This is a genomic window from Mycobacterium sp. 1274756.6 (assembly GCF_001668625.1).
Classification (GTDB): Bacteria; Actinomycetota; Actinomycetes; order Mycobacteriales; family Mycobacteriaceae; genus Mycobacterium.
Genome location: NZ_LZLJ01000083.1, coordinates 1 through 56630, shown reverse-complemented (window position 1 = coordinate 56630; position 56630 = coordinate 1). Strand labels below are relative to the sequence as shown.

General features: G+C 69.1%; 57 protein-coding genes and 1 pseudogene (1 of these 58 running past the window's edge). 25 read left to right on the top strand and 33 right to left on the bottom strand.

Annotated elements, in window-relative coordinates; all coding sequences use genetic code 11:
• The 3 genes in view from A5643_RS12820 to A5643_RS12810 are tightly spaced (at most 56 nt apart) and all read left to right on the top strand, a layout consistent with a single transcriptional unit that may run on beyond the window.
• Positions 1–1040 carry the 3' portion of an MMPL/RND family transporter gene (locus A5643_RS12820; protein WP_082948947.1) on the top strand. The gene continues 1798 nt to the left of window position 1, outside the view, so only the last 1040 of its 2838 coding nucleotides appear in the window; its start codon lies beyond the left edge, outside the window; it ends in the stop codon at positions 1038–1040.
• The gene (locus A5643_RS12815; protein WP_066855961.1) at positions 1037–1570 is read left to right on the top strand and encodes a DUF4352 domain-containing protein; all 534 of its coding nucleotides are present in this window, start codon (positions 1037–1039) and stop codon (positions 1568–1570) included. Before A5643_RS12820 ends, A5643_RS12815 begins: the two co-directional genes overlap by 4 nt.
• Before the next feature lie 56 nt (positions 1571–1626).
• Positions 1627–2484, top strand: a complete 858-nt coding sequence (locus A5643_RS12810; RefSeq protein WP_066855958.1) for an SDR family oxidoreductase — start codon at positions 1627–1629, stop codon at positions 2482–2484.
• 27 nt (positions 2485–2511) lie between these two features.
• Here the strand turns inward: A5643_RS12810 and A5643_RS12805 are convergent, their stop codons facing one another.
• The 5 genes and pseudogenes from A5643_RS12805 to purT all read right to left on the bottom strand — a co-directional run bounded on the left by A5643_RS12805 (position 2512) and on the right by purT (position 6940).
• Positions 2512–3639 (bottom strand): cellulase family glycosylhydrolase, encoded by a 1128-nt coding sequence (locus A5643_RS12805; RefSeq protein WP_066855955.1) that lies wholly within the window; start codon positions 3637–3639, stop codon positions 2512–2514.
• 75 nt (positions 3640–3714) lie between these two features.
• Positions 3715–4980, bottom strand: coding sequence for an O-succinylhomoserine sulfhydrylase (locus A5643_RS12800; protein WP_066855952.1), 1266 nt, complete (start codon positions 4978–4980; stop codon positions 3715–3717).
• On the bottom strand, positions 4944–5348 hold the full coding sequence (locus A5643_RS12795; RefSeq protein ID WP_066856139.1) for a rhodanese-like domain-containing protein: 405 nt from the start codon (positions 5346–5348) through the stop codon (positions 4944–4946). The genes A5643_RS12800 and A5643_RS12795 overlap by 37 nt, the downstream gene beginning before the upstream one ends.
• A gap of 48 nt (positions 5349–5396) precedes the next feature.
• Positions 5397–5759: pseudogene (locus tag A5643_RS19025) on the bottom strand (Rv0361 family membrane protein); the annotation flags it as partial.
• Between the two features lie 38 nt (positions 5760–5797).
• Positions 5798–6940, bottom strand: coding sequence for a formate-dependent phosphoribosylglycinamide formyltransferase (gene purT, locus A5643_RS12790; protein WP_082948938.1), 1143 nt, complete (start codon positions 6938–6940; stop codon positions 5798–5800).
• A gap of 75 nt (positions 6941–7015) precedes the next feature.
• Here purT and A5643_RS12785 point away from each other — a divergent pair, with 75 nt between their 5' ends.
• The gene (locus tag A5643_RS12785) at positions 7016–8617 is read left to right on the top strand and encodes a Na+/H+ antiporter (RefSeq protein WP_066856135.1); all 1602 of its coding nucleotides are present in this window, start codon (positions 7016–7018) and stop codon (positions 8615–8617) included.
• On the opposite strand, the gene A5643_RS12780 is transcribed toward A5643_RS12785, so the two are convergent.
• Both A5643_RS12780 and A5643_RS12775 read right to left on the bottom strand, forming a co-directional pair.
• On the bottom strand, positions 8618–9235 hold the full coding sequence (locus A5643_RS12780; protein WP_066855949.1) for a PaaI family thioesterase: 618 nt from the start codon (positions 9233–9235) through the stop codon (positions 8618–8620).
• Positions 9232–10530 (bottom strand): adenylosuccinate synthase, encoded by a 1299-nt coding sequence (locus A5643_RS12775; protein WP_066855946.1) that lies wholly within the window; start codon positions 10528–10530, stop codon positions 9232–9234. The genes A5643_RS12780 and A5643_RS12775 overlap by 4 nt, the downstream gene beginning before the upstream one ends.
• 79 nt (positions 10531–10609) lie before the next feature.
• On the opposite strand from A5643_RS12775, the gene A5643_RS12770 reads away from it, so the two are divergent.
• The 4 genes from A5643_RS12770 to A5643_RS17855 all read left to right on the top strand — a co-directional run bounded on the left by A5643_RS12770 (position 10610) and on the right by A5643_RS17855 (position 14039).
• Positions 10610–11206: a peptidase M50 gene (locus A5643_RS12770; protein WP_066855943.1), complete on the top strand. Its 597-nt coding sequence runs from the start codon at positions 10610–10612 to the stop codon at positions 11204–11206.
• Positions 11207–11273: 67 nt separating this feature from the next.
• Positions 11274–12041 (top strand): site-2 protease family protein, encoded by a 768-nt coding sequence (locus A5643_RS12765; protein WP_197497727.1) that lies wholly within the window; start codon positions 11274–11276, stop codon positions 12039–12041.
• A gap of 192 nt (positions 12042–12233) precedes the next feature.
• Complete coding sequence (locus A5643_RS12760; protein ID WP_066856132.1) at positions 12234–13400, top strand: acyl-CoA dehydrogenase; 1167 nt, start codon at positions 12234–12236, stop codon at positions 13398–13400.
• A 282-nt stretch (positions 13401–13682) separates the two neighbouring features.
• Positions 13683–14039, top strand: coding sequence for a DUF732 domain-containing protein (locus A5643_RS17855; RefSeq protein WP_082948936.1), 357 nt, complete (start codon positions 13683–13685; stop codon positions 14037–14039).
• A gap of 13 nt (positions 14040–14052) precedes the next feature.
• On the opposite strand, the gene A5643_RS12750 is transcribed toward A5643_RS17855, so the two are convergent.
• The gene (locus A5643_RS12750; protein ID WP_156628789.1) at positions 14053–14592 is read right to left on the bottom strand and encodes a TetR/AcrR family transcriptional regulator; all 540 of its coding nucleotides are present in this window, start codon (positions 14590–14592) and stop codon (positions 14053–14055) included.
• A gap of 167 nt (positions 14593–14759) precedes the next feature.
• On the opposite strand from A5643_RS12750, the gene A5643_RS12745 reads away from it, so the two are divergent.
• Entirely contained in the window at positions 14760–15086 is a 327-nt protein-coding gene (locus tag A5643_RS12745) for a DMT family transporter (RefSeq protein ID WP_066855931.1), read from the top strand.
• Between the two features lie 58 nt (positions 15087–15144).
• On the opposite strand, the gene A5643_RS12740 is transcribed toward A5643_RS12745, so the two are convergent.
• Both A5643_RS12740 and A5643_RS12735 read right to left on the bottom strand, forming a co-directional pair.
• Positions 15145–16725, bottom strand: coding sequence for an AMP-binding protein (locus A5643_RS12740; protein WP_066855928.1), 1581 nt, complete (start codon positions 16723–16725; stop codon positions 15145–15147).
• Between the two features lie 59 nt (positions 16726–16784).
• On the bottom strand, positions 16785–17750 hold the full coding sequence (locus A5643_RS12735; RefSeq protein WP_066855925.1) for a zinc-binding dehydrogenase: 966 nt from the start codon (positions 17748–17750) through the stop codon (positions 16785–16787).
• A gap of 682 nt (positions 17751–18432) precedes the next feature.
• Here A5643_RS12735 and A5643_RS12730 point away from each other — a divergent pair.
• The gene (locus A5643_RS12730; protein ID WP_066856129.1) at positions 18433–19953 is read left to right on the top strand and encodes an aldehyde dehydrogenase family protein; all 1521 of its coding nucleotides are present in this window, start codon (positions 18433–18435) and stop codon (positions 19951–19953) included.
• Between the two features lie 749 nt (positions 19954–20702).
• Here A5643_RS12730 and A5643_RS12725 read toward each other — a convergent pair.
• The gene (locus A5643_RS12725) at positions 20703–21824 is read right to left on the bottom strand and encodes an LLM class flavin-dependent oxidoreductase (protein ID WP_066855922.1); all 1122 of its coding nucleotides are present in this window, start codon (positions 21822–21824) and stop codon (positions 20703–20705) included.
• 648 nt (positions 21825–22472) lie between these two features.
• Between A5643_RS12725 and A5643_RS12720 the strand changes: the two genes are divergently transcribed.
• A complete protein-coding gene (locus A5643_RS12720) occupies positions 22473–23363 on the top strand; it encodes a cation diffusion facilitator family transporter (protein WP_066855919.1) in 891 nt (296 codons plus the stop codon).
• Here the strand turns inward: A5643_RS12720 and A5643_RS12715 are convergent.
• Complete coding sequence (locus A5643_RS12715) at positions 23360–23773, bottom strand: DUF3151 domain-containing protein (RefSeq protein WP_066856126.1); 414 nt, start codon at positions 23771–23773, stop codon at positions 23360–23362. The genes A5643_RS12720 and A5643_RS12715 overlap by 4 nt on opposite strands.
• Positions 23774–23845: 72 nt before the next feature.
• On the opposite strand from A5643_RS12715, the gene A5643_RS12710 reads away from it, so the two are divergent.
• On the top strand, positions 23846–24610 hold the full coding sequence (locus tag A5643_RS12710; protein ID WP_066855916.1) for an Rv0361 family membrane protein: 765 nt from the start codon (positions 23846–23848) through the stop codon (positions 24608–24610).
• Between the two features lie 245 nt (positions 24611–24855).
• Here A5643_RS12710 and fbaA read toward each other — a convergent pair whose 3' ends face one another.
• On the bottom strand, positions 24856–25890 hold the full coding sequence (gene fbaA / locus A5643_RS12705) for a class II fructose-bisphosphate aldolase (RefSeq protein WP_066855913.1): 1035 nt from the start codon (positions 25888–25890) through the stop codon (positions 24856–24858).
• A gap of 123 nt (positions 25891–26013) precedes the next feature.
• On the opposite strand from fbaA, the gene A5643_RS12700 reads away from it, so the two are divergent.
• Positions 26014–26709, top strand: coding sequence for a DedA family protein (locus A5643_RS12700; protein WP_066855910.1), 696 nt, complete (start codon positions 26014–26016; stop codon positions 26707–26709).
• A gap of 4 nt (positions 26710–26713) precedes the next feature.
• Here A5643_RS12700 and A5643_RS12695 read toward each other — a convergent pair whose 3' ends face one another.
• The 9 genes from A5643_RS12695 to A5643_RS12655 all read right to left on the bottom strand — a co-directional run bounded on the left by A5643_RS12695 (position 26714) and on the right by A5643_RS12655 (position 36150).
• Positions 26714–27826: a glycoside hydrolase family 76 protein gene (locus tag A5643_RS12695; protein WP_066855906.1), complete on the bottom strand. Its 1113-nt coding sequence runs from the start codon at positions 27824–27826 to the stop codon at positions 26714–26716.
• Between the two features lie 16 nt (positions 27827–27842).
• The gene (locus tag A5643_RS12690; RefSeq protein WP_066855903.1) at positions 27843–28487 is read right to left on the bottom strand and encodes a TrmH family RNA methyltransferase; all 645 of its coding nucleotides are present in this window, start codon (positions 28485–28487) and stop codon (positions 27843–27845) included.
• Positions 28480–29373: a hypothetical protein gene (locus A5643_RS12685; RefSeq protein WP_066855900.1), complete on the bottom strand. Its 894-nt coding sequence runs from the start codon at positions 29371–29373 to the stop codon at positions 28480–28482. The genes A5643_RS12690 and A5643_RS12685 overlap by 8 nt, the downstream gene beginning before the upstream one ends.
• Positions 29374–29393: 20 nt before the next feature.
• Positions 29394–29933, bottom strand: coding sequence for an orotate phosphoribosyltransferase (pyrE, locus tag A5643_RS12680; RefSeq protein WP_066856124.1), 540 nt, complete (start codon positions 29931–29933; stop codon positions 29394–29396).
• Position 29934: 1 nt separating this feature from the next.
• Positions 29935–30705: an SDR family NAD(P)-dependent oxidoreductase gene (locus A5643_RS12675; RefSeq protein ID WP_066855897.1), complete on the bottom strand. Its 771-nt coding sequence runs from the start codon at positions 30703–30705 to the stop codon at positions 29935–29937.
• Positions 30705–31559, bottom strand: a complete 855-nt coding sequence (ttfA, locus tag A5643_RS12670; protein ID WP_066855894.1) for a trehalose monomycolate transport factor TtfA — start codon at positions 31557–31559, stop codon at positions 30705–30707. The genes A5643_RS12675 and ttfA overlap by 1 nt, the downstream gene beginning before the upstream one ends.
• 154 nt (positions 31560–31713) lie before the next feature.
• Entirely contained in the window at positions 31714–34260 is a 2547-nt protein-coding gene (gene clpB, locus A5643_RS12665) for an ATP-dependent chaperone ClpB (RefSeq protein ID WP_066855891.1), read from the bottom strand.
• 194 nt (positions 34261–34454) lie between these two features.
• Complete coding sequence (locus A5643_RS12660; RefSeq protein WP_066855888.1) at positions 34455–35291, bottom strand: short-chain dehydrogenase/reductase; 837 nt, start codon at positions 35289–35291, stop codon at positions 34455–34457.
• 112 nt (positions 35292–35403) lie between these two features.
• Positions 35404–36150: a nuclear transport factor 2 family protein gene (locus tag A5643_RS12655; RefSeq protein WP_066855885.1), complete on the bottom strand. Its 747-nt coding sequence runs from the start codon at positions 36148–36150 to the stop codon at positions 35404–35406.
• 209 nt (positions 36151–36359) lie between these two features.
• Here A5643_RS12655 and A5643_RS12650 point away from each other — a divergent pair, with 209 nt between their 5' ends.
• From A5643_RS12650 to A5643_RS12640, 3 genes are all read left to right on the top strand, one after another.
• The gene (locus A5643_RS12650) at positions 36360–36911 is read left to right on the top strand and encodes a TetR/AcrR family transcriptional regulator (RefSeq protein ID WP_197497725.1); all 552 of its coding nucleotides are present in this window, start codon (positions 36360–36362) and stop codon (positions 36909–36911) included.
• Between the two features lie 109 nt (positions 36912–37020).
• Positions 37021–38184 carry an FAD-binding oxidoreductase gene (locus A5643_RS12645; protein WP_066855879.1) on the top strand — a complete coding sequence of 388 codons (1164 nt, stop codon included), beginning with the start codon at positions 37021–37023 and terminating at the stop codon, positions 38182–38184.
• A 58-nt stretch (positions 38185–38242) separates the two neighbouring features.
• Positions 38243–39163, top strand: coding sequence for an aldose 1-epimerase (locus A5643_RS12640; protein WP_066855876.1), 921 nt, complete (start codon positions 38243–38245; stop codon positions 39161–39163).
• A 103-nt stretch (positions 39164–39266) separates the two neighbouring features.
• Here A5643_RS12640 and A5643_RS12635 read toward each other — a convergent pair whose 3' ends face one another.
• The 4 genes from A5643_RS12635 to dnaK are packed head-to-tail and all read right to left on the bottom strand — an operon-like array spanning position 39267 to position 43339.
• The gene (locus A5643_RS12635) at positions 39267–39638 is read right to left on the bottom strand and encodes a heat shock protein transcriptional repressor HspR (RefSeq protein ID WP_066856122.1); all 372 of its coding nucleotides are present in this window, start codon (positions 39636–39638) and stop codon (positions 39267–39269) included.
• The gene (gene dnaJ, locus A5643_RS12630; protein ID WP_066855873.1) at positions 39635–40819 is read right to left on the bottom strand and encodes a molecular chaperone DnaJ; all 1185 of its coding nucleotides are present in this window, start codon (positions 40817–40819) and stop codon (positions 39635–39637) included. Before dnaJ ends, A5643_RS12635 begins: the two co-directional genes overlap by 4 nt.
• 43 nt (positions 40820–40862) lie before the next feature.
• Positions 40863–41483, bottom strand: a complete 621-nt coding sequence (gene grpE / locus A5643_RS12625) for a nucleotide exchange factor GrpE (RefSeq protein ID WP_066855870.1) — start codon at positions 41481–41483, stop codon at positions 40863–40865.
• On the bottom strand, positions 41480–43339 hold the full coding sequence (gene dnaK / locus A5643_RS12620) for a molecular chaperone DnaK (protein WP_066855868.1): 1860 nt from the start codon (positions 43337–43339) through the stop codon (positions 41480–41482). The genes grpE and dnaK overlap by 4 nt, the downstream gene beginning before the upstream one ends.
• Before the next feature lie 609 nt (positions 43340–43948).
• Here dnaK and A5643_RS12615 point away from each other — a divergent pair.
• Complete coding sequence (locus A5643_RS12615; RefSeq protein ID WP_066855866.1) at positions 43949–45133, top strand: PPE family protein; 1185 nt, start codon at positions 43949–43951, stop codon at positions 45131–45133.
• Positions 45134–45246: 113 nt separating this feature from the next.
• A complete protein-coding gene (locus A5643_RS12610) occupies positions 45247–45750 on the top strand; it encodes a cupin domain-containing protein (RefSeq protein WP_066855863.1) in 504 nt (167 codons plus the stop codon).
• A gap of 141 nt (positions 45751–45891) precedes the next feature.
• Here A5643_RS12610 and A5643_RS12605 read toward each other — a convergent pair whose 3' ends face one another.
• The 7 genes from A5643_RS12605 to A5643_RS12575 form a co-directional block, all read right to left on the bottom strand.
• Positions 45892–46338 carry a DUF1942 domain-containing protein gene (locus A5643_RS12605; protein WP_066856119.1) on the bottom strand — a complete coding sequence of 149 codons (447 nt, stop codon included), beginning with the start codon at positions 46336–46338 and terminating at the stop codon, positions 45892–45894.
• Between the two features lie 90 nt (positions 46339–46428).
• Positions 46429–47265: a glycoside hydrolase family 25 domain-containing protein gene (locus A5643_RS12600; protein ID WP_066855859.1), complete on the bottom strand. Its 837-nt coding sequence runs from the start codon at positions 47263–47265 to the stop codon at positions 46429–46431.
• A gap of 118 nt (positions 47266–47383) precedes the next feature.
• The gene (locus A5643_RS12595; protein ID WP_066855857.1) at positions 47384–48220 is read right to left on the bottom strand and encodes a PE-PPE domain-containing protein; all 837 of its coding nucleotides are present in this window, start codon (positions 48218–48220) and stop codon (positions 47384–47386) included.
• Positions 48217–48567 (bottom strand): hypothetical protein, encoded by a 351-nt coding sequence (locus A5643_RS12590; protein ID WP_066855854.1) that lies wholly within the window; start codon positions 48565–48567, stop codon positions 48217–48219. Before A5643_RS12590 ends, A5643_RS12595 begins: the two co-directional genes overlap by 4 nt.
• A gap of 155 nt (positions 48568–48722) precedes the next feature.
• The gene (locus A5643_RS12585) at positions 48723–49166 is read right to left on the bottom strand and encodes a nitroreductase family deazaflavin-dependent oxidoreductase (RefSeq protein WP_066855851.1); all 444 of its coding nucleotides are present in this window, start codon (positions 49164–49166) and stop codon (positions 48723–48725) included.
• A 10-nt stretch (positions 49167–49176) separates the two neighbouring features.
• Positions 49177–50193 (bottom strand): beta-ketoacyl-ACP synthase III, encoded by a 1017-nt coding sequence (locus A5643_RS12580; protein WP_066855848.1) that lies wholly within the window; start codon positions 50191–50193, stop codon positions 49177–49179.
• 59 nt (positions 50194–50252) lie between these two features.
• Positions 50253–50945: a cupin domain-containing protein gene (locus tag A5643_RS12575; protein ID WP_066855845.1), complete on the bottom strand. Its 693-nt coding sequence runs from the start codon at positions 50943–50945 to the stop codon at positions 50253–50255.
• A 125-nt stretch (positions 50946–51070) separates the two neighbouring features.
• Between A5643_RS12575 and A5643_RS12570 the strand changes: the two genes are divergently transcribed.
• The 7 genes from A5643_RS12570 to A5643_RS12540 all read left to right on the top strand — a co-directional run.
• Positions 51071–52552, top strand: coding sequence for an amino acid permease (locus A5643_RS12570; protein ID WP_082948934.1), 1482 nt, complete (start codon positions 51071–51073; stop codon positions 52550–52552).
• Positions 52549–52740 (top strand): hypothetical protein, encoded by a 192-nt coding sequence (locus A5643_RS12565; RefSeq protein ID WP_066855838.1) that lies wholly within the window; start codon positions 52549–52551, stop codon positions 52738–52740. The genes A5643_RS12570 and A5643_RS12565 overlap by 4 nt, the downstream gene beginning before the upstream one ends.
• Positions 52741–52820: 80 nt before the next feature.
• Positions 52821–53387, top strand: coding sequence for a hypothetical protein (locus A5643_RS12560; RefSeq protein ID WP_066855835.1), 567 nt, complete (start codon positions 52821–52823; stop codon positions 53385–53387).
• 24 nt (positions 53388–53411) lie between these two features.
• Positions 53412–54341, top strand: a complete 930-nt coding sequence (locus A5643_RS12555) for an LLM class F420-dependent oxidoreductase (protein WP_066855832.1) — start codon at positions 53412–53414, stop codon at positions 54339–54341.
• Positions 54342–54401: 60 nt separating this feature from the next.
• A complete protein-coding gene (locus A5643_RS18750; protein ID WP_066855829.1) occupies positions 54402–54908 on the top strand; it encodes a hypothetical protein in 507 nt (168 codons plus the stop codon).
• A 44-nt stretch (positions 54909–54952) separates the two neighbouring features.
• Positions 54953–55402 carry a hypothetical protein gene (locus A5643_RS12545; protein WP_066855826.1) on the top strand — a complete coding sequence of 150 codons (450 nt, stop codon included), beginning with the start codon at positions 54953–54955 and terminating at the stop codon, positions 55400–55402.
• Between the two features lie 90 nt (positions 55403–55492).
• Positions 55493–56630 (top strand): Hsp70 family protein (locus A5643_RS12540; RefSeq protein ID WP_156628788.1); only part of this gene is annotated, 1138 nt, incomplete at its 3' end.

The following is a 56630-nucleotide window of genomic DNA, read 5'->3' as shown; positions in this document are numbered from 1 at the left end:
ACATGTCCCGCGACATCCACCAGATGGACGACTGGCAGAAGGAGATGGTGGCGATCCTGCCGCCGGCCATCGCCAGCATGAAGCACACCAAGGCCCTCACGCTCACGATGCACAGCACGTTCGACGCGATGATGGACCAGATGAAGTACATGTCGAACACCGCGGTGATGATGGGCCAGAGTTTCGACGAGGCCCGCAACGACGACTTCTTCTACCTGCCGCCGGAAGCGTTCGACAACGAGGACTTCCAAACCGGCTTGCGCCAGTTCATGTCTCCCGACGGCAAGTCCGCGCGGTTCTTCATCACCCACGACGGTGACCCGGCCACCCCGTCCGGGATCGCGCGGGTGGACTCCGAGCGTCTCGCCGCCCAGGAGGCCCTCAAACAGTCCTCGCTGGCCAACGCGCGAGTGTTCCTGGGCGGCACCGCCGCAACGTTCAAGGACATGCACGACGGCGCCAAGTTCGACATGATGATCGCGGTGATCGCGTCGCTGACGCTGATCTTCCTGATCATGGTGTTGATCACCCGCAGCCTGGTCGCCGCGCTGGTGATCGTGGGCACCGCGTCGAGTTCGATCGCGGCGGCGTTCGGTCTATCCGTGTTGATCTGGCAGGACTTGTTGGGCCACAACATCCACTGGGTGGTGTCGGTGCTGTCGGTGATCATCCTGCTGGCGGTCGGCTCGGACTACAACCTGTTGCTGGTGTCGCGGTTCAACGAGGAGATCCACGCCGGGTTGAAGACCGGTTACATCCGCGCCATCGGCGGCTCCGGCGGTGTGGTGACCGCGGCCGGTCTGGTGTTCGCGTTCACGATGGCCGCGATGCTCGGCAGCGACCTGGAGGTGCTCGGCCAGTTCGGGTCGACGGTGTGCATCGGTCTGCTGCTCGACACGCTGATCGTGCGCTCGCTGTTCATGCCCTCGATCGCGGTGCTGTTGGGCCGCTGGTTCTGGTGGCCGCGGGTGGTCCACCCACGCGGCGACAACGCCCTGCCGCCCTCGGAACGCACCCAGCCGCTGGCGGTGCGGTCGTGAACCGCGCCCTGGCGGTGATGCTGGCGGCGCTGACGGTGCTGGCCGCCGGCTGCGCCGAGGTCTCCAGCGGCGACGAACGGCCCCCGGTGTTCTCACCGAGCCTGCCGACGCCGCCGCCGCGCCCACCCGCCTACCTCGGCGACACCCTCGAACTCGACCGGATCGGGGACAGCCGGATCGCGGTCACCGTGCTGCAGGTGATCAACCCGGCCACGGTGCCCTACGGCCGAGAGTCCGACAAGAACTACGTCGCGGTGGAGTTGACGGTCAAGAACATCGGTGCGCTGACCATCACCGGCGACGCCAACAACGACGTCTCGCTGATCGGCTCCGACGAGCAGGACTACCCGTCGGCGCTGGCCGCCGTCAGCCAGTGCAAGAACTTCCTGTACGGGCAGTTCGTCCTCGCCCCGCAGGAGGCGGCGACCGGGTGTGTGTCGTTCGCGCTTCCGGTCGGGGTGAGCCCGGCGAAGGTCAAGTACAGCCCGTCGTCGGGCATCTCGATCGACGTCGGCCTCTGGAGCCTGTAGCCCGGGACGCGACGCTGTCGCCGCCGTCACATTTGACAGGTGTAAAGTCCGCTGTCATGGACAACATCGCCGGTAAGACCATCGTCATCACCGGGGCCGCCCGGGGCATCGGGCTGGCCACCGCCAAGACCCTGCTCGGCAAGGGCGCGCGGGTGGTCATCGGGGACCGCGACATCGACGTGCTGGAGTCCTCGGTGTCCGCGCTCAGCGCCCTCGGCCCGGTCTCCGGGCATCCCCTCGACGTCACCGACCGCGAGTCGTTCGCGCTGTTCCTCGACAAGGCCCGCGCCGACGGCGGCGGCCGCATCGACGTGCTGATCAACAATGCCGGCGTGATGCCGGTCGGCCCCTTCCTCGAGCAGTCGCAGAAATCGATGCGCTCCTCGGTCGAGGTCAACGTCTACGGCGTGCTCACCGGCTGCCAGCTGGTGCTGCCGGAGATGATCGCGCGCCGCAGCGGGCATGTCATCAACATCGCGTCGCTGATCGGCTTGATCCCGCTGCCCGGGCAGGTCACCTACACCGCCACCAAGGCGGCCGTGATCGGCTTGACGGTCGCCCTCGCCGACGAGGTCGTCGAGCACGGCGTGCAGGTCAGCGCGGTCATGCCGCCGTTCACCAACACCGACCTGATCTCCGGGACGAAGACCACCGCGGCCAGCAAGCCGGTCGAACCCGAGGACATCGCCAAGGCCATCGTCAAACTGCTCAACAAGCCCAAGACGCTGGCGTCGGTGCCGGCACCGCTGCGGTTCACCGCCACGCTGGCGCAGCTGCTGGGCCCGCGGGGCCGCCGGGGCATGAACAAGCGCCTCGGGCTGGACCGCATCTTCCTCGACTACGACACCACCGCGCGCAAGGCCTACGAGGACCGCGCCCAGGACGCCCAGGGCGTGCGCGAACAAGCCGACTGAGCGCCAACCCGGCCCGCAGCTAGCTGACTAGCTGCGGCCGGTGAGCTTCTGCACCATCTGGATCTCGGCGTTCTGGTAGGGCCGGCCGTCGGGGCGCAGCAGGTCGTGGAACCACATCTTGGGGATCGAGGTGTAGGGGTTATCCCAGGAGTCCCACGGGTAATAGGTCTGGCTCTTGCCCGCGACCAAACCCCAGTTGTAGACCCCGACGTTGCGGCGCTTGGCCACCGGCAGGATCCCCTGCACGGTGCTGCCCTCCTGCCGCGCCATGTACTCGGTGCACAGGATCGGCCGCCCCTCCGGCGCCAACTCGTCGATGCGGTTGTTGAACCCGGTCGGGTGGTCGTAGCTGTGAAACGTGACGATGTCGGAGTTGGTCAACTGCACGTTCTGAATCTCGGTGCGCCCGGACGGATCCGCCCAGGAGCCGTCCCACACCCCGCTGGTGATCGGCTGGCGCGGGTTGACCGCCCGCGCCCAGGAGAACACCTGCGGCAACAGATCGGCCACCCGGTCGAGCTTGTCGGAGCGCTCCACCGACGCGTACTGCTTGGCCATGTTGTCCGGCTCGTTCCACACGTCCCAGGCCAGCACCCGGTCGTCGTTGCGGAACTGGGTCATCACCGAGGTCACGTACTCCTGCAGCACGCGGCGGTAGGCCGTGTCGTCGATGCGGTCGGCGCCCGGGCTCTGCGCCCACCCCGAGTTGTGGATGCCGCGCCGCGGCGCCGGCTGCTGGCCGGCCTTGGGGTGCGGGTCCCAGCAGGAGTCGAAGAACACGAACATCGGCTTGATCCGGTTCCGCGCCGCCACCCCGACGAACTGCGACAGCCGGTTGGAGAAGCCGCGCCGATCCGCCGCCCACAGCTGATCGTGCAGGAACACCCGCATGGTGTTGAACCCGCACTGCCGCGCCCAGCCCAGCTCGGTGTTGATGCGCTGGAGGTCGAACGTGGCGGGCTGGAACATCTCCAGCTGGTTGATGCTGGTGGCCGGCAGATAGTTGGACCCGATCAGCCAGCCCTGCCCGCGGTACCAGTTGTTGGCCTGCTGGGCCGACCAGCGGCCCGGGGCCGCACTCGCGCTGGGCATCCGGGCCAGCATAACGCCGGCCGACAAGGCCAACGGCAGCTTCAGCGCAGTACGACGGTCCACACCACCCACCGTAGTGTGGCCCCGGCGGCCGGGCCGCGACGGTGAGCCGTGTCGCGCCGCGCCGAGAACGAATCGTTATCTGCCCAGCGCCTGGTCCAGATCGGCGATGAGGTCGTCGACCTCCTCCAGACCCACCGAAATGCGCACCACCTCGTCGCCCAGGCCGATCGCCGCCCGGCCCTCCGGCCCCATCGCGCGGTGCGTGGTGGTCGCCGGGTGGGTGATCAGCGTCTTGACGTCGCCGAGGTTGTTGGAGATGTCGATCAGCCGCAGCCCGTCGAGCAGTTCGAAGGCCCGCTGTTTGCCGGCGTCGGCCGCGGCGTTGAGGGCGAACGTGATCACCGTGCCGCCACCGGTCATCTGCCTGCGCGCCAGCGCCTGCTGCGGGTGGGAATCCAAAAACGGGTAGCGCACCCAGGCGATGCGCTCGTGGCCCTCGAGGAACTCCGCGATGCGCAGCGCCGCCGCGTTGGCGTGATCCACCCGCACCGCCATCGTCTCCAGGCCCTTGAGCAGCAGCCAGGCGTTGAACGCGCTCATCGCCGGACCGGTGTGGCGCATCAGCGTTTTCACCGGCCCGGTGATGTAGTCCGCGCTGCCCAGGATCGCCCCGCCGAGCACCCGGCCCTGCCCGTCGATGTGTTTGGTGCCCGAGTACACCACCACATCCACCCCCAGCGGCAGCGCCTGCTGCAGCAGCGGGGTGGCGAAAACGTTGTCCAGCACCACTTTCGCGCCCGCGGCGTGCGCCAACTCGGTGACCGCGGCGATGTCCACCAGGGACTGCATCGGGTTGGACGGGGTTTCGAAGAACACCGCCTGGGTGGGCACCGACAGCGCCTGCTGCCACTGGGTGAGGTCGTCGCCGTCGACGAAGACGGTCTCCACCCCCCAGCGCGGCAGGATCTCGGCGCACACCACATAGCAGGAGCCGAACAGGCTGCGCGACGCCACCAGCCGGTCACCGGCGCCCAGCAGCGCGCCGAGCGCGGTGAACACCGCGGCCATCCCGCTGGCGGTGGCGAACGCCGCCTCCGCCCCTTCGATCAGCCGCAGCCGCTCCTCGAACATCGAGATGGTCGGGTTGCCGTAGCGCGAATAGACGTACCGGTCGACCTCCCCGGTGAAGGCCGCCTCCGCCGCGGCCGCCGAGGAGTAGACGTAGCCGGAGCTGAGGAACAGCGCCTCGGCGGTCTCGTCGAACTGCGAGCGCAGGATGCCGCCGCGCACCCCGATGGTGGCCGGGCCGACACCGTCGGGCAGCGGCCGGGGACGCCGCACGGACGCCGGTTGCGGCTCCTGGCTCACGACTGGGTCCAGGGCAGCCCGTCGGCCTTCCATCCGGTAACGCCGCGGTGGCCGTCGCCGTCCGGCGCGCCCTCGAACCCGTCCAGCATGTTGTAGGCCGGGGTGAGGCCGGCTTCGGTGGCGGTCGTCGCGGCCGGGATCGACCGGTTACCCGAGCGGCACAGGAACACCACCGGCCCGCCGGAGACCTTCTCGGTCAGTTCCCGGGCGAAGTTCGGGTTGGGGTTGCCCGCCGAGTCCACCCACTGGATGTAGACCACGTCCTTGCCGATGCCGGAGAGGTCGGGCACGCCGACGAACCGCCACTCGGCCTCGGTGCGCACGTCGACGAGCACCGCGTCCGGGTTGTCGTTGAGCAGTTGCCACGACTCGCGCGGCGTGATATCTCCGGCATAGCTCACGTGCGTGAGTGTCGCATATCCGGCCAGGGTCGGCGCACACGCCTTCCACCTACCGTTCTCACGAACGAAGCTGGTGGGAGCGGTGATCTTGTCGTCCGGATCGTCCTGGAAGTAGTAGAGGACGGTCGCGGTCGCCCGGTCGCCGTCCACCCTGACCTCGGTCACGTTGCCGACGTAGCGCGCCCCGCGGTCCCGCTGCGTCTTGCGGTGACGCTCAACGAAATCCGACTCCCGGCCCTGCTCGGAAGAGCAGGTGAAGTCACGGAAGGCGGCGAAGTCCTCCCGCTGCAGCGCATCGTTCTGCCCGATCGCCGCGCGCACCACGTCCTGGGCGTCGCCGTCGTCGCGCCGCAACGCCGTGACCCCCAATCCGATCAGTACGAGCGCAACCACCGCGATCGCGGCCAACACCGGGACCGGCGAGGTGCCGCCGACCTGACGTTCCTCGCTCACAGCTGGGCGACCCCCGGGAGGGCGTCGGCGGCGTGTACCGCGCGCGCCAGCGCCGCGTCGACGTCCCCGGCGGTGGCCAGCGCCACCGCCGACCGGCAGCCCGGGCCGAAGACCCGCACATCGGTTTCGGGTTCGGACAGCGCCGCGGCCGGCACCGCACCGAATTCGGTGTAGAGCAGCCGGGCCGCGCCCGGGGAGATCAGCACGGTGTCGGCGGGCAGGCCCAACACGGCGCGGGCGGCCAGCTCGAACTGGGAGAGCCGCTGGGTGCGCAGCGTGACCAGCCCGGTGTCGGCCGGGAAGACGCCGGCGTCGCGGAAGAACACCTCGTCGTCGCGGATCGCGAGGTCGACGGCGAACAGGCCGCGCCCGCCGAGGGCGCGCACGACGCGCCCGGCGACCGACCGCGCCGAATCCAGCGCGATCGTGCTCATCGGCTGCGGCTGCCAGCACTCCAGCCCGCGGCCGTCGGCGGTGCGCCGGTGCCCGATCGGGGCGCAGAACTGCACGTCGTCCTCGTCGGTGACCACCACCAGCTGGGTGATCTCGAAGTCGGTCTGGATCACCGACTCGGCGAGCACCCGTCCGCTGTGCCCGTCGGCGGCGATGGCGCGCCGCCACGCCGGTTCGATGTCGTCGGGGCGCACCAGCACCGACTGGCCATCGCCGGGTTTGTCCGCCGCCAGCGGGCTGACCACCAGCGGATACCCGGCCTCCTCGGTGACCTCGGCGAGTTCCTGCGGCGACCCGGCGAACCAGAACGGCACGGTGGGCACACCGATGTCCTCGGTGACCAGGTGGCGCAGCTCCTCGCGGTCGGCGGCCAGCCGCACGCTGCGCGCCGACGGCACCACCTGCACCGCGCCGGACTGGCCGGCCAATCGCAGCGCCTCCACCGCCACCGCGTCGCTGCCGGCCACCACCACGTCGGGGCGCAGCCCGGAGATCGCGGCGGAGAGCGCGTCGGTGTCGGACAGCGCCACCACCTCGTCGACGCCGGGCCCGGCGGCCGGTTCGGCCACGATCACCTGCGCGCCCAGCCGCTGCAGCGCCACGGCCAGCTCGGCGCCGAGTTGGCCGGCACCGAGCAGCAGCACCCGGGGACGGCTCCGCCCCGACACGGAATCGGTGTCGGTCACGGACCCACCCCCTTCAGTTCACGGCCAGCTTGTTGCTTCAGGATAAAGGCGCACCGGAACGGAGGGATGGCCGACGTGGATGCTCTGCTGCTGGCGGTGGTCGGATCGGCCGTCCTGGTGGCCGCGGTGGCCCGCCATTTCACCGTCTCCGCGCCGCTGGCCCTGGTGGTGGTGGGCCTGGTCCTCGGGATGATCCCGGCGATCCCGGACGTGACGATGGGCTCGGATCTGGTGCTGTTCGTGATCCTGCCGCCGCTGCTGTGGTCGGCGGGGCTGGAGAGCTCCTATCTGAACATGCGCCGCAACATCCGGCCGATCTCGATGCTGGCGGTCGGGTTGCCGCTGGCCACCACCGTGGTCGTGGGGCTGGTCGCCTACCAGGTGGTGCCGCAGCTCACCCTGGCCGCCGCGTTCACCCTCGGCGCGATCGTCGCCCCGCCGGACGCCGTGTCGGCGACCGCGGTGGGGCGCCGGCTCGGGCTGCCGCGGCGCATCATGACCCTGCTGTCCGGGGAGAGCCTGCTCAACGACGCCACCGCGCTGACCGCCTACAAGGTGGCGCTGGGTGCGGCGATCGGCGCGACGGTCACCGTCGCGGGCGGGTTCGCGACGTTCGCGCTGGCCGCCCTCGGCGGGGTGGCCACCGGGGCCGTGCTGGGGCTGCTGCTGGTGCAGGTGCGCGCGCGGCTCTCCGACGCGCTGGCCGAGAGCGCGATCGGGCTGGTCGCGCCGTTTTTGATCTACCTGGTCGCCGAGATGCTCGACGGGTCCGGGGTGCTGGCGGTGGTGGTGGCCGCCCTCCTCCTGGGTCAGCGGTTCACCCGCGCCGACTACTCCACCCGCCTGCAGGACCAGGCGGTGTGGCGGGCGCTGACACTGATCCTGGAGTCGTTCGCGTTCCTGCTCATCGGGCTGCAGTTGCCGACCGTGATCGCCAACCTGCACGGGGACACCTTCGCCGAGCTGCTCGGTGCGTCGGCGGCGGTGTTCGCCGCGGTGCTGGCGGTGCGGATCGTGTGGGTGGCCGGGTTCGCCTACCTGCCGCAGGTGGCGCCCGGCCGACTGCGCCGACGCGGCCCCTCCCCCACCCCGGCGCAGGTCGCGGTGCTGGCCTGGGCCGGGATGCGCGGCGTGGTGTCGCTGGCCGCGGCGTTCGGTGTGCCCGCCCTCACCCTGGCCGGCACCTCGTTCCCGGGCCGCGCGCAGCTGGTGTTCCTGACGTTCGTGGTCGTGGTGGGCACCCTGCTGCTGCACGGGCTGACCCTGCCGTGGCTGATCCGCAAGATGGGGGTCTCCGGTGACGAGGCCCGCACCGATGCGATCGCGGCGGCCACCGCGCAGGACAAGGCGGCCCGCGCGGCGATGGAACGCCTCGACGAACTGCTGGCCGCCGAGGAGCCCTCCGAAGCCACCGAGCGGGCCGCGGAGGTGCTGCGCAGCCTCAACACCCGCCGGCGCAACGCGGCGCGGGAGCGGTTGCGTCGGCACAGCGGGGCCAGCGACGCCGAACTCGACGAGAGCCTCTCGGCGGTGTTCCGCCGACTGCGCCTGGAGATGCTGGCCGCCGAACGCGCCGCCTACATCGCCGAACGCGACGCCGGCCACCTCGACGACCAGGTGCTGCGGGCCCTGCTGCACGGGCTGGACCTGGAGGAGGCGGCGTTGAACGTGCAGTGATCAGGGCTGGCCGGGAAGCAGCTGCACCATCAGCGCGTCCAGCTCGGCGAGCAGCTTCTCGTCCCGGTCGACGAGCTCACCGGAGATGAAAGCCTTACGGCCCTCGACCTTGTCGACGCGGCCGCGCACGGTCAGCGGGGTGTCGATCGGGGTGACCGCGCGATAGTCGACCTTGAGATAGGCGGTGCGGCTGATCGGTCGTTGCGCGCCGTGCACCACCATCCCGCACAGCCAGTCGAACAGCAGCGGCAGCACCCCGCCGTGCACCGCGGAGTTGCCGCCGACGTGGAAACGGCTGAACCGCCCGCGCATCACCACTCCGTCGACCCCGAATTCGACGATGCGGAACGGCGGCAGCAGCAGGCTGCCCATGCCCGGCAGCGCCGGGATCCGCCCGGCCGGCGACACCCCTTCGGGGGCCCGGGCCGGCTCCAGCACCCCGGCCAGCTCCTCGAGCTGCCCGGCGGCCTTCTCCCACACACTGTCGTCGGGCGCGGCGGACACCGCCAGGTCCTGCAGCCGGCGCATGGCGGTCAGGTACCGGGAGAAGCCGGGCTCGGCATCGGCGACCTCGAAGTCCGGGAATCCGCCGCGGCCGCGGTCGGGTTCGTCGGTCACGCCGGGCCCCGGACGACGTCCCGGCGCACGATGGTCTGGTCGCGGCCCGGCCCGACCCCGATGCACGACACCGGGGCCCCGGCCAGCTCCTCCAGCCGCGCCACGTAGTCGCGGGCCTTGGCCGGCAGGTCGTCGAACTCCCGCGCCCCGGAGATGTCCTCCCACCAGCCCGGCAGCTCCTCGTAGATCGGTTCGGCGCGGGCCAGGTCGGATTGGGTCATCGGCATCTCGGTGGTCTGCTTGCCGTCGATGCGGTAGCCGACGCAGACCGGCACGGTCTGCAGGCTGGAGAGCACGTCGAGTTTGGTCAAGAAGTAGTCGGTGATGCCGTTGACGCGGGTGGCGTAGCGCGCGATCACCGCGTCGAACCAGCCGCAGCGGCGCGCCCGGCCGGTGGTCACCCCGACCTCCCCGCCGGTCTTGGCGAGGTATTCGCCGTGCTCGTCGAAGAGTTCGGTGGGGAACGGCCCGGCCCCCACCCGGGTGGTGTAGGCCTTCAGGATGCCCAACACGGTGGTGATCCGGGTGGGCCCGATCCCCGATCCGACGGCGGCGCCGCCGGCGGTCGGGTTGGAGGAGGTCACATACGGGTAGGTGCCGTGGTCGACGTCGAGCAGGGTGCCCTGCGAACCCTCCAGCAGCACGGTCTGCCCGGCGTCGAGAGCCTCACCGAGCAGCAGCCGGGTGTCGGCGATGCGGTGGCGAAACCCCTCGGCCCGGGTGAGCAGTTCCTCCACCACCTGCTGCGGGTCGAGGGCCTTGCGGTTGTAGATCTTGACCAGCACCTGGTTTTTGAACTCCAGCGCCGCCTCGATCTTGTGGGTGAGCAGGTCCGGGTCCAGCACGTCGGCGACCCGGATGCCGATCCGGGCGATCTTGTCCTGGTAGCAGGGTCCGATGCCGCGGCCGGTGGTGCCGATCTTCTTGTTGCCGAGATAGCGCTCGGTGACCTTGTCGATCGCGATGTGGTACGGCATCAACAGGTGGGCGTCGGCGGAGATCAGCAGGGTCGAGGTGTCCACGCCGCGGTTCTCCAGCCCGGCCAGCTCGTCGAGCAGCACGCCCGGGTCGACGACGACGCCGTTGCCGATCACGTTGGTGACCCCCGGAGTCAGCACCCCCGACGGGATCAGGTGCAGCGCGAAGTTCTCCCCACCGGGCAGCACCACGGTGTGCCCGGCGTTGTTGCCGCCCTGGTAGCGCACCACCCACTGGACGTGCTCACCGAGCAGGTCGGTGGCTTTACCCTTGCCCTCGTCGCCCCACTGGGCGCCGATCAGGACGATTGCCGGCATGGCTTTTCCCGCCTTGGTCTCGCGTCTACTGTGATCCAGCCGGAGACTCACACTAGCTCAGCGGTAGGTCAGGAGGGCCGTGAACCAAGTCGAGACGCGGTTGCTGCTTTTCGACGGTGCCGCCGCGCCGCGCGCGCTGGCCGGGCTGCCGGCGACCGCGATCGGCGCTGCCGAGGAGGTCGACGCCGTGCTCGACGGGACCCGTCGGCTGATCGTGGTGGGCGCCGACGCGGCCCTGGCGACGGTGCTGTCCCGACTGCTGCGCGCCGACCGGCTCGACATCGAGGTCGCCCACGTCACCTCCCGGCGCCGCGCGGCGCGCGCCCTGTCCGGGACGGCCCGCGAGGTGCCGCTCATCCGCGACGAGACCGGCACCGTGCTGGTGGGGGCCGCCACCTGGCGCGGTGCCGACGGGCTGCTGCACGGCGAGGCCGTCGTCGACGACACCGTGCTTTTCGACGGGCGGGTGCGGGGCGTGCGGGTGGAGTCGCTGGCCGAACTGCCCGGGCTGCGCGCGCGGGTGACCGGGCGGCTGCGGCGGCGATGGGTGACCGGCCGCGCCGCCCAGCTGGGCTGCACCGGGGCGCTGGTGACCCGCGACGGGGTGGCCGCCCCGCGCCGGGTGCGCCGGTTCGCCTTCTACCGGCACATTCAGGGCTGGCTGCAGGTGCGGTGACGGCGGCTGCGCCGAACCGGGGCCCGGCCGGGTATCCGGTAGCTTGCTTGGAGTGAACCTCCGCTCGATGCACTCCCAGGCGGTCCGTCCCAGCCCGATCTTTCTGGGCCTGATCGCGGTGACCGCGCTCGGCGGGGTGCTGGCCTGGCTGGCCGGGGTGGAGGTCGGGCCGCTGGCCTACGCCGGGGTGTTCGTCTTCGTCATCGCCGGCTGGCTGGTGTCGCTGTGTCTGCACGAGTTCGGACACGCCTACACCGCGTGGCGCTTCGGCGACCACGACGTGGAGGCCCGCGGCTACCTGACCCTGAATCCGCTGCGCTACAGCCACCCGCTGCTGTCGCTGGGGCTGCCGATGCTGTTCGTCGCGCTCGGCGGCATCGGCTTGCCCGGCGGCGCGGTGTATGTGCGCACCGGGTTCATGCCGCCCAACCGGCGCTCGCTGGTGGCGCTGGCCGGGCCGGCCGCCAACGTGGTGCTGGCGGTGCTGCTGCTGGTGGCGATCCGGGTGCTCTACGACCCGGCGCACGCGGTGTTCTGGGCCGGCATGGCCTTCCTGGCGTTGCTGCAGCTGACCGCGGTGGTGCTGAACCTGCTTCCGGTGCCGGGGCTCGACGGCTACGGCGCGCTGGAGCCGCACCTGAGCCCGGAGACCCAGGCGTCGCTGGCGCCGGCCAAGCAGTGGGGGATCCTGATCCTGGTGGTGCTGCTGATCGCGCCCGGACTCAACCGGATCTTCTTCGGCATGGTCTACACCCTCTTCGAGCTCTCCGGGGTAAAGGCTGGGCTGGCCGGCTGGGGCGCGTCGCTGACGTTGTTCTGGAACGCGCTGTTCTGACCGGTCCGGCGGACCGGCCCACCACCGCCCGCGCCGGCCCGCGGGCGCCTCTTAATCCCTTTAATCCCTCGCCCGACGTCCGCCCTCGACCCCTGGTAGACTGGCGCGCCAGTTCTGCTGATGGTTTCTGCCCCGAGGACGGCCGCCGCTGTCCGTGACGTCGCGAAGGATTCCCCGCCCGTGTCGAACCCAATTGCCCCGACGACCGACCGATCGTTCTCCGTTTTCCAACTGCCCGAGGAGCACGATGAGCTGCGGGCGGCGATCCGGGCACTGGCGGAGAAGGAGATCGCCCCGTATGCCGCCGAGGTCGACGAGCAGTCCCGGTTTCCCGAGGAGGCGCTGACGGCGCTGAACTCCTCGGGGTTCAACGCGGTGCACGTGCCCGAGGAGTACGGCGGGCAGGGCGCGGACTCGGTCGCCACCTGCATCGTCATCGAGGAAGTGGCGCGGGTGTGCGCCTCCTCGTCGCTGATCCCCGGGGTCAACAAGCTCGGCACCATGGGGCTGATCCTGAGCGGCTCCGACGAGCTGAAAAAACAGGTCCTTCCCGCGATCGCCAGCGGCGAGGCCATGGCCTCCTACGCCCTCTCCGAACGGGAAGCAGGCAGCGATGCCGCCGCCCTGCGGACCCGCGCCAGGGCCGACGGCGCCGACTGGGTCCTCAACGGAACCAAGTGTTGGATCACCAACGGCGGCAAGTCCACTTGGTACACGGTGATGGCGGTGACCGATCCCGACAAGGGCGCCAACGGGATCTCGGCATTCATGGTGCATAAGGACGACGAGGGTTTCACGGTGGGGCCCAAGGAGAAGAAGCTGGGCATCAAGGGCTCACCGACCACCGAGTTGTACTTCGAGGACTGCCGCATCCCCGGCGACCGGATGATCGGCGAGCCGGGCACCGGGTTCAAGACCGCGCTGCGCACCCTGGATCACACCCGCCCGACCATCGGCGCCCAGGCGGTCGGGATCGCGCAGGGCGCGCTGGACGCGGCGATCGAATACACCAAGGGCCGCAAGCAGTTCGGCCGCCCGGTCGCCGACAACCAGGGCGTGCAGTTCATGATCGCCGACATGGCGATGAAGCTGGAGGCCGCCCGGCTGATGGTCTACTCCGCCGCGGCGCGCGCCGAGCGCGGCGAGCCGGATCTGGGGTTCATCTCCGCGGCCAGCAAGTGTTTCGCCTCGGATGTGGCCATGGAGATCACCACCGACGCGGTGCAACTGTTCGGTGGGGCCGGCTACACCATCGACTTCCCGGTCGAGCGGATGATGCGCGACGCCAAGATCACCCAGATCTACGAGGGCACCAACCAGATCCAGCGCGTGGTGATGAGCCGCGCGCTGCTGCGCTGACGCGCGGCGTCCCGCACCGCGGCACGTCGCGCCACCCGCCGAACGTGAAGGTGGGTTCACGCACGCGGCCGAACATGAGCCTGCGTGCACGCTGGCGCTCGGGTGGAGCGTGCCTTCACCATGGCGCCAGCCGGAGGACCACCGCTCTAACCGACACCGGAAAGCACCACAGCGGGGCCATCTCTGAGATACGCTAAACTCATTGCAACACCAGTCAATTGGAAGGGCGGACCACCAGTCATGAGGATCCTTTTGGCATCGTTCTGACTTTGGGCACTCGCCCTGGGAACCGCTGCGAGCGCTCTAGCCGGCCCCGATGGCGAGGAATCCCCCGACGAAGTCGCGTTCCTCTCCTCCCTAGACGCTGCCGACATCACCTTCGGGAATGCCGAAGCTGCGGTCGTCAGCGCTCAAACTGTCTGCCAACTGATTTCGAGCGGCACTCCGAGTCCTGATGTGGTCGAGGCGCTCATGGCGCACAACCCGGAACTGATGCCCGAGGTGGCGGTGCAATTCGTCGGTATCGCCGCGAACTCCTATTGTCCCGACCAGCTCTCGCCGGACGATCAGGTCGCACCCGATGACCAACCCGCGCCGGAGAGCCAGCTCTCGCCGCCCCCGGGGCAGCCGGAGGCGTAGCGCAACGCGGCTTTCAATCCGCCAGCAGGCACGCGATCGCGGGGCCGACGGACTGGCGGTCGAACGGTTCGCCGAGAATCACCGCTTGAAACATGGCGCCATCGAGTAGCGCGACGATCGCCCTGGCTCGCACCGGATCGGCCACCGTGGCAACCGCATTCCGCACTCGCTGCAACCAGGTGTTCGTCAGTTCACGCAAGGCGTCGTCGCGTGCGCCGTGGACGTACAGTTCGCAGGTGACGACCGCGATGGTGCTTTGTTCCACGAACTCAGCGGCGGCATCGACGAGCACGTTCTGCACGGAGGCCGCGGGTTCCCGGTCCGCCAAGCGGTTCTCGAAATCGGTCGCCCACTCTTCCACCGCAGCGGTCATCGCCTGCAGGACCAGATCTCGCAAGGACGGGTAATAGTAGGTGGTCGTGCCCAGCGCGACGCCGGCGCGCCCGGCGATCTTACGGTGCGAGACTTTGCACAGACCGCTCTCGGCGATGATGTCGAGCGCGGCGGCGGTGATCTCCGCGCGGCGCATGTCCGGGTTGCGGGTACGTTGCACCTATCAGCCCTCGAAGTCTCGGTGTGCGGTATCGACGAACGAACCCGATGGGCGGGAAACCTCGGCGATGCACGAACTTTGACGATAATCACACCGTCGGAGCGGTGCCCGTCGGTCGCTCATGTACTAATGTACATGACAACGCACGTCGACCGTCAGGAGACCCCGTGGCCTATTTGTGGCTCGCCGCAGCGATCATCACCGAAGTGATCGCGACTAGTTTGCTGAAGAGCACTGCCGGTTTCACCCGACTGCTCCCGACGGTCCTATGCCTCGGCGGATACGGTGCATCGTTCTTCTTGCTGTCGTTGTCGATTGCCCGCGGGATGCAAACCGGTACCGCCTACGCGCTGTGGGCTGCGATCGGTACGACATTGATCGTCGTGGCCGGCGCCATGTTCCTCGACGAACCGTTGACGACCGCCACGGTGATCGGTATCGGCCTGATCGCGATCGGCGTGGTGACCCTCACCACCGCCGGCGGCGTCCACTGATTCGCGGAACCTCGACCTCGCGATACCTCGACCGAGTTGCCGCTTGGGCAGCCGATGATCAACTCATCGCGTTGATGTGCTCAGCCCGTAGCTGCTTCTTCTCGATCTTGCCGACCGCGGTGTGCGGCAACTCCGTCCGAATGTCGATGATCGTCGGCACCTTGAACGACGCGAGCCGTTCCCGACAGTACTCGGTGAGCTCGTCAGCCGATACTTCGTTTCCGGGCACCAACACGAGGCACGCCTTGACCGCCTCGTCCCGGATTGGGTCCGGCACACCGATGACCGCAACCTCCAGCACGTCGGGATGTGCCATCAGCACCGCCTCGACTTCGGTGGCCGAGACGTTCTCACCGGAGCGCTTGATCATGTCCTTCTTGCGGTCGACGAAATAGAGGTAGCCGTCCTCATCGAATCGACCGAGATCACCGGTGTGAAACCAGCCGTCGCGAATCGCGTCGCTGGTCGCCTCGGGGTTCTTGTAGTACTCCTTCATGATCGTGTAGCCGGGTCGGCCGAACACGGTGATCTCACCGACTTCCCCGACCGGGACCGGATCACCCTGATCATCGACCAACCGGACCAGCCGCTCGCCGGCGGGACGACCGATCGAGGGCCAGCGCTGCTCGCCGAAGACCGGCGCCGCCGAGACGACCGTCATCGTTTCGGTCAAGCCATATGCGTTCATGAACCGCACGCCGAAACGCTTCTCGAACGCATCTTTCTGCGAGTCGGCGACGTTGATCGCATACGGCACGCGCCGCAGTTCATGGCTGCGGTCATCAGGGTGCTCGGGGGTCACCAGCAGGGTTTGGACGATTGCCGATCCGAGCATCACCTGTGTCGCGCGGTGCCGGCGGACCTGCTCCATGAAGCGCGATGCGCTGTAGGCCTGCAGGAAGATCGCGGTGGCCCCCAGCGTCAGCGCCGACAGCAGGGTGACGGTCTGCGCGTTGACGTGGTAGAACGGCAGGCACGTCAGGAGCCGGTCGGTGGGCTCCAGACTCTGGATCATCCGCTCCCGCTCCCCGGCATGCAGACAGTTGGCGTGGGTGAGCACGACAGCCTTGGGCGCCGCCGTGGTCCCCGAAGTGAACAGCATCTGTATCGGGGCGTCCGGAGCCAACCGGACCTCAGGTGCTCGGCTGCCTGCGACTGTCAGCTCCTCGAACCGTGTTGCACCCTCGACCGGTCCGTCTGAGCCCACCACGATGATCGACTTGACCAGCGGGAGTTCAGGCAGCAGTTGTTCGTACATGTCGTGGAAGTCCGCGTCGGTAATGACGAACTCCGAATCGGAGAACGATGTCACATAGTGGGTTTCGCGCGGCGTGTTCTGAACGATGGTCAACACCGACACTGCACCCAACCGGGCCACAGCGAACCAACTGAGGATCAATTGCGGCCCGTTGCGCATTCGCAGCGCCACCTTCGTCCCTGGCCCGACGCCGCGGCCGGCCAAACCCGCCGCCAGCGCCTCGACGTCAGCGAGCCACCGGCCGTAGGTGAAGCGCTCCACCTGCCCCTCGCCGCTTTCGAAGACCAGGAATTCTTTGCCCGGATCGGCCGCCGCCCGTTCGGCCAACAAATCGTTGACGGTGCGGAAGCCGATCTGGTCGACCACGCCCACTTCGGTCATCAGCTATGCCTCGCCTTCGCCGATCGTCTTGGGTACACAGTGTCGTGCGCTCGCTTCACTCACGGAACGACGACCACCTTGCCGAACAAGTCGCCTGCCGCCATCGCCGCCAGGCCGTCGCCGGCGTCCGCCAGCGGGATGACCCGGTCGATCACCGGCCGCAATCCGGTGGTCTCCATCATCTGCAAGACCCGGACCAGCTCGTCGCGGCTGCCGCCGACCGAGCTCAAGATGTTGATCTGCTTGAAGATCAACCGCTGCAAATCAGCCGGCGGGTTGAAGCCGGTGGTGCCTCCGGCAACCACGACGTTGCCGCCGTTGCGCACCGAGCGCAGCGAATGCGACCACGTCGCCTCACCGACGGTCTCGAGCACCGCATCGACTCGCTCAGGCAGCCGGGCGCCGGATTCGAACGCCGCATCGGCTCCCAGCTCGACGGCACGTGCGCGCTTCCCCTCGTCTCGCGAGGTGGCCCACATCCGCACTCCGGCAGCGCGCCCCAGGGCGATCGCCGCGGTGGCGACACCGCCACCGGCCCCCTGGACCAGAATGGTCTGACCCGGCTGCGCCCGCGCCTTGGTGAACAGCATCCGGTAGGCAGTGACCCACGCCGAAGGCACGCAGGCGGCCTCTTCAAAGGACAGCGAGGTGGGCTTCGCCACCAGGTTCCGGCGTGGCACCATCACCTTCTGCGCCAGTGCGCCCTGGTGGTAGTCGGAGAGCAGCGTCATGTACGGGTCGAGCAACTCGTCACCAAGCCAGTCGTCCCGGGTGACGACGGGGTGCACGACGACCTCGTTGCCGTCCTGGTCGACGCCGGCAGCGTCGGTACCCAGGATCATCGGCAGCTGTTCTGGCTTGAGGGTGGGAAACCGCAGAGCCCACAGGTCGTGATGGTTCAGCGCTGCCGCCCGGACATCGACCACGGCCCAGCCCGCGGGCGGGACCGGGTCGGGTCGCTCCCCGATCACCAAGCCCGACAGGGGATCTTCGGCTGAAACCGACTTCACATATGCCGCGAGCATCTAGTTCTGACCTCCAGTCATTTCGGTGTTGGTCCCGTGCGCGGTTCTTCCCAGCCGATTCAGATCACGCACGACTGCCTCGACTGTGCGACGACTGCGCACCTGTCCCGAAGACCGACTCCTCCAGCAGGCGCCAGGCTCGCCGAGCTAATCGGACCATCGCGGCCTGCTGGCAAGCGTCGGGTTCCTGCGTAATTAGTGGGTGCGGCCGACGCCTTCGGTTTTGGATCATGGTTTGGTTTTCCACAGATTTGAGGGTCACTACTCGAGAACTCCATCCAGCGCTTGAACCGCAGTAAATGAGCATTCCGCCGCAATACCCCCATCACCCATCGGTACAACCAGTCGGCTCCACTTGACCCGGCCCCTCTGCACTAAAGCACCCGGCAGATGGCTCCACTGACGCGTCAGTGTATCACGCCATCGCCGCGGCCATCGAGGGCGCAACTCAGCCGGACCAGACGCATTGCCGGCAGGGCTATTCGGGTGTGTCTTCCCAGCTCAACTGCACGCCCATCCCAAAATCCTCAGCTCATTGCGCGACGCAGCGGGTGACGAGGGCCAGCCAACGTTGGTCGAGAACCCGCTCCGCGAACGCTTCCTGCAGTTCACCGTCACTGTCCGCACACTAATATTCCTCATATTCTCGCTTCGGCGGAAGTCACGTGGTTAAATGCATTACATGGCAACATCTTCCGACGTCACAGCGTCGTCCAAGGGAATTACGATCTTCAACCCGGCAACCGGAGTGCCCGTCGGCGACGTCGTTTGGAACGTTCCGGACGACGTAGCTACCCTGGCACGCCAGTTGCGCGATAGCCAGCGCAACTGGGAGCAGATCGGTGCCTCGGGCCGTGCGAAAGTTCTCTCCCGCTACGCTGTCTGGCTCGGCGATCACCGTGACGAGATCGAAGACTTACTGATCCGGGAGACCGGCAAATCCCGCGTCGACGCCGCGCTTGAGGTCCCACTGATCATCATGATCATCTCCTACGTCCTCAAAATCATGAAGAAGGCGCTGGCGCCCGAACGGCGCCCGGCACCGCTGCTTCTGCTGAGCACCAAACGCATCAAGGTGCACTATCGCCCATACCCGCTGGTCGGCGTCATCGCGCCGTGGAACTACCCGGTGGCCAACGCTCTGGCCGATGCGATCGGAGCACTAGCCGCGGGCTGTGCGGTTCTGGTGAAGCCGTCCGAGCGAACGCCTCTCACCGCCGAACTTCTGGCCCGCGGCTGGGCCGACAGCGGTGGTCCCGATGTGCTCGGCCTGGTTCAGGGCGCCGCTGACATCGGTACTGAAGTGATCGACCACGTCGACTTCGTCCAGTTCACCGGATCCAGTGCTACCGGACGCAAGGTGATGGAGCGGGCCTCCCATCGGCTGACCCCGGTCAGTCTGGAACTCGGCGGCAAGGACCCCATGATCGTGCTCGACGATGCCGACATCGACCTGGCAGCCCACGCAGCTGTTTGGGGCGGCATGTTCAACGCCGGGCAGACTTGTATATCCACCGAGCGCGTATATGTACTCGACAGCGTCTATGACCAGTTCGTTGAGGCGACCGTGCGCCACGTTCGGGAATTGACGGTGGGCGCCGGCGACAGTCATCACTTCGGCTCGCTGATCGACCAGCAGCAACTCAGCATCGTCGAGAATCACGTATCGCAGGCCGTCGCTGCCGGGGCGCGCGTTCTCACGGGCGGCGAGCGGATAGCCGGTAACGGCAGTTTCTATCGACCGACCGTCCTGGTCGATGTCGATCATTCGATGGCTTGCATGCGCGAGGAGACGTTCGGCCCCACGCTGCCGATCATGAAAGTCGGCACCATCGACGAGGCAATCCGATTGGCGAACGAAACCCCGTATGGTCTCAGTGCCTCCATCTTCTCGCGGAACCTGCCTCGAGCCCGCAAGATCGCATTGCGACTCAACTGCGGTGCGGTCAACATCAACGACGTTATCTCCAACATGATGTGTACGACAGCGCCGATGGGCGGCTGGAACGCCTCCGGCATCGGAACCCGCTTTGGCGGCGCAGATGGCATGCGCAAATTCTGTCGGTTGGAGACCGTCGTCGAGCCTCGAAGCCGATTCGGCGCCGGCCTGACCTATTACAGCAACAAGCTGACCGCATTGACTCGGCTGAACCAGTTGATGACCCGGATGGCGCTCTGGCGCCCCCGACGGATGGCTCGATAACGCACCTGTCCATCACTGCGACCTAGACGTAGCGCTGCCGCCTCATCCGAAGGAAGCCCGTGGGGCGCATCCCAAGCACCGTGAACGAGCATGGGGTGGCATTAGCCAACGCCGTCTCGGGGAACAGGCAGTGGTAGGGACACCGCTGGAAGACTCGCCCCGGCAGTGAGTCACATAACACATCGTCCAGAAGTGGCGTCGTTTCATGTAGCACCATGCGTTGCAAATTGAAGCGCTGAAGTGCACCACCGGGATACGCCGGGCGTCCTCTGCCGCCGTCAGTCCGACACGGGCAACCCGCCCACCAACCCCGAGTCGATGGCACAAACGAGGAAACGGCCCAACCCAGCGGTGCAACGGGTACGGCCAGGGGAATCGGCTTGTTACACCCCAGTCGACGAGCTCGCCGAGGTAACGAGCAGGTCCGAGGACTGCGACGTCGCCTGAACACCGACATCACCGAACCGCGCCGCGTCCACCCAGCGCCGCATCAGTATCAACCTACGGAGTCACATCGACCCTGCCGACCCACCGGCGGCCACCTTGTCCGCCGACCGAATCATCAAACCCAGCTTTTGCGCATCAGGTCACCCATCACCTTGGTCTGCCTATACGCCAAGTCACCACCCACAACCCGACGGAAACCTCCCGCAAAGCTCCGACGCTTTCGGCCGATGCGGGAGCGGGCACACCGCCCTGGTTGAAGACCCAGCGCAAACGCGGTCGATAACAGCGGTGTCGTGTCATCGTCAGGGGCCGATCGTAACCGAGGATCCGATGGCGTGGCGTACACCGATGTCGCCGCCAACGTCGTGGGCTTTCAAACGCGGCACGACCTCGCTGGCCACTAGCTCAAAGTTTGCGGTCGATACCTCCGGTGGCATATTGCCGTACGCGGTAGTCAGTACGACCGCGCCAGCGTCCAATCGACCGACATGGCCCAGGATCTCGTCCACCACCTGATCCGGGGTTCCCCAGACGTGTAGATCAGCCAATTCTGAGGAAAATTGGTCGATTCCGTGTTCTCGGATGTCGCGACTCAACGCGGAATAGTACTCATAGCCCTCAATCGCCGAGAACTCAATGTTGTCGAACTCGTAGTGCTCAACAGTCGACCGTGCGTAGCGCTGGAGATGTTCAACGCGCAGGTGCTGCGCTTCAGCTTCGGTGGTGGCCACGCCGACGAACAAACACAACACCGGCTTGGGCGCTTCCTCATTGTTGAGCTCCAAGAACCGTTTCCGATAAATCGCCATCTCGGCGACCACAGCATCCCAGGGCTTTTGAGCGATGATCATCAAACCAATACCTAGATTGGCCATCAAGTCAATCGACCGCGACGAAACCGCCGATGCAAACGTACGCCCCCTAAACGGCGCATATACCCGCGGTCGCAGTTCCACCCGTGGCTGCTGGTAAAACTCTCCGTCATAGGCCATGAAGCCGGAGTCCAAACCGTTCATGATCGCCTCGGCATACTCACTGAACCGCTCGCGTGACTCACCCATCTTCGACCGGAAGCCGTCGAACTCAACCCGGCCCGCACCGCGGCCCAAGCCGAACATCGCGCGACCCTGCGACAGGTGGTCGAGCATCACGAAGCTCTCCGCCGTACGAATCGGGTCCTGCCAAGGCAACACCGAGACCATCGTTCCCAGCCGCAACCGCTTAGTCCGCGCGGCCAACCACGCCAATAACTGCGGCGCATTTGGCGTCAACTGATACGACGTGAAGTGATTTTCCGGCACCCACACCGAATCAAATCCCGCCTCCTCCGCCCGAGACGCTAACCCGAGCTCATGGCGATACACATCCGCGTCTTCCACCTGATCATCGACGTTCTGAAAGTTCAGGGACAGACCAGTATGCATCTCTTACCTCTTTCGCCGGAGACCGCGCGGCTTCACCGAGAAGAATCAGGAAAAGCGATTGAACACGGCCTCATACCGTCAATCGCTGGGTGCAACGGAACTGCGCGGCGCCATGACCTATACCCTTCGCTCCAGAGTGCACTTGCCGGCCAGTATACACACTTTGGCGCCGAACACTCGTCCTAACTCGCGGGAGACTCCGTTCTCGCGGCCGTCGTGACCTCGCACGTACGCCAGGACACCGCACCCGGCTCGGCGCAATCGTCACTACCAAGTCCGACAGGTGATCGCAGGCACATCCCGCCAAGCAAACGAGTCACAAGCGAGGCCTTCACCGTGAACCCGCACTGATCGACAACAACCGGCCCTTGCCCGGTCCTTGTCCGCACGCGACCGGCCCAAGACCGGCCGGTAGCCGGAGGGGTGCATCGACTCGTGAATGCGATCGAACGAGGAATGGCTGACGGCGTCTTCCGTTAAGTCCGCCCCGGCCGGTGTCGGCCTCCGCGATCGCCGACATGACTGCCATCACCGACTCCTGGCTGGTTCTGACCGGGTTGATGACGATCAGCGAGATCGATGCTGTATACACCGCAGCGACGCTGGCGCTGGTAAACGGTCCGCACCGCTTCCCTACGATGAGCAGCCATGGGCAGCAACGAGCGCCGCGTGTCGCGGATGATCGTCGCCTTGGCGATCCTGGCCGTGTTCTTCGTCATCGAGTTGACCGCGGCGATCTGGATCAACTCGATCGCGCTGCTCGCCGACGCCGGCCACATGCTCACCGACCTGGCCGCACTGTTCATGGGGACGGTGGCGGTAGTGCTGGCGCGGCGCGGGTCCACCTCGCCGGCCCGGACCTACGGCTGGCACCGCGCCGAAGTCTTCACCGCGGTGATCAACGCGGTGCTGCTGATGGGTGTCGCCGCGTTCATCTTCACCGAGGCGATCCGACGCATCGGCCACGCGCCGGAGGTGCCCGGCGTGCCGATGATCGTGGTGGCCTGCGCCGGGCTCGTCGCCAACCTCGTGGTGATGGCGCTGCTGCACGCCCACAGCTTGAGCAGCCTCGCGGTCAAAGGCGCCTACCTGGAGGTGCTGGCCGACACCGTCGGCTCCGTCGGGGTGCTGATCGCGGGCCTGGTCACCGTCACCACCGGGTGGCCCTACGCCGACGTGGTGGTCGCGGTGCTGGTGGCGCTGTGGGTGCTGCCGCGGGCCTTGCTGCTGGCCGGGACGGCGCTGCGGATTCTCTCGGAGTCCTCCCCCGGCCATATCGACGTGCCCGCGCTGCGCGCCGCGCTCGCCGCGCTCGACGGAGTGCTCGACGTGCACGATCTGCACGTGTGGACGCTCGTCCCGGGACAGGACATGGTGACCGCCCACCTGACGGCCGAGACCGACCACGCCCGGGTGCTCGCCGACGCCCGCCGGCTGCTGGCCGAGCACGGTCTGGAGCACATCACCATCCAGGTCGAGCCACCCGGTGTCGACTGCCCGGTCGCCGAGGAGCCGGTCGCCGACGGCCCGGTCGCCTAGAACCCGAGGTGGGCGCGCGCCTGCGGGTCGCAGTCGTCGAGCAGGTCGAGGCAGCGCTGGTTCTCGTCGGTCTCGCCGATGGTGTCGGCGGCGCGCGCCAGCACCGCCACACACCGCAGGAATCCGCGGTTGGGCTCGTGCTCGTAGGGCACCGGGCCGTGGCCGCGCCAGCCGTGCCTACGCAGCTGGTCGAGCCCGCGGTGGTAGCCGGTCCGCGCGTAGGCGTAGGCGGTGATCACCTTGTCGTCGGCCAGGGCGGCCTCCCCCAGCACCGCCCACACCAGCGAAGCTGCCGGATGCGCGGCCGCGACGATGGCAGGATGTTCGTTGGCGGCGAGCCGGTCCTCGACGTCGGGTTCGGCAGGCAGCAGGATCGGATCCGGACGCAACAGGTCACCAGTGAGCCCCATGGCGTCCATTCTGCCGTGCGGTTGGCGGGCCGTAAGCTGCTAGTAGGTTTTTGACGGAGGGACAGCACCACTATGGCGAACCCATCAGGGGCCGGTCGCGACGCGGACGCCTCGATCGGCTCGGAAACCACCGACCCCGTCGACCCGGTGGCCCCCGACGACGCCAACACCGACCGTGTCGCGATGGACCCGCCGACCGAAGTGCTCGGAAGCACCGACGGCGGCGGGCAGCCCGGGCGCCGGTTCACCGCGCCGGGCTTCGACGCCGGCGCCACCCAGGTCATCCCGCCGCAGGACGACCCGGCCACCGAAGTGTTCCAGCCGCAGCCGGGCGCCAAGGCGGTTCCGCAGGCGATCCCGCCGCGCAGCGGCAGTGGGCTGTCCGCCCGCATTCAGAACAGCTGGGGCTGGGTGCTGGCCGTGACCCTGATCGTGTTGGCGCTGGCCGCGATCGCGGTGCTCGGCACGGTCTTGCTCACCCGCGACGCCAAGTCCGCCGCCTCCCAGGAGGACCTGGTGCGCGGCACCATCAGCGAGTTCGACGAGGCGATGCAGAAGGGTGATCTGACCACGCTGCGCAGCATCACCTGCGGCACCACCCGCGACACCTACGTCAACTACGACGACGCGAAGTGGGCCACCCTGCACGACAAGGTGAAAAGAGCACACCGCTACCCGATGGTCGGCAGCATCGACGAGGTGGTGATCAACGGCGAGCACGCCGAAGCCAACGTCACCGCCTACATGGCCTACGCCCCGACCGAGCGTTCCACCCGCAGCTTCGACCTGCAGTTCCGCGACGACAAGTGGAAGATCTGCCAAGCCCCGATGGGCTGAGTGCCGCCCCGATCGTTCGGGGTGGCGCGGGTTCGCCAGTCCGTGGTTCGGGTCGCCACCGCCGGTCCCGCGAGAGCGAATCTATGCAGAGAAAACGCGAGTGGACCTCTGCACGATTTCTCTCTCGCGCACGACGCGTCCGATAGGTCTCCGAGAACGGCACCTGCACCGGCGTCCCCCCAGCCCGCCGACCGGATCGCCGGTGCGGCGGGCTGCGAGGATCGCTGCCGCTGAGCCGCTGACCGTCAGGCCGTCAGCGACTTACCCGCACAGTGCAGGTCGTTGCAGGCCTCGATGACCCGCTCGGTCATCGACGCCTCGGACTTCTTCAGGTAGCTGCGCGGGTCGTAGACCTTCTTGTTCCCGACGTCGCCGTCGACCTTGAGCACCCCGTCGTAGTTGGTGAACATGTGCGTGGCGATCGGCCGGGTGAACGCGTACTGGGTGTCGGTGTCGACGTTCATCTTCACCACCCCGTACCGCAACGCATCCTCGATCTCGGACTTCAGCGACCCCGACCCGCCGTGGAAGACGTAGTTGAACGGCTTGGAGCCCTCCGGCAGGCCGAGCTTGGCGGCGGCCACCTTCTGGCCCTCGTCGAGGATCTCCGGACGGAGCTTGACGTTGCCCGGCTTGTACACGCCGTGCACGTTGCCGAACGTCGCCGCCAGTAGGTACGGGCCGTGCTCGCCGACCCCGAGGGCGTCGATGGTCTTCTCGAAGTCCTCCGGCGTGGTGTAGAGCTTCTCGTTGATCTCGTGGGCGACGCCGTCCTCTTCACCGCCGACCACACCGATCTCGATCTCCAGGATGATCTTGGCCGCCGCCGCGTCGTTGAGCAGCCCGGTGGCGATCTGCAGGTTCTCGTCGATCGGCACCGCCGAGCCGTCCCACATGTGCGACTGGAACAGCGGGTTGCGGCCGGCCTTCACCCGCTCCAGGGAGAGCGCCAGCAGCGGCTTGACGAACCCGTCCAGCTTGTCCTTGGGGCAGTGGTCGGTGTGCAGCGCGACCGTGATCGGGTACTTCTCGGCGATGACGTGCGCGAACTCGGCGAGCGCCACCGCGCCGGTCACCATGTCCTTGACCCCGAGACCGGAACCGAACTCCGCACCACCGGTCGAGAACTGGATGATGCCGTCGCTGCCGGCGTCGGCGAATCCCTTGATCGCGGCGTTGATGGTCTCCGACGAGGTGCAGTTGATGGCCGGAAACGCGTACGAGTTCTCCTTGGCCCGGGTCAGCATCTCGTTGTAGATCTCGGGAGTGGCGATAGGCATGAAAACGTCCTCCTGGGCGATTCGAACCGTCGTGCGGGTGCAGACTGTGTCCTCCCAGTATCCCCAAGTGCTCCCGCTATCCCCAACCGGCCATCCGCGCCGGCACCGGTATGTTGGTGCGACATGAGCATGCTTGCGGCCGCGATGCCGCACATTCTTGACCCGATGTACTGGATCGGCCCCGAGAGCGGGGTTTTCCGGCACGCGGTGCTCCCCGCCATCCTGGTGATCGTCTTCATCGAAACGGGCCTGCTGTTCCCGCTGCTGCCCGGCGAGTCGTTGCTGGTCACCGGCGGCCTGCTGGCCGCGGCGGGCAATCCGGACATCCGGCTGTTGGCACCGCTGGTGGCGATCGTCGCGGTGCTCGGCGACCAGACCGGCTATTTCATCGGCCGCCGGATCGGGCCGGCGCTGTTCAACAAGGAAGACTCCCGGTTCTTCAAGAAGCAGCACGTCACCGACGCGCACGCGTTCTTCGAGAAGTACGGACCGGTGGCGATCATCCTGGCCCGGTTCGTGCCGTTCGCGCGCACCTTCGTCCCGGTGATCGCCGGGGTGTCCTACATGCGCTACCCGCTCTACCTGGGCTTCGACATCGTCGGCGGCATCCTGTGGGGGGCCGGGATGACCTTGACCGGCTACTTCCTGGGCACCCGGGTGCCGGGCATCATCGAACACCTGGAGCTGATCATCGTCGGCATCCTGTTCGTCTCGCTGCTGCCGGTGTTCTACTCGGTGACCCGCGCCTTCCTGGCGCGCCGGCGCGGCGCGGCCGCCGGCTCCGAGGCGGAGGTCTCCGACCCCGCCGCCACCCCCTGAGCCGTCAGTCGGCGAGGCGCTCGGCGGTGACGGCGTAGGCCGCCTCCATCAGCATCCAGCCGCCCAGCTGCACCGACAGGTCGCGTTCGGGGGTCGACGACGGGTTGACCGCGCCGTCTACCGAGCGGGCCCGCTCGCCGTCGGCGCGCGGCAGATCGGCGTTGCGGTCCCAGAACGGCCCGAACAGCGGCAGGCCGTTGACCGGCTGGCGGTAGTCCCAGGCCGACCGTGCCGAGGACAACACCAGCTTCGCGGCGGTCTCCCGCGCGGTGACGTCGGCGGCGGTGTCGCCGGGCAGGTCGGTGGCCACCAGCGCGAGGTAGCGGGCGGTGATCCCGCCGAACAGGCCGCCGTCGCCGCCACCGCCGCCTTTGAGCACTCCGCCCGGGGCCATCTCCGCCTCGACCGCCGCCACCAGCCGGTGTACCCGGGCGGCGTGGCGGGAGTCGCCGGTGCGCACGGCGAGCTCGGTCTCCAGCCCGAGGACCACGCCCTGGCAGTAGGTGTACTGGGCGCGCACCAGCGAGCCCGCCTTGATGCCGTCGAAGACCAGCCCGGTGTCGGGGTCGATGAGGGTGGCGTCGATCCAGTCGGCCATCTGCGCCGCGCGGCGCAGCCGGTCGCCGTGGCGGGCTAAGAAGATGCCGGCCGGGCCGTTGGCGGGAGCGTTGAAGAACTGGTCCTGTTTGCGCCACGGGATGCCGCCGCCGTCCTCGGGCACCCAGGCGCCCACCAACTGCCCGGTGAGCGTGTCCAGGGTGCGGCGGTGGCTGGTGCCGAGCACCCGGTCGGCGCGTTCGACGGCCAGCGCCAGCCACGCCATGTCGTCGTAGTAGTTGTTGACCACCCCGAAGTTGCGCAGCCGGTGACTGCGGATCTGGCGTTTGATCCGGGTGCGGCGCTCCGGTTGCGGGTCGCGCAACTCGGCGTCGATCAGGCAGTCCAGCAGATGCGCCTGCCACCAGTAGTGCCAGGTGCCGAACCGGCGGTCACTGCCGGTCGCCGGCCACGCCACCACCCCCAGCTGCGTGCCCGGTAACAGCCAAAGCTTGCGGAGGTGGCGTTCGGTGATCGCGGTTTCGGCGCTGCCCGCGCGGTTGGCCCACTGCTGATCCATGGCCACTGATCCTGCCCTACCAGGCCCGGCCGATGTCAGCGTGCTGGGTGATCCAGCTGTGCATGGCGATTCCGGCGGCGACCGCGACGTTGATCGACCGGGTCGAGCCGAACTGCGCGATCGACACGGTCAGCGCGGCACCGGCGGTCACCTCCGCGGACAACCCGGGGCCCTCCTGCCCGAACACCAGCAGGCAGTCCCGCGGCAGGCGCGTCTCCTCCAGCCGGGCGGCGCCGGGCACGTTGTCGACCGCGACGACGGTGAGATTCTGCGCGGCGGCGAACTCCAGCAGCTGCGCAGTGCTGTCGTGGTGGGCGAGCCGCTGGTAGCGGTCGGTGACCATGGCGCCGCGGCGGTTCCAGCGGCGCCGCCCGACGATGTGCACGGTGTGCACCGCGAACGCGTTGGCGGCGCGCACCACCCCGCCGATGTTGGCATCCTGGCCGAAGTTCTCGATGGCGATGTGCAGCCGGTGGCGGCGGGTGTCGATGTCGGCGACGATCGCGTCCCGGCTCCAGTACCGGTAGGCGTCGACGACGTTGCGGGTGTCACCGTCGCGCAGCAGCTCCGGGTCGTAGCGCGGGTCATCCGGTGGCGGGCCCGGCCAGGGTCCGACGCCGGGGGCCGGCGGACCCCACTCGGTGGGACCGGGTTCAGTCACGGGCGATCCACACCCCGGCGTGGGTGCCGACGACCGACACCGTCGCGTACAGCAGCGCGGCGGTCAGGTTGCCCTGGGTGCACAGCGACACCGCGACCCGCACCGCACCCAGCAGGGCGTCGGGCAGCACCAGCGCGGACTGGCCGTAGACCTCGCAGGCCGGGTTGGACCACGGGCCCGGCGTCGACGGCCCGACCAACAGCATCAGCGGCCCGCCGCGGTCCTGCGACTGCTGCCGGTAGCGGTCGGCGGGGGCCTCGGCGACCAGACCGAGCAGCATGTGCCCGTTGCCCTCGAACGCCGTCGGGTCGCCCAGCGCCGCAGGCCCGACCTGGATTCCGTCGGCGCGCCAGGCCTCCACGCTGGCCGTCGACACCTCCAGCCCGGTGTCGTCCGGGCCGCTCGGCGCCAGCCCGACCGGGAAGGCGGCCGGGTAGGCCACCGTGGTGCCGGGCATCCGGTCTGCCGGGGAGTAGACGTAGATCCCGCGCACCGCCGCGCGGTCTTTCATCGGGCCCAGGCAGATCGTTCCGCTGAGGTGGTCGCCGGTGGCCTGCAGCGGCTGGGATGTCGCCCCGACCGCCGAGGCGCAGCTGCCGATCCCGTCGGCCTCCAGCGGGTGCGCCAGGGCGCCGTAGAGACCGAAGCGCAGATCTTCGGGCGCGGCGCGGTTCTCGGCGCCGTCGGCGGGGCGCGCGGAGACGTCGACGAGCACGTGGTCGGCGCCCCAGCGCAGGTCCGACAGCGTCATCGTCCAGCCGAGCACGCTGAGTTCCTGGCCCATCCGGGCGGCCTCGGCGCCGTACGGTGCTTGCGGCGCATCGTTTTTCGAGCAGCCGGCCGCCACCGTGACGACAGCGGTGAGCATCGCGATCAGGGCCCGCATTCAGCCGTGCAGCTCACTGCTCACGCCAACCCCAGATCGGCCAGCCCCAGGACGCTGCGGTACGGCAGGCCTTCGGCTTCGATCACCTCGGCCGCGCCGGTGGAACGGTCGACCACGGTGACCACACCCACCACACGGGCGCCCGCCTCGCGCACGGCGTGCACCGCCGTCAACGCCGAACCGCCGGTGGTGGAGGTGTCCTCGACCACCAGTACGGGTTTGCCGGTGACCTCAGCGCCTTCGATGAGGCGTTGCATGCCATGGGTTTTCACCGATTTGCGGACCACGAAGGCGTCGATGGGCCGGCCCGGGGCGTGCAGCACCGCGGTCGCGACCGGGTCGGCGCCCAACGTCAGGCCGCCGACGGCGGCGTAGTCCCAGTCGGCGGTGAGTTCCCGCACCAGCCGTCCGATCAGCGGCGCGGCGCGGTGGTGCAGGGTGGCGCGGCGCAGGTCGACGTAGTAGTCGGCTTCCTTGCCCGAGGACAGCGTCACCCGGCCGTGCACTACCGCCAGGGTGCGCACCAGTTCGGCCAGCTCGGCCTTGTCGGTTGCGGTCAGCTCAGGTCCGGTCACGGCCCCGCCCGAAGACGTTCGTCATGGCGCGCACCAGTTTTCGCGGCACCAGCCGGCCCGCGGTGGTCAGCACCTTGTACTGCAGGCCGGGTACCGAGAGCACCTTGCCGGCGGCCACATCGGCGAGGCTGGCGTCGACCACGTCGTCGACCGTCAGCCACATCAGCCCCGGGATCGAGGCCATGTCGATGCCGGCGCGCTCGTGGAATTCGGTGCGCACGAAGCCCGGGCAGATGGCGTGCACCGAGACCCCGGTGCCGGCCAGACCGCCGGCGAGCCCCTCGGAGAACGAGACCACCCACGCCTTGGACGCCGAGTAGGTGGAGCCGCGCCCGGACAGCAACCCGGCGACGCTGGCGATGTTGATCACGGTGCCGGACCCGGCGGCGACCATCGCGGGCAACGCGGCGCGGGTCAGCTGCATCACGGCGGTGACGTTGACGTCGAGTTGGGCCTGCAGCACGGCGGGGTCGGCGGTCCAGAACTCCCCGGACGTGCCGAACCCGGCATTGTTGACCAGCACCTGCAGTCCGGCGGCACACCGCTCGGCCACCCGGGCGCGGTCGTCGGCGTCGGCGAGGTCGGCGGCGAGCACCTGCACGTCGCAGCGGCCGCGCAGCTCGGCGGCGAGGGCTTCGAGGCGTTCGGCGTCCCGGGCGACGAGCACCAGGTCGTGGCCGTCGGCGGCGAGGCGGCGGGCGTATCCGGCCCCCAGCCCGGACGTCGGTCCGGTGATCAGGGCGACGGGGCGGCCCATCAACGCTGCAGGGGCGGGGCCTGACGGACGCTGCTGCGGTTCGCGCGGGCGGGCTCGCGCCGCGGCTCGGCCCGCTCGGGGCGGCCCGCGGCCGGAGGCTCGCGGCGCGGCTCGGCCCGGCCCTGGCGGCCCGCGGCCGGAGGCTCGGGGCGCGGCTCCGCGCGGTCCTGGCGGCCCGCGACTGGAGCCAATGGCCGGCCCGGCGCCGCCACCCGGCGCTGGGTGGCCTGCGGCAGCGCGGCCTGGCTCTGCGGCGGCAGCACCCGCAGCAGGTCGTTGAACTGGCGCACGGTGCGCAGACCCTCGTCCCACTGGGCGCGGGTGGCCGACAGCGGCATGCTGATCAGGGTCCAGTTCGGCTCGTTCCACATGACCTCGACGCAGTCGGGTGCGGTGTGGGCGAAGGTAACCATCCGCCGGTCACAGGCCCGGCGCGCCGCGTCGAGGTTCGTCGAGTAGACCATGCGCGGGCCGATGGCCCCCAGCAGCCAGGTGTCCGCCTCGCGGGGCTCCTTGATGCCCTTGAGCCGCATGTCGATGACCACGTTGGTGCCGACCTTGCGGTGCAGCGCGATCACCGTGGCGACCTCGGCGAGGTCGAAGATGTAGACGGCTTCCCCGCGGATCTGGCCCAGCACCACGTTGCGGGCGGTGACGTCGCCGACGGTGGACATCACGCCGCGTTTCCAGCGGTCGATGATGTCGGTGGCGACCGGTTCGTAGTCGAAGCCCTGCGAGCGCGCCCAGGACCTGCGACGACGACCGCGACCGCGCTGCCGGTCGATGTCGGTGTACAGCAGCACCGCCGCGCCCACGAAACAGAGCGCAGACAGCGTGAACCAAAGCGGGACCATCCCGACAAGCTTACTTGCTCACCCGGGCGTTCACAGAATCCGAGCAGGTCACAACCGGGTATCGCGCGGGTGACGATGGTCACTCCGCTCACAGCGGACCCGGGTGCCCGCCGTCGCGGCGTTCACCCGGGTCCGTAGTCGGTTCTGCGGCCGGTCAGCCCAGCACCAGCCCCTCCCCGTCGACGGCGACGTTGACCGGGACGGTGTCGCCGTCGTGGATCTGTCCGGCCAGCAGCATCTTGGCCAGCTCGTCGCCGATCGCGTGCTGGATGAGCCGGCGCAGCGGACGGGCGCCGTAGACCGCGTCGAAACCGCGTTCGGCCAGCCACTGCTTGGCCGGTTGCGAGACCTCCAGTTGCAGCCGGCGCTGGGCGAGCCGCTTGCCCAGCTGTGCGAGCTGGATGTCGACGATGTGGACCAGTTCGTCGGGGTTGAGCGCCTCGAAGATGAGCACGTCGTCGAGCCGGTTGATGAACTCCGGCTTGAACGTCGCGCGCACCGCGGCCATCACCTGGTCGTCGTCGCCGCCCGCCCCCAGGTTGGAGGTCAGGATCAGAATCGTGTTGCGGAAGTCGACGGTGCGGCCCTGCCCGTCGGTGAGCCGGCCCTCGTCGAGCACCTGCAGCAGCACGTCGAAGACGTCCGGGTGGGCCTTCTCCACCTCGTCGAAGAGCACCACCGTGTACGGGCGGCGGCGCACCGCCTCGGTGAGCTGACCGCCCTGGTCGTAGCCGACGTAGCCGGGCGGCGCTCCGACCAGGCGGGCCACCGAGTGCTTCTCGCCGTACTCGCTCATGTCGATGCGGACCATGGCGCGTTCGTCGTCGAACAGGAAGTCGGCCAGCGCCTTGGCCAGCTCGGTCTTACCGACACCGGTGGGCCCGAGGAACAGGAACGCCCCGGTGGGCCGGTTGGGGTCGGCGACCCCGGCCCGCGCCCGGCGCACCGCGTCGGAGACCGCGACCACCGGCTTCTTCTGGCCGACGACCCGTTTGGCCAGCTCGTCTTCCATCCGCAGCAGCTTGGCGGTCTCCCCCTCCAGCAGCCGACCGGCCGGGATGCCGGTCCAGGCGCTGACCACGTCGGCGATGTCGTCGGGGCCGACCTCCTCCTTGAGCATGACGTTCTCCCGCGCCTGCGCGGTGGGCAGGGCGGCCTCGAGCTTCTTCTCCACCTCCGGGATGCGTCCGTAGCGCAGCTCGGCGGCCTTGGCCAGGTCCCCGTCGCGTTCGGCGCGGTCGGATTCCCCGCGCAGCGAGTCCAGCTGCTCCTTGAGGTCGCGGACGATGTCGATGGCGTGCTTCTCGTTATGCCAGCGGGTGGTCAGCTCCGCCAACTGCTCCTTGTAGTCGGCCAGCTCGGCGCGCAGCTTCTCCAGCCGGTCCTTGGACGCCTCGTCCTCCTCCTTGGCCAGCGCCATCTCCTCGATCTCCAGCCGGCGGACCAGCCGTTCCACCTCGTCGATCTCCACCGGGCGGGAGTCGATCTCCATGCGCAGCCGGGAGGCGGCCTCGTCGACCAGGTCGATGGCCTTGTCCGGCAGGAAGCGGGAGGTGATGTAGCGGTCGGACAGGGTCGCGGCGGCCACCAGCGCGGAGTCGGTGATCCGCACCCCGTGGTGCACCTCGTAGCGGTCCTTGAGTCCGCGCAGGATGCCGATGGTGTCCTCGGCGGAGGGCTCCCCGACGTAGACCTGCTGGAAGCGGCGTTCCAGGGCGGCGTCCTTCTCGATGTACTTGCGGTACTCCTCGAGCGTGGTGGCGCCCACCAGGCGCAGTTCCCCACGCGCCAGCATCGGCTTGATCATGTTGCCGGCGTCCATCGCGCCCTCGCCGGTGGCGCCGGCGCCGACGATCGTGTGCAGCTCGTCGATGAACGTGATCACTTCGCCGGCGGAGTTCTTGATGTCGTCGAGCACGGCCTTGAGCCGCTCCTCGAACTCACCGCGGTATTTCGCGCCGGCCACCATCGAGCCCAGGTCCAAGGCGATGACGGACTTGCCGCGCAGGCTCTCCGGGACGTCGCCGGCCACCACACGCTGGGCCAGGCCCTCCACGATGGCGGTCTTCCCGACGCCGGGCTCGCCGATGAGCACCGGATTGTTCTTGGTGCGCCGGGAGAGCACCTGCACCACGCGCCGGATCTCGGTGTCGCGGCCGATGACCGGGTCGAGCTTGCCTTCCCGAGCGCGGGCGGTCAGGTCGGTGGAGTACTTCTCCAGCGCCTGGTAGGTCGCTTCGGGGTCGGCGCTGGTGACCCGGGCGCTGCCGCGCACCTTGACGAACGCGTCGCGCAGCGCGTCGGGGGTGGCGCCGCGGCCGCTGAGCAGGCCGGCGACCTCGGAGTCACCGGTGGCCAGCCCGACCATCAGGTGTTCGGTGGAGACGTACTCGTCGTCCATCTCGGTGGCCAGGTGCTGGGCGACGGTGATGGCCGCCAGCGCCTCACGCGACAGTTGCGGCTGCGCGCTCGCGCTGGTGACCTGGGGCGACAGGTCGACGAGGCGCTGCGCTTCGGAACGGATCGGCGCCGGGTCGACTCCGACGGCCTCCAGCAGCGGCGCGGCGATCCCGTCGTTCTGCGTCAGCAGGGCCAACAGCAGGTGGGCGGGCCGGATCTCGGGGTTGCCCGCGGTGGTGGCCGCCTGCAACGCCGCGGTCAGCGCCGCCTGGGTTTTGGTGGTCGGGTTGAACGAGTCCACGGATTCTCCTTCGGAGTCGAGTCGTTGAGCTGGGGAAAAGCAAAGTCACGTACTTCAACGCCGCTGAGGTTGAGTCTGTTCCGCTCAAGCTTGATGGGTTGGGTTCTGGCTGGTGGGCTACCCGCAAATCTGCCCGATAACGACCGCGCCGACAGCCGAACCGGGCCAATCGGGCGCCCGGCCGCCGGTCGGGCTCACCCGCCGTCGAGCTCCCGGATCAGCCGGTGGATACGCGGGCTGCGCACCAGCACCGGGTCGACCACCGCGTTGAGGACTCCGCGCAGCAACGCATAGCCGGCCCACGCCCGCGGGCGGAAGGTCTGCGACCGGCGGTGCTGCAGGGCGTCGGCGACCGCCGCGGCGGCCTGCGCCGCGCTGATGCGCCGGCTGAGCGGCCAGGGCAGCAGTGCGCTCACCTGCGCACCCAGCGGGTGTTCGTCGAGGGTGGCGCGAGTCATCGCGGTCTGCACGATGCCGAAATAGGTGGTGCCGACGCTGACCCGGTGCGGCGCGCACTCCAACCGCAGCGCGCGGGCGAGCTGTTCGACCCCGGCCTTGCTGACCATATAGGCCGCGCCGCCGGGACCCGGCGCGAACGCGGCGCCTGAGCTGATCACCTCGATGTGCCCGCCGGCGGCGATCACCGGTTCCAGGCCGGCACGTACGGTGTTGTAAACGCCGCGCAGATTGACGTCGAGCACGTGGTTGAATGCCGCGTCGTCGCCGCCGCGCACCGTGGCCACCGGCGGGGCGATGCCGGCGTTGGCGACCAGATAGTCCAGCCGGCCGAACGTGTCGACGGTCTCGGCGACGGCGCGCCGCAGCGTCGCGGGGTCGGTCACGTCGGCGACGGCGGCCAGCGCCTGCGCCTGGGGCAGGTCGGCCACCGCCGCGCGCAGCCGGTCCGCGGCACGGTCGACGAGTGCCACCGACACTCCCCGCCCACCCAGTTCGGCGGCGACCGCACGCCCGATGCCCTGGCCGGCGCCGGTGACGAGCGCGACTTTTCCGCGCATGTCGCGCCCGCTCATACCGCGGCCTCTCCTACCGCGACCGCCGATCCGGCCGCGGCGCGGGCGAGGAAATCGTCCCGCCCAAGCCGGGGCACGGTCCGGGTCAGAACGTGCGATTCCGCTCGTCGGCTCATCCCAGCCGCAATGCGCTGCGCACGTCGTGGACCAGCCGCGGAACGCGGGAAGCGCCCATCAGCAGCTTGAACACCAGGCTGTCGTCGCCGGGCAGCACCCCGGCGGACTGGGTGGCGTCGAGCAGGTCGAACAGTGTCTCCCCGAAGTACATCAGGCCGTCTTTGTTGAAGTGGTAGCGGTCCACCGCGGTGCACTGCACGAAGGTGCCGACACCGTGCATGGTCGGCGCGGAGTCGTCGTAGGGGTAGAAGCGCAGGGAGCCGCTGAAGTGCCCGCTGCCGATGTAGCGGACGACGACGCGGGCCTCCCCCTCCGGGGTCATGTCGAAGTAGATCTGCCCGGGCAGCGGGTCGTAGCGCCAGTCTGGGATGGCGTTGAGGAAGGCGAAGTTGTACCGCTCGAACTCCTCGAGCCCGACGATGATCCGCCCGAAGGTGGTGGGGTCCTTGTAGTGCAGGTCGGGGGTGTAGAGCTCGTGGTTGAGCGACATGTCGCGCATCAGCCAGCTCCACCAGTACTTCTTGCCCCACTCCTCGAAGAATGCGACGTCCATGCCGTGCTCGGCGTAGTAGGCGATCTTCTTCTCCAGGTCGACGAACCACTGCTCGGTCATGGCGTTGAGTTCGGGTTCGGTGAGCACCTTCACCTTGCCGCCCGCGCGGTTGCCCGGCAGGTATTCCGGTAGCGGCTGGCGCAGCCGGGGCTTGGTGATGGCGTCCCGGAACTTGGCTTCGTCGAACATCCCACTCCTCCGCTCATCCCAACCCGACTGGAATCAGGCGATTCCTTTGGGATCGTGGCACGGTCGACAACTAGAATCAAGTGATTCCTTGAGGGCGAGGGAGGGTGCGGATGGATGCGACTGGGTCTCGGCCAGCGACGGCGGGTACGCCCCGCCGATGGCGCGGTCAGACCCACGGCGACCGGGCCCAACAACGCCGGTGCCAGCTCATGCGGGCCGGCTACGAACTGCTCGGCGACGAGGGCATCGCCGGGGTCGCCATGCGCGCGGTGTGCCGACGCGCGGGGTTGAGCCCACGCTATTTCTACGAGAGCTTCCCCAATACCGACGCGCTGGCGGTCGCCGTCTACGACCGCTGCAATACCGACCTCACCGCCGCGATCACCGACGCCGCGACGGGCCGTCCCACGCCCGAGGCCGCGGTGGCCGCCGCCGTCGACGCCGCGGCCACCTTCTTCCAGAGCGATCCGCGCCGCGTCCGCATCCTGCTGCGCGAACCGCTGTCCAGCCCGCTGCTCGGAGCGCGCCGCGCCGACATCCTGCCCGGCCTGCTGGGCCGGCTGGTCGCACAGGCCGGCCTCTCCGGTACCCGGGCCTCATCGACGGCGGCCCTCGACGCGACTGCACTGTCCGGGGCGCTGGCCGCGCTGGTGCTGGACTGGGTCGACGGCCGCCTGGACGTCGACCGCGACGAACTGGTCGGCTACGCGACCGGTCTGATGCTCTCCGGCCTGACAATCCGGCCCGACGTCCGGAGATGAGCGCCGCCGGGCGTCCGGTCCGCAATCCGACGGTCCCGACCTTCTGACCGGCGGTGTTCGCGCGCTCACCGGGCCCCGGACGCGGGCGGCGCGCATAGAATCGGGCGGCGTGGGGCTGGATGATCGGGATGCGCTGCAGTTGCTGCGGGACGCCTTCGCCGACCATGGCCCCGACGGCACCGTCCACCGGTTCTTCATCCGGTGGTTTGCCACCGATCCCCCGGTGCGCGACATGTTCCCGCCCGACATGGCCGGTCAGCGCGCCCTGTTCGCCCGGGCGTTGCACTGGGTGTTCGGCGAACTGGCCGCCCGCCGGTCCCGTGAGCCGGTGGCGTTTCTGGCCCAACTCGGCCGCGACCACCGCAAGTACGGGGTGACCCCGGCGCATTACGAGACGATGCGCGCGGCGCTGCATCATGCGCTGCGCAGCCACTACGCCGCCGACTGGACCGCCGCGCTGGACGCCACGGCCGCGCAGTCGCTCAAGCTGATCACCGGCGTGATGCGCGGCGCCGCCGAGGCCGAGGAGGGGCCGGCCTGGTGGGAGGGCACCGTCGTCGAGGTGCACCGGGTCTCCCGCGACCTGGTGGTGGTGCGGTTGCGGTTGGACCGGCCGATGCACTACCACCCGGGCCAGTACGTGAAAGTGGAGGTGCCGCAGTGCCCCCGCCGGTGGCGCTACCTGTCCCCGGCGATCCCCGCCGACGACTCCGGCGGCATCGAGTTCCACGTCCGTGCCGTCCCCGGCGGGCTGGTCAGCACCGCCGTCGTCGAGGAGACCCGCCGCGGCGACCGGTGGCGCATGTCCAGTCCGCACGGCGGGCTGCACGTCGACCGCACGGGCGGCGATGTGCTGATGGTGGCGGGCAGCACCGGGCTCGCCCCGCTGCGCGCGCTGATCATGGACCTGACCCGCTGGGCGGAGAATCCCCGCGTGCACCTGTTCTTCGGCGCGCGCTACCCCTGCGAGCTCTATGACCTCCCCACGTTGTGGCAGATCGCCGCGCACAACCCGTGGCTGTCGGTCTCCCCGGTCAGCGAGTACAACAGCAACCCGCCGTGGGCCGGCGACTACCCCGATCCGACTCCGCCACGCGGGTTGCACGTGCGCCAGACCGGACGATTGCCGGAGGTCGTCAGCCGCTACGGCGGGTGGGGGGACCGCCAGATCCTGGTCTGCGGCGGACCGCAGATGGTGCGCGCCTCGGTGGCGGCCCTGACCGCCAAGGGCGCACCGGCACAACGGATTCAACACGATCCGTTGTCGAGCTGAGCGCCCGGGCGGGCCCGAGTCGGGGGTCTCGGCACCCGAACTGTGCCAGAATCTGACGATGGCGCCACCCGTATTTCCAGACGACATCGAGACGGTCACGCTGCACGACCCGTCGTCGGCGCTGACGGCGACGTTCGCGCCGGGCGCGGGCATGGTGGGCGTCTCCCTCGCCGACGACGGCGTGGAGTTGCTCGGGCAGCGTCGCGGCCTGGCCGCCTACGTCTCGCACGGGAAGACGATGGGGATCCCGATCCTCTATCCGTGGGCAAACCGGCTCGGCGGCAACAGTTATCGCGTCGACGGCGCGGTCGTCAAGCTCACCGCGGGCGCGGGCGGCGTGCGCACCGACGAGCACGGCGTTCCGATCCACGGGGTGCTGGCCGCCTACCCGGGCTGGCGGGTGCGCACGCAGACCGAATCGCAGCTCACCGCGGAGGTGGACTTCGGCGCCCAGCCGCGGCTACTGGCCAGCTTCCCCTACCCGCACCTGCTGACGATGGAGGTGTCCCTCGACGATCGCGCGTTGAGGATCGCCACCACCGTCGAGGCCACGACGGCGGCGCCGGTGCCGCTCTGTTACGGCTTCCATCCGTACCTGCGGGTGCCCGACGCTCCGCGGGCGGCTTGGCAGATCGAGACCCCGCCGATGACCCGCCGACCGGTGGACGCGTGGGGTATCCCGACCGGCGCCACCGAATCCCACCCCGGCGGCGAGCAGCCCCTCGGCGAGACGTTCCTCGACGACGGATTCGACGAGGTGCCCACCGGTGCGGTGTTCGCGGTCTCCGGCGGCGGCCGGCGTATTGAGGTGGTCTTCGAACAGGGCTACCCGGCCGCGCAGGTCTTCGCCCCCGGCGGCGACGACGTGATCTGCTTCGAACCGATGACCGCCCCCACCGACGCGCTCCGCCGCGGCGGCTACCGGCTGGCCCACCCCGGTGAGCCGGACACGACGCGGTTCGCCATCCGCGTGCTGTGAACGACACACCGGGGACCGCGAGTGCAGAACGTCGGCGGAATCCGAGCCCGCGGAGCGCCGTAGGGCTTCATTCGCGGGGCCGATTCGGTGGCCGGCGGGTGTTCTAGCGGCGCGGGCGCCACACCACGACGGCGGTGCTCTTGGGTGCCAGCATCACCTCGCGGCGTTGACCGGCACGGGCCGTCTCCAACTCCTCGTTGAGTTCCTTGATCCGCGCCTGCAGCGCCTCGACCTGGTTGGTCAACTCGATGATGCGTTTGATCCCGGCGAGGTTGACGCCCTCATCGTGGGAGAGTCGCTGCACCTCCCGCAACTGGTCGACGTCGTGCTGCGAGTACCGCCGTCCCCCACCGGAACTACGGCGGGGGCTGACCAGACCGAGCCGGTCGTAGGTGCGCAACGTCTGGGCGTGCATCCCGGCGAGCTCGGCGGCGACCGAGATCAAAAATGTGCGGCCGTCCTTCTCCTTGCTCATGGCCGGTTCCCCGCCCACCCGGCGCGCGGGTCGAACCCGCTGGCCTTCTCCGCGGCGGCGTAGGCCTCCAACGCCTCCCGGGCCGAACCTTCCAGGTTCGGTGGCACCGCGACCTTCACCGTCACCAGCAGATCACCGTTGCCGCCACCGCGTTTGGGCACGCCGCGGCCGCGCACCCGCAGGATGCGCCCGTCGGTGGTGCCCTGCGGCACCCGAACGTTGACCGTGCCCTCCAGAGTCGGCACCGTCAGTGTGGTGCCCAACGCCAGCTCCGCGAAGCTGACCGGCATGGTGACGGTCAGGTCGTTGCCGTCGCGGCCGAAGACCTGGTCGGCGCGCACGTGCACGGTGACGTACAGGTCGCCCGACGGGGCGCCGCGCAGCCCGGCCTCGCCTTGACCGGCCAGCCGGATGCGTTGACCGTCCTCCACTCCGGCCGGAATCCGCACGTTGATGGTGCGGGTACGGGTGGCCACCCCGGTGCCCTTGCAGTCCTGACACGGGTGCTCGATGATCGAGCCGCTGCCGCGGCACTCGGTGCACGGCTCGGAGAAGCCGAACGCGCCCTGGTTGCGGCTGACCGCTCCGGACCCGTTGCAGTTCCGGCAGACCTTGGGGCTGGTGCCCGGACGCGCGCCGCTGCCGTGGCAGGTGGTGCACGGCGCCGGGCTGGTGAGCCGCAGCGGTGTCTGCACACCCTGGGCGGCTTCCCGGAAATCCAGCTGGATCTCCGTTTCCATGTCGTTGCCACGCCGGGGCCGGCTGGCCCGCGGCGGGGCCGCTCCCCGGCCGAACAGACCGCCGAACAGGTCGCCGATGTTGGCTCCGCCGCTCTCACCGGCCGCGTCGAACAGGTCGTTGAGGTTGAACTCGACGCCGTCGGAGCCGGCACCGCCGAACCCGCCGAAGTTGCCGCCACCACCGAACCGGCGCCGACCACCCCCGGCGAACAGCCGCCGGGTTTCGTCGTATTCGCGACGTTTTTCCTTGTCGGTCAAGACGTCCCGCGCTTCGCCGACGGCCTTGTACTTCTCGTCCGCCTGGGTGTCGCCGGGGTTGCGGTCCGGATGGTTCTCGGCGAGCAGCTTGCGCGCGACCCGCTTGATCTCGTCCTCACTGGCATCGGGAGAGACGCCGAGGACCTTGTAGAAGTCCTTCTCGACCCATTCACGTTGGACCATGTCGTCTCACCTCCCTAGCCTGTCGCACGAGTCATCGTGGGGTTCAGCCGTCCGCTTCGGGCTCGGCCGTGCCGTCCTCGTCGTCCGCGTCTTCGGTCGACTCGGTGTCCTCTCCTTTGACGGTGTCCACCACGGCGACCATCGCGTGGCGCAGCACCTGCTCGCCGAGCTGGTAGCCCTTGCGTAGCACGTTGCCGATCACCGGATGGTCTCCGTCGCCTTCATGTTGCACCGCTTCGTGCATCGCCGGGTCGAAATCGTCACCCTCGGCACCGAAATGGGCCAGCCCCAGCGAGGTCAGGGTGTCGACCAGCTTGTCGGCGAACGCCTTGAGCGGGCCGGCCTCCAGGTCGCCGTGGCTGCGGGCACGGTCGAGGTCGTCGAGGATGCCCAGCAGCTCGGTGACCACCGCGCCCCTGGCCCGGTCGGCCGCCGCCTGCTGCTCACGCAACGCGCGTTTGCGGTAGTTGGCGAAGTCCGCCTGCACCCGCTTGAGGTCGTCGGTGAGCTCGGCGATCTTCGCCGCGTCGTCGGACTGTGGCGCCTCCGGCTCCGGCCCACCCGGGGCCGGGCCGGAGGCACCCTCACGTACCTGTCCGGTCTCGGGGTCGATCCGACGCTTGTCGGTGACCACGACCGGTTCTTCCGGGTTCCCTTCGGTCACTTGGTCTCTCCGTCATCGTCGACAACCTCGGCGTCGACCACGTCGTCGGATCCGCCTGCGGCGCCCGCGTCGGCAGCCCCACCGGCGCCCTGCTCGGCCTGGGTGGCCTCGTAGATCGCCTGGCCGAGTGCCTGGGACTCCTCGCCGAGCTTTTCCATCGCCGACTTGATCGCCCCGATGTCGGTGCCTTCCAACGCCTTCTTGGCGTCGGCGATGGCGGTGTCCACCTTGTTCAGGGTGTCTTCGGGCACCTTGGACCCGCCTTCGGCCTCCCGCTGGTCCTTGACGAATTTCTCCGTCTGATAGACCAGCGACTCGGCCTGGTTGCGGACGTCGGCCTCCTCGCGGCGCTGACGGTCCTCCTCGGCGTGCGCCTCGGCGTCCTTGATCATCCGGTCGATCTCGTCTTGGGAGAGGCCGGAGCCCTCCTGGATCTTGATCGTGTTCTCCTTGCCGGTGCCCTTGTCCTTGGCGGTCACGTGCACGATGCCGTTGGCGTCGATGTCGAAGGTGACCTCGATCTGGGGCACACCGCGCGGGGCGGGCGGGATCCCGGTCAGCTCGAAAGAGCCGAGCAGCTTGTTGTGCGCGGCGATCTCGCGCTCACCCTGATAGACCTGGATCTGCACCGACGGCTGGTTGTCGTCGGCGGTGGTGAACGTCTCGCTGCGCTTGGTCGGGATCGTGGTGTTGCGTTCGATCAGCTTGGTCATCACGCCACCCTTGGTTTCGATCCCCAGGGACAGCGGGGTGACGTCCAGCAGCAGAACGTCTTTCACCTCGCCCTTGAGCACACCGGCCTGCAGCGCGGCGCCCACGGCCACCACCTCGTCGGGGTTGACGCCCTTGTTGGGCTCCTTGCCGCCGGTCATCTCCTTGACCAGGTCGGTCACCGCGGGCATGCGGGTGGAGCCGCCGACGAGCACGACGTGGTCGATGTCGCCGACCGCGATACCGGCGTCCTTGATGACCTGCTGGAAGGGCTTGCGGGCCCGGTCGAGCAGGTCCTGGGTGATGCGCTGGAACTCGGCGCGGGTCAGCTGCTCGTCGAGGAACAGCGGGTTCTTCTCCGCGTCGACGGTGATGTAGGGCAGATTGATCGAGGTGCTCTGCGAGGAGCTGAGCTCGATCTTGGCCTTCTCCGCAGCCTCACGCAGCCGCTGCATCGCCATCTTGTCCTTGGTCAGGTCGATGCCGCTGGTGCTCTTGAACTTGTCGACGAGCCACTCGACGATCCGGTCGTCCCAGTCGTCGCCACCGAGGTGGTTGTCACCGGAGGTGGCCCGGACCTCGACGACCCCGCCGCCGATCTCCAGCAGCGACACGTCGAAGGTTCCGCCACCGAGGTCGAAGACCAGGATGGTCTGCTCGTGGTCGCCCTTGTCCAGACCATAGGCGAGCGCCGCCGCGGTCGGCTCGTTGACGATGCGCAGCACGTTCATGCCGGCGATCTGACCGGCCTCCTTGGTGGCCTGACGCTGGGCGTCGTTGAAGTAGGCGGGGACGGTGATCACCGCGTCGGTGATGTCCTCGCCGAGGTAGGACTCCGCGTCGCGCTTGAGCTTCTGCAGCACGCGTGCGCTGATCTCCTGGGCGGTGTACTTCTTGTCGTCGATCTCCACCGACCAGTCGGTGCCCATGTGACGTTTCACCGACCGGATCGTGCGGTCGACGTTGGTCACCGCCTGGTTCTTGGCGGGCTGACCGACGAGCACCTCGCCGTTGCGCGCGAACGCGACGACCGACGGGGTGGTCCGGGAACCCTCGGAGTTGGCGACGACCACCGGGTCGCCCCCCTCGAGGACGGAGACAACGGAGTTGGTGGTCCCGAGGTCGATTCCGACCGCACGAGCCATAGTGCTTCCTCCTGATAGATGTTTCTCTTCTTAACGTTTGCGTGGTCTGAGCGAACCACACTCAAGATTGCTATCGCTCCCCACGATCTGTCAAGCTGGGGTTGAGCCTAGCTCACTCAAGATTTCAGTCGTGTCAACGGCGGGGTACCCGGGTTTGTTCCCCGCTATGACTGCCGGCCGGATTTCGCGCCGGCGGTTCGCCCGGCCGCTGCGATCGCGGCGCGCCGACCGACCCGCGCCGACTCGCGCCGAAGTTGCCGAACGTCGACCGCGATGCCAGGATGACTCCCGCAGTCACGGAGCACGCGCCCCTTCGGCGCGGCTCCGGCAGCCACGCCGGGCCTGCGCTCGATCCGCCCCGCGTGCCCACGCTGACATCCCCGAGTGTCCCGGCCGCGAGGAGGTGAGGACGAGCTTGAGTCGCAACGGTAGTCATTATCCGACTTCGCTGATCAGTCCGCCCCGATCCGGTCCCGGACCCGTTCCCACCTCCTGACCCGCGTCGGCCGTCTCCGGCCGCGGCAGCGCACGCTGCCGCGGCGATAACGTCACGCCGGCGACCGGGGAGGCAGCCGGGTGCCGGGCCCGTCGTTCACCAGGAGAGACCCCATGGCCCCCGCTTTGCTGCGCCTCGACTTCAGTACGCGCGCCCCGGAGATCAATGCCGCCCTGATCCACGGGGGCGACGGATCGGCGACCATGCAGGCGGCCGCAGCCGCCTGGGACGGGCTGTCGGCGAATCTGCAGTCCAGTGCGGACGCCTACACCGCCGTGCTCACCCGGCTGACCACCGAAGAATGGCTGGGCCCGTCCGCGGCGGCGATGGCGGCCAAGGTCGTTCCACATACCGCCTGGTTGAACGCCGCGGCGGGCCGGGCCGAGCAGACCGCGGCCCAGGCCCGCGCCGCGGCCGCCGCCTTCGACGCGGCGCTGGCCGCAACCACCCCGCCCCCGGTGATCGCAGCCAACCGCGCCCAACTCCGCACCCTGCTCGAAACCAACGCGCTCGGGCTGAACACCGCGGCGATCATGGCCACCGAAGCGCAGTACCTGGAGATGTGGGCCCAGTGCGCCGCAGCGCTGCACGGCTACGCCGCCGCTGCCGCCGCGGCCACCCGACTCCAGCCGGTCCCGAATCCGAGGCAACGCGCCGACCCGGCCGGCTCGTCCGACGAGACCACGGCGCCGCGCAACGCCGTTCGCGACGCGGGGTCCGCCGTTACCCCCGGCTTGTCCGATTCGCCGGCCGACGGCGGTTGGCTCGCGGACCCGGGCGGCGCCGGGCTCGGCCCCAACGCCAACATCTGGAACACGCTGGCCTCCACCGACATGCTCAACCCGGCGATGGTCGCCGCGATCATGGCGGACCTGGCCACCGTGCAGGAGTTCAACGAGGCTGCGCCGGGGGCGTTCGCACCCGGCAGCTATGCGCCGGTTGCGCCGGCGCTCAGCACCCAGACCCTGGTGAGCGCCGCGGCGCCGGCCGCCGGTTCGACCGCCGTGGCCTCGGCACCAGCGAGCACCCCGGCGGTGACCGCCGGAATGGGCCGCGCGACCCCGCTGGGCGCCCTGTCCGTTCCGGCGAACTGGGCGGCCACCGCACCCGCCGGTGCGACCACCGGGTTACTGCCCGGGCACAGCCCGGCCGCCACGCCGGCCGGCGGCCACGGCGCGCCGGGGGTGCCGTTGGCCGGGGCAGCGCGTGGCGGCGAGACAACCGGCCCCCGCTACGGCGTGCGGCCCACCGTGATGGCGCGCCCTCCCGCGGCCGGCTACGGGCCCGAGCTGCTCTAGAGCCGCGCAGGCCGATATAGACATACGTTGAGTTTTGTGCGCATAATGCCGCTGGCGTCTCACCACCGCGTCCCGACGCCCGCATCTCGCCGGTTCGACTGAAAGGCTCATCGATGTCAGCCAGCCCAGAGCCGCGTCCGGCGCTACTCGACCCGGTGCTACGCGACCCCGGCGCCGGGGACCTGTTCCCCTACTTCGACGCGCACCTGGAGCGGGTGATCGCCCGCTCCGAGACCTATGACGCGCTCAACGTGCTGCGCCTGACGCTCACCCCCGACGGTGCCCCACCCCTGCACATGCACACCCGCGAGGACGAGACCTGGGTCGTGCTCGACGGTGAGGTGAAGTTCTGGACCGGCGGGCAAAACCTGGCCGCCTGCGATACCGGGGTTCTCGGTTCCGGCGGGGTCGCCTACGGGCCGCGGTTAGTGCCGCACACCTTTCAGAGCCAGACGCCGACCGCCGAGGTCCTCATCATCACGACCCCGGGGTTCTTCGAAGACCACATGCTGGCGATCGGCACGACGGCTCAGTCCAAGTACACCAACACCGTCGAGGAGATCGCCAAATTCGGCGTCACCGTGCTGGACCGCCCGCCGGTGTACGGCCAGGACTGATCCCCCGGCAGCGCCGAGGTGCCCGAGGGAGTGGGTGAGCCCTACCTGCGGATCACCCCGCACCGCACCGTGCACGCCCAGACATGAGCCGATGACTCAAGTCCGTTGTGGCCTTGAGCCATCGGCTCTGGTCGGGGACTCCTACTGCTTCCACACCACCTTGTCCACGCCTGCCGCGTCGCGGTAGACGACGCTGTCGGGGGCGGTGCCGCCCTTCACGTCGAAGTACAGCTTGCCGGTCGTCTCGGTGTTCAGCTGGATCGGTTCGTTGGGTAGACCGTCCGGCTCATCGCCCTTCATCACCGCGTAAGTCGAGCTGTTGACGGCTCGCGCGTTGAAGTCGGCGATATTGGGCGTCGGAGTGCCACTCACCGCCTTGGCGGTCACGTCGGAGTACCAGATCCCGTCGTTGTGGCCGCTGGGCTGCAGGTTGCTCACCGTGTAGTCGATGGCGCCGCCGGGGCTTTGAATCTCCGCCGACTGGCCGAACGACAACACCTGGGCGTCGGCGAAAGCCGGTGCCGGCGCCAGCAGCCCTGCCGCCGCGAGACCGGCCGCAGCCACCGTCGCCTTGAATGCTGGGAACATCACGTCAACTCCTTCCGCCGCGTCCCGTCGGTCCGGAACACGTAACCGGTTTCTCTGACCGTTCCCACGGCGTATCCACATTCCCGCGACTCAAACCTGCGATTCGCCGCCGGCTCGATCTTCCAGGTCGTCTTTGATCGCGGCGAGCGCATCGACCGGGGTGAGGTTCTGCCCGTGGGTGTTCTGACCCAACTGCGCCCAGCCCTGCCCGCTCGGCCCGCGTAACTGCGTCCAGATATCGCGAACCTTGGCCAGCAATTCCGCCTGTTCGTCGTCGCTGAGGGCCATCAGCCATCCTTCCGTCGTGGTGATCCCGCACGCTTGTGCCAACTGTTCGGGGGTCAATCCGTCAGCTGAGTTCATGTCGCACCGTCCGAATGGCGGGCACCCCTGCGGCAGTGGGGTGCTGTATCCGCCGCCGTCGGTGTATTGGTGGGCGATCTGTCCGGGCAGTTGCGGGTTGGTGCCGTACCCGGCACCGATCATGCGCAGCCCCGCGGGCCGCTCCCGCCACATGCTGTAGAAGTCGTAGCGGTTGGCGTAGCCGATGACGCGCGCGGGGTTGCCGGCGTAGTCGGCGAGATTCCAATACAACTGGTTGATCCAGCCCGAGCCGTCGCCGGTTGGGTTTCCCCCCGACTCCACGTCGAGCATGAGCGCGACGCGCGGATGCAGCCCACCGGCGGCGTCGATCATCGTGCGCACCGTGTTGGCGTTGGCGAGCCAGTTCGGTCGTACGTAGGTGTAGACGATCCCGAACGTCAACCGGCCGTTGGTGAGTGCGGCTCGCATCCAGGCGTAGTTGCGGGCGAAGTTGTGGTCCCGGTAGGTGCCGTCGCTGACCCGGATCGACAGCACTCGGTATGGATACGAATCGTCCACGGGCACTTGAAATTCCGAGACATCCGCGAAGAGCGTGTCGGTCACCGGGCCCCCATCCGGTTTTGTTCGTCACGCGAATCCGGCGCGGCCAATACCCCGCAGAGCCCCCGCAGTGCCCGCGCGATCGCCGCATGCCCCCGCGCCCACCCGGCGCTGCGGCCGATCACGCAGCGCTCGCCGCGCCGGCTTGTTCGGCCAGTTGCCGGATCTTGACAACCACGGTGCGCACGAACGGGCCGTACCGGTAGTGCGGGGCGTTCGCGCCGGCGGCGGCGAAGGTGAGGCCGTTGATGATCGCTTCCACGGTGCCGACGGGTGTGGCGAGGTCTTCGGCGATGGCGACGACGTCGATGACCGTCGCCTGCTGCACGATGTTATAGATGCCGGTCTCCACCCGACCCGCCGCCGCCTCGGCGGTCCACGGGTCCGCGCCCACCGGCGCGCAGGCATAGAGGTCCCCATCGAGAGCGAAGCTGTAGAGGAACCCCGGCGTCTGTTCGGGCCGTAGGTCGGCGGGCCCGCCGATCCCGCCGGTGACCACCCCGTCGAGGTTGCGGGGCAGTGGTATCCCGGCCAGCAGGTTTCCGTTGGCGATCCCCGGGCATCGCAGCGGGTCACCGAAGTTGAAGATCGCGGCCACGTCGGGCAGCCGATCGCGGATGACGCCGGTGTCGGCCAGCAGGTCTTGGGACCACACGACGTCGGTGACGATGGCGCCCTGGCTGTAGCCGCACAGCACGAACGGTCCCGGCGCCGTTCTGATGGCGGCCACCAGATTCGCTCGGCCCGCTTGCACGCTGGGCGCCATCGGGTACAGCGCCGCGGGATAGTTGATCGGGAACCACCGCGCCGGGGGGATGGTGGCGATCCCGTCCAGCTTGTCCGCAACGATCTGCCACCCCGACGGGGCCAGCCCGGCGGCCACCTGGACGGGGAACTGGTTCGGGTCGGTAGGGCCCCCTTCCCCGGTTCCGCCCACCGTGAACAGCGACAGGGTCACTTTTGGCCTCGGTAGTTCACCGAGTTGATCTCGTCGTCGTTGATGTGGGGATCTTGCGCCAGAACCCACTTGGTCAAGGTGAATATGCAATCCCACACGTCGTAGTCGTTGCCGTCGGCGAGGGTTTGTTTGCGGGTGAGCAGTTTCGCCAGACTCGTCGCCTGGTCCAGCACCGAGGGCGAGGTGTTCGATCCCTCCGGGAAGGCGTAGTCCTTGGACAACCCGAACATGTTGGCGTCGTAGAACATCGCGGCGCGGCGGTAGCCGAGAACCTGCCCGTCATTGTTGGTGCCGTCCAGCTTGTCCGACACCGTCTGGGCGGTGGCATCGATATTCGGATCGGCCATGACATCCCTCCCGCTTGAACTCGCATCAACTCAGCGCACTCAGGCCAGGAACAACCATCGCGAAATCGCAGCCTCAGAATACTCCCGGATGCGGACTCCGCGTGCACGAATACCGCCACGCGGCGAAGCCGGGTCGAGGGTGGCCGGCGCGCGATTCAATGCGCGCTGAGCGCGAAAACCGGGAAAGACGGCGCGGCGGCCGCCAGTTCAGCGTCGCTGGATTCCGGGGTCAACCCGAGGACAACTCCCTTGACCTGCCAATGCCAACGGGCCAGGTAACGGCGCAACAGCGGCGGCTTGGCTTCGTCGGCGACCTCGGTGACCGCCCACCGCCGCCGATGCCAGCGCGGCCCCACCTCGACCTCCCCGGCAGCGCGGGCGTTGCGCACCCATTGCGTCTGGCCGCGCGGCGAGACCAGGTAGTCCACGCCGTCGACGCTCAACACATTGACCACCACGTGGCGGGGCTGTCCGCTGCGGCGACCGCGCACCGTCAGCGCCCGGCTGCCCGCGATGCTGACCCCGGCTTCGGCGAGACCCCGGATCACCCTGTTGCCCACGCGGGCGGCGCGGCCGGGCTTCTCATAGCGGGCGGGCATCGACCAGCCCTTATTCGAACGGCACCGGCGGCAGCTTGACGACCTGCGCGGCGTAACTGAGGCCGGCGCCGTAACCGAGCAGCAAGGCCAGCCCGCCCGGCTTGGCGGCACCGGTGGACAACAGTTCCTCCATCGCCAGCGGCACGGAGGCGGCCGAGGTGTTGCCGGTGTGCACGATGTCGTTGGCCACCGCGACCTCCGTCGGCAGCTGCAGACTTTTGGCCAGCAGTTCGTTGATCCGGCTGTTGGCCTGATGGGGCACGAAGGCGTTGAGGTCCTCGGGGCCGACCTTCGCCGCCTCCAGCGCTCGGGCGGCGGCCTTGCTCATTTCGAAGGCGGCCCACCGGAAGACCGCGGTGCCCTCCATTCGCAGGAACGGCCGTTCGCCGCCGGGGTTTTCGGTGTAATCGATCCAGTCGATGTCCTGGCGCACCGCGGCGCTCTGCTCGCCGTCGCTGCCCCACACGGTCGGCCCGATCCCGAGGTCGGGGGTCTCACCCACGACGACCGCCCCGGCGCCGTCGGCGAAGATGAAGCAGTTGCCGCGGTCATGCATGTCCAAGGTGGGCGAGAGCTTCTCCGAACCGATGACCAGCACGGTGCGCGCGCTGCCGGCGCGCACCATGTCCGCGGCCACCCCGAGGGCGTAGCCGAACCCGGCGCAGCCGACGCTGATGTCGAAACCGGGCACGCCGTGGGCGCCGACCGCGGAGGCGACCATCGGGGCCGACGACGGCGTCTGCACGAAGTGGGTGTTGGTCGCCACGATCACGGCGTCGATGTCGGCGCCGGTCAGCAGCGCGTTGGCGATCGCGCGGCGCCCCGCCTCGATCGCCATCGAGGTGACCGATTCGTCGCGGGCGGCGAAGCGGCGGGTCTTGATCCCGGTGCGGGTGTAGATCCATTCATCCGACGAGTCGATGTTTTCGCAGATCTCGTCGTTGGTGACCACCCTGGCGGGCCGGTACGCCCCGATGCTGAGCAGGCCAACATTGCCGGTGCCGTTGACCGCCGCAATCCCGTTCATGGCGGGCCATCCTATGCGCTAGATAGCTAGTAAGTCTAAGAGGACGTTCCTTGAGGTGGTCATGCCCGCCCGCGCCGGGTGATCGTGATGGAGCGGTCGATGGTCCGGAACCCGGCGAAGGTCTCCGCCGGCACACCGAAGACCGCGGCGAGCACCTCCGGCGGTAACTTGCTGATCGAGGCGCCGATCCCGATGTCGTCGCTGCCCTCCTCGGTGCTGGCATTGAAGACGATCAGAACGTTCAAGTCCGCCGAACCGTTGTTCTCGAAGTAGTGCAGCGAACCCTGCGGCGCGAAGACCACATCGCCGGGACCGGCGTCGAAGCTCTCGGCGTTTCCGAGCGGGTCGAGCAGGGTCCAACTGGCCGTGCCGTGGGTGATGACGCTGATCTCCCAGGCGCTGGGATGCCAGTGCGGTTCCCGGATGCCGCCCGGCTCGAGCGTCACCATCACGACGCTGGCCTCCTGGCCGGTCAGGATCGGGAAGTTGCCGCGGTGCGCCTGGCGCAGGTGCCCGCCGTCGAACTCGGTGGGTGCCATCGCGCCCAGCCGAAACAGGTGGGAATGGGTGTAGCCGAGCTCGGCGGGGATGCGCGGGTCGCCGAACCGGGCGGCGTCGTCGGCCGCGGTCGGCTCCTCGGGCCGATCCGACGGCCCGGTCTCGGTGATCGTGCGGTCGGCGGCCACGCCACCGAGCGCGCCGGCCCCCACCAACCCGGCGCCACCGAGCACCCTGCGTCGACTCAGCGACATCGTTTCAGCGTAGTGAGCCGCACTCGCCCGCCGGGCGCTTTTGGCCGACCGCGCCGCAACGGGTGCCGCCCGCACACCGCGGTGGCCTTAGTATCTAGCCGGTGCGCACGGCGCGGTCGCCGAAAATGCCACCGGCCACGCCCCCGACATCGAGGACTGTCTTGCCCCAGCCGTCATCCGGCCCCGCCGCGGACCGGCTCACCCGCGAGGACGCCGGGTACCACAAAGGTCTCAAACCGCGGCAACTGCAGATGATCGCGATCGGCGGGGCGATCGGCACCGGCCTGTTCCTCGGCGCCGGCGGCCGGCTCGCCTCGGCCGGCCCCAGCCTGTTTCTGGTCTACGGAATCTGCGGCGCCTTCGTCTTCCTGATCCTGCGCGCACTGGGCGAACTGGTGCTGCACCGGCCGTCGTCGGGGTCGTTCGTGTCCTACGCGCGGGAATTCTTCGGCGAGAAGGTCGCTTTCGTCGCCGGCTGGATGTACTTCTTGAACTGGGCGATGACCAGCATCGTCGACATCACCGCGATCGCCACCTACTTCCACTACTGGGGACTGTTCCACGTGATTCCGCAGTGGCTGCTGGCGCTGGCGGCGCTGCTCACCGTGGTGGCGATGAACCTGATCTCGGTGAAGCTCTTCGGCGAACTGGAGTTCTGGGCGGCGCTGATCAAGGTGGTGGCGCTGCTGACGTTCCTGGTCGTCGGCACGGTTTTTTTGGCCGGCCGCTACCAGATCGACGGCCACGACACCGGGTTGGCGCTCTGGCGCGAGAGCGGCGGGTTCTTCCCCACCGGGCTGATCCCGCTGGTGTTGGTGACCTCCGGGGTGGTGTTCGCCTACGCCGCGGTGGAGTTGGTCGGCACCGCCGCCGGGGAGACCGCCGAGCCGGAGAAGGTGATGCCGCGCGCGATCAACTCGGTGATCGCCCGGATCGTGATCTTCTATGTCGGATCGGTGGTGCTGTTGGCGCTGCTGCTGCCCTACACCGCCTACCGCGCACATGAGAGCCCGTTCGTGACGTTCTTCTCCAAGATCGGCTTCGAGGGCGCCGGCGGTCTGATGAACCTGGTGGTGCTCACCGCCGCGCTGTCCAGCCTGAACGCCGGGCTGTACTCCACCGGGCGCATCCTGCGCTCGATGGCGGTCAACGGCAGCGGGCCCCGGTTCACCGCGGTGATGTCGAAAAGCGGTGTGCCCTATGGCGGCATCCTGCTCACCAGCGGGATCGGACTGTTCGGGGTCGCGTTGAACGCGGTCGTGCCCGAGCACGCCTTCGAGATCGTGCTGAACATCGCCGCCCTGGGCGTGTTGGCCGCCTGGGCGACGATCGTCTCCTGCCAGTTGCGCTTTCACGCGCTGACCCGGACCGGGGAGCTGCAGCGCCCGGCGTTTCGGATGCCGCTGGCGCCCTACAGCGGCTACCTCACCCTGGTCTTCCTCGCCGGGGTGGTGATTTTGATGCTGTTCGATCCCGAGTACGGCGTCTGGATCCGCGCCGCCGCTCTGGTGGGCATCCCGACGCTGATCGGGGGCTGGTATCTGGTGCGCAACCGGGTGCGGGCCACTGCCGCCGAGTACGAGACCGCCACGGAGGAACCGGCATGAGCGACCCGAGACCCGACCGGTACGCCTACCGTCCCCCGCTGTACGGCATGGTGCTGGTGTTCCTGGCGCTCGCGCTGGTCGCCGTCACCAAGTATCTGGATCTGGGCTGGTGGTCGGTGCTGGGGTACGCGGCGGCGGCGGCGGTGTTCATCGCCGGGTTCGCGCTCGCTTTCCGCGACTTCTCCTGACCGCCACGCGCGTCACTGCAGCCCCGTGCGCCACCGGCTGCGTAGTCTGGAGCGGGTTTGCGCGGGATCGGAGCAAGACTGTGACCAGGAGTGTGCGTCGAGCCGGCGTGGCGCTGGCCGTGACCGGGTTCGCGCTGGTCGCCGCGTGCACCAACACCATCGACGGCCGCCCGGTCGCCGGTCCGGGCGCCGGCCCACCGGAGCCGACGTTTCCCAAGACCACCCGGCCGTCCCCGCCGCCGCGCCCGACCACCACGACGACACCGGCACCGTCGCCGAGCCCGACCACGACCGCACCGGCCGGTGTCACCGAACTGCCCGCCGACGACAGCGGTCTGGTGTTCATCGCCACCAAGTCCGGCAAGACCCGCTGCCAGATCTCGACGGCCACCGTCGGCTGCGAGGCCCCGTTCACCGATTCACCGATGCGTGACGGCGGCCGCGCCAACGGTGTCCGCCTCACCGCCGACGGGCAGCTGGACTGGGTGCTGGGCAACCTGGGCGCGATCCCGGCGGTCACCCTCGACTACCGCCGCTACCGCGCGCAGGGCTGGGACATCGACGCCACCTTCGACGGAACCCGCTTCACCAACATCGACACCGGCCGCGGCATGTTCGTCAGCATCCAGCGCGTCGACACCTTTTGAGCACCACCGCCTACTCTGACGCTCATGGACTTCCGGGTATTCGTCGAACCGCAGCAGGGCGCCAGCTACACCGACCAGCTGGCGGTGGCCCGGGCCGCCGAAGAGTTGGGGTTCTCCGCCTTCTTCCGGTCCGACCACTACGTCGCGATGAGCGGCGAGGGCCTGCCCGGCCCCACCGATTCGTGGGTGACGCTGGGTGCCCTGGCGCGGGAAACCTCCACCATCCGGCTCGGCACGCTGGTCACGTCCGCGACGTTCCGGCACCCGGGCCCGCTGGCGGTCTCGGTCGCCCAGGTCGACGCGATGAGCGACGGCCGCGTCGAGTTCGGGATCGGGGCCGGCTGGTTCGAGGACGAGCACCGCGCCTACGCGATCCCGTTCCCGCCGCTCGGGGAGCGCTTCGCCCGCCTCACCGAGCAGTTGGAAATCATCACCGGCTTGTGGACCGCACCGGACGGTGAGCTGTTCGACTACGCCGGCAGCCACTACGCGATCGCCGATTCCCCGGCCCTGCCCAAACCGGTGCAGCGGCCCCACCCGCCGATCATCGTCGGCGGCCTGGGCGCCCGACGCACCCCGGTGCTGGCCGCCACCTTCGCCGACGAGTTCAACGTGCCGTTCGCCTCGATCGAGACCATCGAGACCCAATACCGCCGGGTCGGCGAGGCCGTCGCCGCGGTCGGCCGCGATCCGCACTCGATGACCTACTCGGCGGCGTTCGTGGTCTGCGCCGGCCGCGACGACGCCGAAGTGACCCGCCGCGCCGCCGCGATCAACCGCGACCTCGATGAATTGCAGTCCAACACCCCGCTGGTGGGCACGCCCGCTCAGATCGTCGACCAACTCGGCGCGGCCGTCGAGGTCGGCGTGCAGCGGGTGTATCTGCAGGTGCTCGACCTCGCCGACCTCGACCACCTCGAGCTGTTCGCGCACCAGGTGGTGCGGCAGTTCTGAGGCCGGCCGCATCGGGCAAGTCGCCCCACGTCGGCCGCCGACGACCTACCATCTGGTTTCGTGGCGCGTAACCAGACACCCGACGATCCGGGCAACGAACCGACCGAGTACTTCGGCAGCTACGCCGACGACCCGGACGCCGAACGTTCGACCCCGTGGTATCTGAGGCCGGCCGCGCTGATCGGCTGGGGCGTGCTGATCGCCGCGCTGATCGGGGTGATCGTGTACGGGCTCATCGTGTTGCTCCACAACGAGAGCGGCACCGCGCCGGCCCCCACCACCACGACGACCACGACCACCACCACCGCCCCGCCGGTCGTCCCGCCGCCGACCACGACGGTCCCCACGACGACCACCACCACGACGACAACCACGACGACGACGACGACCGAGCCCACCACGACCACCACGACCACCACGGTGGAGCCCACCACGACCGAGGCCACCGAGACCGACGAGACCACGACCACCCCGGTGACGACCACGACCACCACACCGACCGGTCCCCTGCTGCCCGCCGAGCAGAACCCGCCGCCGATGGAGGATTACCCGGACATTCCCGGCTGATTCGTCGCGCCGCGCGGTGACCGGAGCCGTTAAACTCACTTGCCGTGGCAGGTTATGACGATCCGACCGTCTCCTTCGGCGACGACGCCGCCGGGCACCCCACCCCGTGGTATCGCAAACCACCGCTGCTGGCCGGTTGGGTCATCCTGGTCCTGATCCTGCTCGCGTTGATCACCTGGGGCGTGATCACCCTGTTCAGCGGCAACTCCGGGCCGACCTTCCCGCAGGCCCCGTCGTCGACCACCACCGTGTCATCGACCACCACCACGACCAGCACGTCGGCGTCGTCCACGACCTCGACCACCACGCCCACCACAACCACGGCCAGCGAGCCCCCGGCCGAGCAGCCTCCTGCGGACACCGGGGAGACCGAGGCGCCGGAGACCACCAGCAAGACCCACCGGCGTCCGCACATCCCGTCGACGATCACGTTGCCCGAGGTGCCGCAGTTGCCGAACCTGCCGACCGAGATCACGCTGCCCGACCTGCCCTGAGTGCGGTGTTGCGCGGCCGGGTGATCGGCTCCGCAGCGGTTATCGTTGAGGCTCCGTCAGCCAACGAGCGAGATACGAGGTGCCCGCAGAATGAGCGACTCGCTGGGTTTGTCGATCGGGATGACCAACCTGGCGGCGTCCCGCGACGGGCAACTGCCGCTGATCCGCCGCTGCGTGCTGACCTTCTTCGAGCACCGCCCGCCCGAGGTCGGCGTGCCCGCCGAGAACCCGCACCTCACCGAACCCGGCACGGTGCTGCGCGGCTTCGTCCAGCGCATCGGCGACCCGGTCCCGCTGGTGGCCGCCGATGGCTCCACCCACCGCGGTGAGGCGTTGGCCGCCGAGGCGCTCGACGCGATGGCCCGCGCGGTCGGCTACGGCACTCCGGCGGCGATCGCGGTTCCGGCCCACTGGGACCCGCACGTCTTCGAGGCGCTACGCGCCGCGGTGTCGGCGACCCGGCTGGCCGCCGGCGGTGCGGCGCCGGCCCTGCTGCCCGATGCTGCGGCGGCGCTGGCGGCACTGGCCGGCGAACCCGGAATGCCGCGCACCGGCATCGTGCTGCTCGCCGACTTCGGCGGGACCGGGACCAGCATCACCGTCGCGGACGCCGACGCCGGCTTCGCGCCGATCGGCCGGACGGTCCGCTATGGCGAGTTCTCCGGCGACCTGGTCGACGAGGCGGTGCTCAACCATGTGCTGTCCCGGCTGCCCGACACCGGTGATTCGGCCACCGCGGCGACCAGTTCGCTGGCTCGGCTGCGTGAGGAGTGCCGCGCGGCCAAGGAACAGCTGGCGACCGCCTCGAGCGCCACGGTGTCCGCCGGGGGCCGCACACCCGGCGAACCGGTCGAGTTGACCCGCGCGGGACTGCAGAACCTCATCGCCGAGCCGGTGACCGCGTTCGCCGACGCCGTGGCCGAGACCCTGGCCAACAGCGGCACCGCGGCCGAACGGCTCTCCGCGGTGGCCATCGTCGGCGGCGGCGCGAGTCTGCCCATGCTCAGCGAGCTGCTCGGACAGCGGCTGCGGGTGCCGGTGATCGTCCCGGCGCGCCCCAGCGCGACCGCCGCGGTCGGCGCCCGGTTACTCGCCGCATCGGGTTCGATGCCCGCCACCTCCACGATGCGGTCGCCGGTCCCGCCGCCGCTGGGCGGCGCGGGTCGCGTCGACCGGCGGGACCGGCGCGGCGGTGGTCGCATCGGCCGGCGGGGTCCACACGCCGGTG

Coding starts and splice junctions, on each gene's coding strand:
- A5643_RS12810 (WP_066855958.1), top strand. CDS start 1,627: ATGGACAACATCGCCGGTAAGACCATCGTCATCACCGGGGCCGCCCGG.
- A5643_RS12800 (WP_066855952.1), bottom strand. CDS start 4,980: ATGGAAGGCCGACGGGCTGCCCTGGACCCAGTCGTGAGCCAGGAGCCG.
- A5643_RS12775 (WP_066855946.1), bottom strand. CDS start 10,530: ATGCCGGCAATCGTCCTGATCGGCGCCCAGTGGGGCGACGAGGGCAAG.
- A5643_RS12765 (WP_197497727.1), top strand. CDS start 11,274: ATGCACTCCCAGGCGGTCCGTCCCAGCCCGATCTTTCTGGGCCTGATC.
- A5643_RS12740 (WP_066855928.1), bottom strand. CDS start 16,725: ATGACCGAAGTGGGCGTGGTCGACCAGATCGGCTTCCGCACCGTCAAC.
- A5643_RS12735 (WP_066855925.1), bottom strand. CDS start 17,750: ATGCTCGCGGCATATGTGAAGTCGGTTTCAGCCGAAGATCCCCTGTCG.
- A5643_RS12730 (WP_066856129.1), top strand. CDS start 18,433: ATGGCAACATCTTCCGACGTCACAGCGTCGTCCAAGGGAATTACGATC.
- A5643_RS12725 (WP_066855922.1), bottom strand. CDS start 21,824: ATGCATACTGGTCTGTCCCTGAACTTTCAGAACGTCGATGATCAGGTG.
- A5643_RS12720 (WP_066855919.1), top strand. CDS start 22,473: ATGGGCAGCAACGAGCGCCGCGTGTCGCGGATGATCGTCGCCTTGGCG.
- A5643_RS12715 (WP_066856126.1), bottom strand. CDS start 23,773: ATGGGGCTCACTGGTGACCTGTTGCGTCCGGATCCGATCCTGCTGCCT.
- A5643_RS12710 (WP_066855916.1), top strand. CDS start 23,846: ATGGCGAACCCATCAGGGGCCGGTCGCGACGCGGACGCCTCGATCGGC.
- fbaA (WP_066855913.1), bottom strand. CDS start 25,890: ATGCCTATCGCCACTCCCGAGATCTACAACGAGATGCTGACCCGGGCC.
- A5643_RS12700 (WP_066855910.1), top strand. CDS start 26,014: ATGAGCATGCTTGCGGCCGCGATGCCGCACATTCTTGACCCGATGTAC.
- A5643_RS12695 (WP_066855906.1), bottom strand. CDS start 27,826: ATGGATCAGCAGTGGGCCAACCGCGCGGGCAGCGCCGAAACCGCGATC.
- A5643_RS12685 (WP_066855900.1), bottom strand. CDS start 29,373: ATGCGGGCCCTGATCGCGATGCTCACCGCTGTCGTCACGGTGGCGGCC.
- A5643_RS12675 (WP_066855897.1), bottom strand. CDS start 30,705: ATGGGCCGCCCCGTCGCCCTGATCACCGGACCGACGTCCGGGCTGGGG.
- ttfA (WP_066855894.1), bottom strand. CDS start 31,559: ATGGTCCCGCTTTGGTTCACGCTGTCTGCGCTCTGTTTCGTGGGCGCG.
- A5643_RS12660 (WP_066855888.1), bottom strand. CDS start 35,291: ATGAGCGGGCGCGACATGCGCGGAAAAGTCGCGCTCGTCACCGGCGCC.
- A5643_RS12655 (WP_066855885.1), bottom strand. CDS start 36,150: ATGTTCGACGAAGCCAAGTTCCGGGACGCCATCACCAAGCCCCGGCTG.
- A5643_RS12650 (WP_197497725.1), top strand. CDS start 36,360: ATGCGGGCCGGCTACGAACTGCTCGGCGACGAGGGCATCGCCGGGGTC.
- A5643_RS12640 (WP_066855876.1), top strand. CDS start 38,243: ATGGCGCCACCCGTATTTCCAGACGACATCGAGACGGTCACGCTGCAC.
- A5643_RS12635 (WP_066856122.1), bottom strand. CDS start 39,638: ATGAGCAAGGAGAAGGACGGCCGCACATTTTTGATCTCGGTCGCCGCC.
- dnaJ (WP_066855873.1), bottom strand. CDS start 40,819: ATGGTCCAACGTGAATGGGTCGAGAAGGACTTCTACAAGGTCCTCGGC.
- dnaK (WP_066855868.1), bottom strand. CDS start 43,339: ATGGCTCGTGCGGTCGGAATCGACCTCGGGACCACCAACTCCGTTGTC.
- A5643_RS12615 (WP_066855866.1), top strand. CDS start 43,949: ATGGCCCCCGCTTTGCTGCGCCTCGACTTCAGTACGCGCGCCCCGGAG.
- A5643_RS12610 (WP_066855863.1), top strand. CDS start 45,247: ATGTCAGCCAGCCCAGAGCCGCGTCCGGCGCTACTCGACCCGGTGCTA.
- A5643_RS12605 (WP_066856119.1), bottom strand. CDS start 46,338: ATGTTCCCAGCATTCAAGGCGACGGTGGCTGCGGCCGGTCTCGCGGCG.
- A5643_RS12590 (WP_066855854.1), bottom strand. CDS start 48,567: ATGGCCGATCCGAATATCGATGCCACCGCCCAGACGGTGTCGGACAAG.
- A5643_RS12585 (WP_066855851.1), bottom strand. CDS start 49,166: ATGCCCGCCCGCTATGAGAAGCCCGGCCGCGCCGCCCGCGTGGGCAAC.
- A5643_RS12580 (WP_066855848.1), bottom strand. CDS start 50,193: ATGAACGGGATTGCGGCGGTCAACGGCACCGGCAATGTTGGCCTGCTC.
- A5643_RS12575 (WP_066855845.1), bottom strand. CDS start 50,945: ATGTCGCTGAGTCGACGCAGGGTGCTCGGTGGCGCCGGGTTGGTGGGG.
- A5643_RS12570 (WP_082948934.1), top strand. CDS start 51,071: ATGCCACCGGCCACGCCCCCGACATCGAGGACTGTCTTGCCCCAGCCG.
- A5643_RS12565 (WP_066855838.1), top strand. CDS start 52,549: ATGAGCGACCCGAGACCCGACCGGTACGCCTACCGTCCCCCGCTGTAC.
- A5643_RS12555 (WP_066855832.1), top strand. CDS start 53,412: ATGGACTTCCGGGTATTCGTCGAACCGCAGCAGGGCGCCAGCTACACC.